Below are 57,671 nucleotides of genomic sequence, written 5' to 3'. Positions count from 1 at the left end.
AGTCCCGTGGCTGCGCGCCTTCCTGGCATCGAGCACGAAAGCCGAGGTCGAGCGGATCGCCGGCACCCTGGCGGTGCTGCTTTCCCACGCCGATGCTGCCTGGCAACCGCTTGTGACGCAGGCAGGCGCCGAACGGCTGAAGCGGCATGACGGCTGCCTCTATCTCTATAAGACCGAAGAGCAATTCCGGGCGGCTGACGCCGAGAACTCGCTGCGTGAGCGTCATGGCGTCGCCATGGACCGGCTGGAGCGCGCCGATATCCAGAACATGGAGCCTAATCTTGCGCCGCTCTACCACAAGGGCGTGCTGTTCCCTGACGCCTATGTGTTTTCCAGCCCCAGGCAACTCGCCTTCGCGCTCGCAGAGGCTGTTCTAAACGGCGGCGGGGAGATCGTCCGCGGCGAAATCTCGGCGATTGAGCCGCGCGACAACGGCATCTGCCTGCGGATCGCGGACAAGCAAATGCTTGCCGACCATGCGGTCGTCGCCGTCGGCGCCCATTCGCGCGAGCTTACGGAATCGATCGGCGATCGCGTCCTGCTCGACACCGAGCGCGGTTATCACGTCCTGTTCCCGCAAGCGGGCCATCTGCTGTCGCGCCCGGTCTGCTATCCCGAACACGGCTTCTACATGGTGCCGATGGCAGATGGATTGCGCGCGGCTGGAACCGTCGAACTCGGCGGCCTTGCCGCTCCCTTGAACCCCAAGCGGACCGCGGTGATCCGTGACGGCGTGAAAATGCTCCTGCCGGCGGCCGGGCAAGGCAGCGACGAGTGGCTAGGCTTTCGCCCGTCCATGCCGGATTCCCTTCCGGTGATCGGCAGCTCGCGCCGCTTGCCCCATGTCACCTATGCCTTCGGCCACGGCCATCTAGGCCTGACGCTGTCGGCTTTGACCGGCTATCTCGTTTCCCAGTTGGTCGCGGGACAGAGCCCGGCCATCGATCTCGAACCCCTGCGTCCCGACCGGTTCTAAGAAAGCGGCTCTTGCATCGGCGCGCTTTCTTCGGTTGGAGCGAGCCGCGTACCAACAAGGCAGGTGAAGGCAAAGTCCCCACCACTCTAACCTTGAATGTAAGGGAAAATTCCATTACTTTTGTATTGGTATGAGATAGGAGATTTTTCCATGCCTTCCCTTGCGGTCACAATGAAAGGGCAAATCACGCTGAGACGGGACTTGCTGACGCACCTTGGGGTCAAACCGGGGGAGCGGATCGAATTCGACAAGCTGCCTGGGGGCGAGCTGCGGGTAAAGGCCGCTCGTCCAACGGGGACAATCGACGATTTTATCGGTCGGCATGCTGGCAAACTGAATAAGCCGTTGACCATCGAAGAGATGAACGAAATCGTGGCTTCGGGCTGGGCCGGCGAGGAATGAAAGTTTCAGTCGATACCAACATTCTTGCTCGAGCCGTCCTGCAGGATGATGCTGAGCAGGGCAGGGCAGCGGCAAAGCTCCTTAAGGAAGCATCGCTGATCGCCGTTTCTCTGCCGAGCTTATGTGAACTGGTCTGGATACTGCGTCGAGGAGCCAGGCTCTCAAAGGAAGATGTTTCACAGACGATCCACGACCTGCTCAACGCGGGCAATGTGGCGATGAACCGTCCTGCTGTCGAAGCAGGACTGGCCATGCTGGAGGCGGGTGGTGATTTCGCAGATGGCGTGATTGCCCATGAAGGCGCATGGCTTGGCGGCGAGAGCTTCGTATCTTTCGACAAGCAGGCGGTCGAACTGGTAATCCGCCAAGGCCAACCCGCGCGTCTTCTCGCCTGAAATTCCGCAGGCTCATGAGCGAGACGGCGGGCGGGCGTTAGCTTCAGAATCGATGTTCCGCTCCTTCGACCGGATTTGCCCAGACCGTCATTCCAGGCGCAAACGGCGTCTCGCCTTCGGCGCGCACCACCATCTCGCCGAGTTCGGGAACGTCGAGGTAGAGGATCGCGTCAGCGCCAAGCCGCTCGAGATGCCGAATCCTGCCCTGCCATTGCCCGGCACTTTCCGAAAGCCTGATATGCTCAGGGCGGATGCCATAGGTCGTGCAGTTCAATCGCCGCGCTATCTCGCCGCCATAGAGGTTCATCTTCGGGCTGCCGATGAAGCCGGCGACGAATGGTGTCGCGGGATTGCGGTAGAGTTCCATTGGACTGCCGATCTGTTCGACCGCGCCGCCCTTCAGGACAACGATCTTATCCGCCATCGTCATGGCTTCGACTTGGTCGTGGGTGACATAGATCATCGTCGATTTCAGGCGGGCGTGCAGATCGGCGATCTCAAGGCGCATCTGGGCTCTGAGCGAAGCGTCGAGATTGGATAGTGGCTCGTCGAACAGGAAGACCTTGGGATCGCGGATGATCGCGCGGCCGATGGCGACGCGCTGCCTCTGGCCGCCGGAGAGTGCTTTCGGCTTTCTCTCCAGCAACTGGGTGAGCTGCAGGGTTTCAGCCGTCGCCGCAACCTTGGCGGCGATTTCCGCCTTTGGGCGGCGGGCGAGTGAAAGGCCGAAGCCGATATTCTCTGCCACGGTCATGTGTGGGTAAAGCGCGTAGCTCTGGAATACCATGGCAATGCCGCGCTCCGAGGGTTCGGCATAGGTCACGTCCTTGCCGCCGATGGTCAGCGCGCCTGACGTCGTTTCCTCCAGGCCGGCGATGATCCGCAGCAGCGTCGACTTTCCGCATCCAGACGGGCCGACGAAAACGACGAACTCGCCGGAGGCAACCTCCAGATCGATCCCCTTGATGACTTCGAGGGCGCCAAAGCTCTTGCGAACCTGTTTGAGAGTGAGCTCAGCCATTCTGCTACCCTTTGACTGCGCCGGCCGTCATGCCCGCGACGATCTGCCGGTTGAAGAAGATGAAGACGATCAGCGGCGGGATCGTCACGAGGAGGATGTTCATGAACAGGAGATTGTACTGGCTCGTGTACATGCTCTGGAAGTTATAGAGCGTCAGCTGCACCGTCACGTTCTCCTTGCCTGGAAGATAGTAGAGCGGGTTGGTGAAATCGTTGAAGATCGCGATCGACTGGACGACGATGTTGGTGACGGTCACCGGCTTCAAAAGCGGCAGGATCACCCTGAAGAAAATCTGCCGCGGCTTGGCGCCGTCGATCAGCGCCGCCTCGTCGAGGTCGCGTGGTATGGTCGAAATGAACGACCGGTAGAGCAATGTCGAGAACGAGAGATTATAGGCGACCTGGATCAGGATCATCCCGGTCATGGTCTTGAAGAGACCGATCTCCTGCAAGAGGCCGATGGTGGGCACGACGGCTGGAGGCATCATCAGACCCATGAACAGGGCAATGGAGGCTACCCTGTTCCAGACGGTCTTGCGGCGCTGCATCACATATCCGACCATTGCCGACAGCAGGATCAGGATCGTGACGGAGACCACAGTGATCAGCGTAGAGTTGAAATAGGCGAGCGCGAGCTGGTAGTCGCGCGCCTTGAAGACGGCGATCAGATTATCCCAGAACAGCCACTGCTCGGGCAATTCGAAATCAAGGCGAGAGGCTTCGGATTTCGATTTGACCGCCTGGAGAGCGACGAAAACGAAAGGCATGACGAAGATGACGGCCGCCACTGCAAGCGCTATCGCGCCGGTCACATAAGGGCGGCTGCTTCTCATTCTTCGACCCCGCGCCGGTTGAACCAAAGGGTGAATGGTAGGATGATTACGGCGATCAGCGCGAACAGAATGACGTTTCCGGCCGTCGACAGACCGTAGAAACCCGCCTGGTACTGTTTGTAGATGACCGAAGCGATCACATCGGAGGAGAAGCCAGGCCCGCCGCGGGTCATTGCCCATATCAGGTCGAATGACCGAAGCCCACCGATCAGCGACAACGTCACGACGATGACGGTGGCGGGACGCACAAGCGGCAGGGTGATCCGGAAAAATTGCTGAAGGCGCGTGGCGCCGTCAATTCTCGACGCCTCATAATAATCGGGGCTGATCGCGGCAAGGCCGGCGATGAAGATCAGCGTGGCGAGCCCGACACCCTTCCAGACATCGACCAAGGCCACTGAAAAAAGCGCCAGCGCCGGATTGGTCAGCCATCCAGGTCCCGGAATGCCGATCGTCTCGAGCGTGACATTGATGATGCCCCTGGTCGGATGCATCATCACCGTGAAGGTGATGCCGATGCCGATCGTCGAGACCAGGACGGGAAAGAAGACCAGCGTGCGCAGGAAGCCGCGGGCGAAGATATTGCTGGTCAGCAGCACGGCAAGCAGCAGCCCGCAGACCGTCTTCAGGCCGGAGGTCGTCACCGCGTAGATCAGTGTGTTGACGAGCCCCTTGACTAGGAAGGGTTCGGAAAAGAATTGCCGGAAGTTCTCGAGTCCGATGAATTCAGCCGTCGAAAGGTCCCATCGCGTCAGGCTGAACCAGAGTGACGAGACCGTGGGAACCAGAAACAGCACGCCGTAGATGATTGCGGCCGGAATGAAAAACCACAGCGGGTAGGGCGATTTGCGCGAGCGGGGGCGTGTCTCTGTCATGACTACCTCTTCGATCGGGTGGAACCTCGCCCCTCGGAGCGAGGTCAACTAGCCCGATAGACCGCTACCAGTTGGGCAGGCCGAGTTGCTTGGCCTGTTTGCGCACATCGTCGTCATAGAGTTTTGCCGCGTCGGCAGGCTGGCGAATACCGGAGCCAACTTCGACGGTGATCTGCTCGAGAGCCGGCCCCTTGACCGGCGAAACAAATTCCAGCGCCGGGGTCGTATTGTCCTTGGCCTCGAAATAGGGAAGCATGTCCTTCACCGCAGGCGGTACGTCGGCAGGCAAACCGCAGCCGTCGATCAAGGGAGGCCCTTGCACGGTGTTGGTTTCCACCATGATCTTGCAGCCTTCGACGCTTCCTGCGAAATCCACGAATTTCTTCGCTTCCTCTGCGTGCTGACTGGTAAGGGGAATGTAGAGGGCGGGCGGCATCCAGACCGTCAGGCCATTCGTCGCCGCGTCGTCGCTCGGCTGCGCGAAGAAACCGACATCTGCGAGGTTCTCGGGATAATTCTGCTTGAGCGCGCCGATTGCGAAGCTCAGCATTGGATAATGCGCTGCCTCGCCCGTTGCCACCATTCTGAGGCCATCGTCATAGCTTGCCGCGCCGAAATCCTCGTTCATCAGGCCAGCGTCGTGAACGTCCTTCAGCCGTTCGAAGCCTTTCATGGCCGCCGGCGTCTCTGCGTATTTCGCCTTGTTGGCAGTGTAGTCGGCGGCGAAGTTCGGCACGGCGGCATGGAGGTTGTAATAGTCCGCCAGAACGAATAACTGCGAGGTCCAGGTATCGCGATAGGTCTGCGCCACGGCGACCTTGCCTGATGCCTTGACCTTTGCGTTGTTCGCCATGAAGTCCGCCCATGTCTTCGGGACTGACAGGCCGAGGTCCTGGTAGATTTTCCTGTTGTAGAGGATGCCCCCCGCCATCGCCGTGCCGAAGGGAACACCGTAGAGCTTGCCGTCGGCGCGGACGACCGACTTGAAGCCTTCGTCCACCTTCGCCTGCGACGCAAGACCGCTCAGATCGACAAGCGTCTGCGCGGGTTTCAGCGCCTGGAGCAGCGAGCCGGAATTATAGAGAAACACGTCGGACATCTCGCCCGTCGCCAGGCGCGTCTTGATGATGTTGTCACCCTCGCCACCTCCTGCCCGCGGCTCGATTTCGATCGTCACGTCAGGCGCCTTTGTCTGATAGGCGGCAACCAGTGCCTCGGCCGCCGCGACCGTGTCCGGGTTATTGTCGATCAGGAATGACAGCGTGGTTTCTGCATGCGACGGACCGGCCGCGACCAGCGCCAAAAGCGCGGACGCGCCCGCAAGAATGAGCTTTATCCGATGTGTCATGACGTTCCTCCTCTGAACGGTGTGACGTGTATGCTCCTCAGGAAGTGGGTAGGGAAAAGACCAGTCGGTGCGTCCCAGAGGGAAGAATGGCTTCCTCGACAACAGGCTCTCCGTTGAGCGACGGGTTTTGATGCCGTTTTCCGGGCCGGAACCGGCCGATGCAGCCCTCCGGAAGGGTCAGCACATAGGTGACCTTGTTGCCGTCGCACTGCCAGCCGGCCTCGATGCGTCCCTGGCTGATATCATGATAGGCCGAAACCGGCGAAAGCGACGGAATCGGCGCCGGATCGACGATCACCTCGGCAAATCCGGGTGCGCTCGGGCTCGGCGAAATTCCGGCGACGCTTTCGAACAGCCATTGGCAGACCGCGCCATAGGCATAGTGGTTATAGCTGTTCATGTCGGGTTCGTAGATGGTGCCGTCAGGCGCCATGGAATCCCAGCGCTCCCAGATCGTCGTCGCCCCCTTCGACACCTGGTAGAGCCAGCCCGGCACATCCTCCTGCAGGAAGACTTTTTCGGCAAGATCGTCCATGCCGAGCTTTGTCAGGGCCGGCAGCAGGGCTGGCGTGCCGATGAAGCCGGTGCCGATCTTGTAGTCGGCATCGATGATCACCTGCCGGAAATGCTGCTGTGCAGCTTGCCTGTGCTCTGCCGGTATCAGGTTGTGAAGGAAGGCCAGGGCGTAGGATGTCTGGTCGTTGTGGGCAAGCCGTCCCGCGGGCGTGATGAACTCGTTGGAAAATGTCAGCCGGATCTCGTTTGCGCGCTGTTTCATCTTTTCTTCAAGGGCATGCTCGCCGAGAGTGGCTGCGATCCTTGCCAGAAGGTCGGTCGAGATGAAGTGATAGAGCGTGGCCGCGCAGTCGTCGGCGATCGTCGGACGAGGCTTCCTGTTGTCGCCGACCGGCTGCAGCCAGTCGCCGAAGGTGAAACCTCGGTCGCCCCAACGCGAGGGCGGACGCACGAGCGGACCATCCGAGATCGACCAGACGAAATCGACCCAGCGTACCATGGAATCCAGGCACTCCGTCAGAACGGCCCGATCACCATAATGGGTGTAGAGCACCCACGGGATGACGACGATCGCGTCGCCCCAGCCGGTCGAGCCGGCATAGCCCGGGAAATTGGCCGGATGCAAGCGCGTCGGATCCGGCGAAAAATGTGAGACGGCGCCATCCTCGCGCTGATCGGCCATCACATCGCGCAGATACTTCCTTAGGAAGGATTGGCTGTCGCTCAGCCAGCATGCGGTTGCGGCAAAGACCTGGGCGTCGCCCGTCCAGCCCAGGCGTTCGTCGCGCTGCGGGCAATCGGTCGGCACTTCGACGAAATTGGCGCGCTGCGACCAGATGGTATTTTCGACGAGGCGATTGACCAGTGCATTGCCAGAGGTGAAACCGCCGGCAGGCTCGGGCACCGACGAGATCGGGATGGACGCGATTACAAGAATCTTCGCATCGCCCTTGATCGTCACCCTGGCATAACGGAAGCCGTGGAAGGTGAAATGCGGCGCGTAGGTCTCGTCGCCGTCTCCCCGCAGCGTGTAGACGGTATGTGCGGCGGCCGTGCGATAGTTGCGATTGTCGAAATGACGGTTGGGACCGAGAACTTCCGAATGCTCCACCCGGACTTCGGCACCGGCAGTGCCCCGGACCGTATATCTGATGTAGCCGCCGGCATTCTGGCCGAAATCATAGATCTTCCTGCCCTCATCGTCGGTCCAGTTTTCGACCGCGGCGAGTGGCCGCATCTCGCGCACCGCAGCAGTTTCATGCGCGACGAGCAGCTCTCTGTCGAAGGGCAATCTCTCGGTGCCGTGGGTCTCGACGTAGTTTTCCTGGCGGGCGTCGTAGACTTCGCCGAAATAGATCCCTGACTTCAGGATCGGCAGAACACCGCTTCGCCATGTGGTGTCGGTGGAAAGAACGGTGCCATCAGCTCCGATCAGATCCGCAATGGCGCCGATCCTGTCGCCCCAGCAATTCGGGATCGCCTGGGCGCCCCACATCAAAGGCGATCGGTACCATCCGTCGGCAAGCCAGATCTCGATGCGGTTGAGGCCCGGCTTGAGCAGGTTCGAGATGTCGTATCGCTGATAGGCAAGGCGATCGTCGTAGTTCGTCCAACCTGGGGTCAACAGGTCGCTGCCGACGCGAACGCCGTTGATGAAGCAGCGGTAGAGGCCAAGTGCGGAGATAAAGAGCTCGACGGGAAGCTTGGCGCCATCATGTTCGAAAGTCTTGGAGACGAAGCTTGCGGCCGTTCCCTGACCGCCATCCGATAGCGGCGCGATCATGTCCCCAGACCAGACGCGCGAAACGAGGTTGCCGCTGATGGCTGCCGGCTGAAAGTTCATCAAGTCCTCCCGACGAGTTGTAGAACGTTCTCCATATAACGTTCTACATTTTCTTCGGAAGCGCAATAGAATTTTCGTTGTCAGTCTGCCATGGTGGTTCTGCGGGCGATGTTGACGATCCGCAGCAAGCCAGAGATTTCATGTCAATCGAAGAAAAACAAAAGCCGCAACGAAACGATCGCGTGACGATCCGGACCGTGGCAACTCACGCAGGCGTATCGGTCGCAGCGGTTTCCAAGGTGATGCGAAATGCCTATGGCGTCAGTGATGCGCTGCGCGCAAGGGTGACGGATGCCATCGACGCACTCGCATATCGCCCCTCGCGGGCAGCTAGAGGGCTGCGTGGCCGGAGTTTCACCATCGGTGTGCTCCTGATCGATATCCGCAATCCTTTCCTTCCGGAGGTGATTGCCGGCGTAAACGGGGTACTGGCGCCCTCGCACTATCAGGCGATGATCGGCGTCAGCGATGCGCGCGTGCAACTGGAGACGTCGTTGATCGAGTCGATGATCGACTACAAGATGGACGGCCTTGTCCTCGTTGCGCCGCGCTTGCCTTCGGAGATCCTCGCAAAGTTCGCAGTCCAGATACCGATCGTCGCGGTCGGCTACCACGATGCCAGCGCTACGGCCTTCGATACCGTCAACGCAGATGATCAGCGCGGCGCCGAGATCGCCGTCGAAGCGCTTCTTGCCTGCGGCTATCGCGATATCGAAATGCTCAGCCTTGGCGAGCGCCAGGGGCACGCGGTCTCCGTCGTCCGCCAGCGTGAGATCGGGTTTCGCCGGGCGATGCAGCGCGGCGGGCTCGGCTCCTCGCCAGCGATCGGCAAAATTCCGATAGCCTCGCCAAAGCGGGAGGAGGCGATGCGAAAATTCCTATCGAGGAAGGACAGGCCGCGCGCCGTATTCTGCTGGAGCGATCTCGACGCGATCACCCTTCTCAGCCTGGCTATGGAGATGGGCGTGCGCGTCCCCGAAGATCTCGCCGTCATCGGATACGACAATTCGCCGACCGCAGCACTCGGCCTCGTCAATCTCGCAAGCATCGATCAGTCGGGCAGGGAACTCGGTCAGGTCGCAACCCGGGCCCTCATTTCCAGAATAGAAGGCCGCGCCAGCGCCGAGCATATTTTCCAGATACCGTCGCTGGTCAGCCGCGACAGCCTGATCCGTTCCGGCAATGGCACGGACAGATAATAGCGACGGCGCCGCCTTGTCTATGTTCGTTGCCGTCGTTTTCAGTCGGATCGAAGGGGGCTGCCGCACGACTGCCGCACGACCAGGCGACACGGCAATCTGGTGATGCCGGCAGGTACCGGTTCACCCTTGGAGAGGCTGAGGATTGCCAGGCCGGCGCGATGGCCCAGTTCCTTCAACTCCATGTCGATGGTGGTCAGCGGCGGGCGCGTTTGCCGTGCGACGACCTCCCAATTGTCGAAGCCGACCACGGCGACATCCGTGGGAATCTCCACATTAAGGTCGCGTAGCGCGTCGATGACCCCGCGGGCGATCTCGTCGCTGCCGCAGAAGATGGCGTCGGGCTTTGCGCCGGGCCGGGCAAACACCGTCTGAACTGCTTCGTGACCCCATTCCTCCGACCAGTCGCCGAACATCGCTTCGGCACCGTCGCCGCAGGCGTCGAGATAGGATTGGGCACGGATGCGAGCGGCGAGATAATCCCGCGGCCCGGTGATGTGGAGGATCCGCGATCGACCGAGCTCTTTCAGGTGATCGACGGCGAGGCGGGCGCCCTGTTCGTCATCCGGAAAGAAAGTGACGCTGTCGGCCGGTCCCTCGGCAAAGACGTAGACGACGGGTATCGGCAAGCGAGACAGCTGGACCGGCGGCGTGAGATCGAGGCGGGTCGCGGTGAATATGATGCCGTCGACCTGCCGGTCAAGAAGCGCCTCCAGATGAAGCTGGGCGAGCCTTGGATCATTGTTCGTGGCACAGAGGAAGACGGAAACGCCGTGATCGACCAGCACCTCCGATACCCCGGCCGCCATCGGCAGCGTCAGTCTGCCATAGGTGTCGTTCGTCAGCATGCCGATCGCATGGCTTCGCTTGCTTAGCAACCCACGGGCGAGTGCATTGGGCCGAAATCCGATCTCCTCCGCCACGCGCCGGACCCGCTCGCGTGTTTCGGCATTCGTCCGGCCGGTGTCGTTCAGTGCGTTCGACGCCGTCGAAATGCTGACGCCTGCAGCCTTCGCCACGTCATAAATCGTCCGTCTTCGATCGCCCGTATTCTTCAAGTGCCGCCTCGTAGTCGATTCATGGTAAAAGCTTTTAGCAGAAAAAAATGTGCTGTTAAAAGGTTTTATCAAACGCGCATCAGAATTTTGCACACAGACTGTCGACATCAAAAAATTTCTGATCTAACGTCCATTTCGTCCGATGGCCTTAGGCCTGAACGAGAAAAAGGGGAACAAGCATGCTTCGACTGAAAACGACGATCACCGCTCTCGCGCTGTTGGCAAGCTCTTCTCTCGCCAACGCCGAAGAAATCACCCTATGGGTGCGCACGTCGTCCGGCGCCGTCCTTCAGGGCCTGGCCGACAAATACAACGCCTCGCACTCCGACAAGGTCAATGTCACCCAGATCACGGCGGAGCAGATGGTGCCGAAGCTGGGCGCGGCGATTGCCGGCAGCGCGGCTCCTGATGGCGCCGTGCTCGACCTGATCTATCTCCCGACCTTTGCCGCCGCGGACGGTCTCGAGGATATCTCCGACTTCGTGAAGGGCTTGCCTTATTCCGCGGCGATGAGCCCGTCTCACATCCGCCTTGCCACCTATGACGGCAAGATCTATGGCGTGCCGGCCCTGCCGGATGCCTCGATCATCGCTTATAACACCGATCTCTTCACCAAGGCCGGCCTCGACCCCAACAAGGCGCCGGCGTCGATGGAGGAGATTGCCGCCGACGCGAAGAAGATCGCCGCGCTCGGCAACGAGACCTATGGCTTCTATTTCGTGGCTAATTCGGGAAGCTGGCTGATCTACGATTTCCTGCCGCATCTCTGGGCCGCCAATGCCGATGTGCTGAGCGATGACGGCCGCAGCGCCACGGTCGATACGCCGGCGCTGCGTGAGACCATCGCAGCCTATCGCGATATGTGGAAGGCCGGTGCGATCCATCCGACCTCGCGTTCCGGCAACGGCAACAATGCCGTCGAGGCCTTCGCCTCGGGCAAGGTCGGCATCCTGATGACCGGCTCCTACATCGTCAATCTGCTGACCAGCAAATATCCCGACGTGAAATTCGCCGTCGCACCGATCCCGGGGCCGAAGGGCGGTGAATCGAGCTTTGCCGGCGGCGATACGCTTTCCCTGATCAAGGGTATCAGCGAAGAGAAGAAGAAAGTCGCGCTCGACTTCGTCAATTTCTACATGCAGCCCGAGCAGCAGGTCTACATCACCCAGGAATCGGGGATGCCGTCGCGCACCGACCTCGCCGCCGAAGCCTATGCGAAATTCGACCAGCGCAATCTCGTCGCCTACAATATCCTCGCCAAGGCGCGCACACCCTACACATTTTCGTCCGACGAACTCTTCGTCAGCCGCACCGGACCCTTCCTCAATCTGATCCAGGGCACGATCTTCGGCGACGATGTCGACGGAACGATCGCCAAGACGCAGGCCGACTTCACCCGTATCCTCGAACGCACCAATCCGAACTAAGCCGACGCGTTTCGGCAGGGTATCCGCGGATACCCTGCCGTCCCTTTCACATCTCGACTTTCAAGCGGAAGGAGGAGTTGCGGTGATATCCTCGACACTTCGCAGCCGGAGGCGCGCAGTCGCGACCGGAGAACCGGAGCCAAAGGGTTGGCTTGGCCTTGCCTTCATCCTGCCGGGCTTGCTGTTCATCGTCGTGCTTTTCCTCGTGCCGCTTGTCATGACGGTCTGGATGAGTTTCTACAATTGGCCGCTTCTAGGCCGGACCAAATTCATCGGCCTCTCCAACTATGCCGAGCTGATCGGCGATACCCAGCTCTGGCATTCCCTGGGCTTCACGCTGCTCTACACGGTGCTGGTCACGGCTGCGATCTTCCTGGTGGCCTTTCCTCTGGCGCTGCTCGTCGACCGGCCGCTGCGCATCGCCGGCTTTTTCCGCACGATCTATTTCATGCCTGTTGTCATCGGCTTCGGGGCGGCCTCGACATTGTGGATGTGGCTGCTCAATCCCGATAGCGGCGTCTTTGCGCAGTTGCTGCGCGGAGCAGGCATCATCGACAGCGCCCCGAGGCCGCTCGAAAGTTTCTGGCCGGCACTCGGCGTCGTCATCCTGATGGTCGTCTGGAAGACAGCAGGCTTCACGATGATCATCCTTCTGACCGGCTTGCAGAGCATATCCAACGACGTCATCGAAGCCGCCAGGATCGACGGCGCCAGCGTCTGGAGCCGGTTTCGGCGGATCACGCTGCCCTTGATGAGGAACTCGGTGGTGCTGGCGCTCGTCCTCAACGTCACCTCGTCGATGCTGGCCTTCGACCAGTTCTTCATCATCACCCAGGGCGGCCCTGAGAACAGCACGATCTCCGCGGTGTTCTCGATCTATCTCGCCTCGTTCTCATCCTACCGTCTCGGTTATGGCTCGGCGATCTCCTTTGCCCTGCTCGTCGTGCTGGTGGCGATCAGCGCGATCCAGTTCGTCCTGCTGCGCCAGCGGCCGGAGGAGGGTTGATGGAGCGGCTCAACCATAATCTCGCAGCGAAGCCGGCGAGCGAGCGGCTCGGTTATCTCGCCTTCGTTCTGACGGCATGCGTCTTTGCCGTCTTCTTCGTGATGCCCATCGTCTGGTCCTTCGCCAATTCCTTCAAGCCCGCGGCCGCAGCACTTGCCGATCCGGCAGCACTTTTCTCGAAAGCCTTCTCGCTTGAAAATTACCGCCGCCTCGAACATGTCGGTGCAGGCTGGTACGTCTATGCCGGCAATTCGGTGCTGATTGCCGCCGGAACGGTGATCCTGACGGTGCTCGTCTCGGTGCCGGCGGGATATGGCTTTTCGAAATTCCGTTTTCCCGGTCAGTCGCTGCTCTTCGTGCTGATCATGGCGACGATGATGATCCCGTTCCAGTCGATCCTAACGCCGCTTTTCCTGATCCTGAAAGTCTTCCGGCTGCAAAACAATCTTTTCGGCCTGGTGCTGATCTACGTGACCTTCCAGCTTCCTTTTTCCGTTTTCATGATGCGCAATGCCTTCGATGCGGTGCCGAAGGCGCTGATCGAAGCGGCCCGGATAGACGGTGCGTCGCAGGCGACGATCCTGCGCCGGATCATGCTGCCGATCGCGCTTCCCGGTGTTGCCACCGTTGCGATGTTCGCCTTCCTGAATTCCTGGAACGAATTCCTCGCCGCCCTCATCTTCCTGTCCGACCAGAACAAGTTCACGCTGCCGATCATGCTGGTGAATGTTTCGTCGGGCATCTATGGCATCATCGACTGGGGCGCGCTTCAGGCCGGCATAGCCGTGACTATGGTCCCCTGCATCCTGCTTTTTCTTCTCTTGCAACGATATTACGTGCGCGGCCTGACGGCCGGCGCCGTGAAGTAACAGCGCTCGTCCCGCTCAGGAGTCCTCATGACCAGCTCACCTCGTTTTCAACCGGCACGCGCTGCGGGACGGCAGCGATACAGGCCCGCCGACCATTCCGGTGTCGTCTTCCATGGCGGTTTCTGGCAAAGCTGGACGGAGACGGTCCGCAACGTCACCATCCCGACGCAGCACAAGCGGCTGGAAGAGGAGGGCTTCCTCGAGGTGCTTGATTTTGACAAGCCGGCCGGGCCGCTGGTGCGCCCGATCCAGCCGAGCGGACTGTCGATGCAGCATTTCTTCGATTCCGATTTCGGCAAATGGATCGAGGCCGCAAGTTACACGCTGAAGGCTCACCCGAATGCTGCGCTCGAAACGAAGATCGATGCTATCGTCGAAAAGCTCGAAAAGGGGCAGATGGCGGATGGCTACCTCAACAGCTGGTTCATTCGCCGCGAGCCGGGCAGGCGCTGGACCAATCTGCGCGACTTGCACGAGATGTATTCGATGGGCCACCTGCTGGAGGGGGCCGTCGCCTATTACGAGGCGACGGGAAAGCGTCGCTTCCTCGATGTGATGATCCGCGCCGTCGACCATATCATCGAAACCTTCGGTGCCGAGCCCGGAAAGCTCAGGGGTTACGATGCCCATGAGGAAATCGAGCTGGCGTTGGTCAAGCTCTATCGCGTGACGCGCGATCCGCGGCATCTGAAGCTTGCGACCTACTTCGTCGACGAACGTGGCCGGATGCCTTCATATTACGATGAAGAGGCCCGCAAACGCGGCGAGAGCCCTGATGACTACGTCTACAAGACATATGCCTATAGCCAGGCCCATATGCCGGTGCGCGACCAGCACCAGGTCGTCGGCCACGCGGTTCGCGCCATGTACCTGTTTTCTGCGATGGCGGATCTCTCCCGTGAGAACGACGATTCGACCTTGAAGGAGGCCTGCGACCGGCTTTTCGACAATCTGGTCAGCCGCCAGCTCTACGTGACCGGCGGCCTTGGCCCATCGGCATCCAATGAAGGGTTCACCCGGGAATTCGACCTGCCGAACGAGACGGCCTATGCCGAGACATGCGCAGCCGTCGCGCTCGGCTTCTGGAGCCATCGCATGGCGCAGGTCGATCTCGATAGCAAGTTCACCGACAGACTGGAAACGGTGCTCTACAACGGCGCGCTTTCCGGCATCTCGCGCGACGGCGAGCATTATTTCTATGAGAACGTCCTTGAAAGCCACGGGCAGCACCGCCGGTGGAAATGGCATTACTGCCCCTGCTGCCCGACCAACATTGCCCGTTTCATTACGTCGCTCGGCCAATATTTCTATTCGACTGATGATCATGAGCTCGCCGTCCATCTCTACGGCACCAATTCCGCCGAGCTGACAGTCGGCGACAGCTTCGTGCGCCTGATCCAGGAGACGCAGTATCCCTGGGATGGCGACATCAGCCTGCGGTTCGCCGTCGAGCGGCCAAGCCGGTTTCAGCTTCGTCTTCGCATCCCAGGATGGTGCAGGCAGGCGCAGATCTCGGTCAACGGCGTTGCCGTCGATCTCGATCAATGCCTGACGAAGGGTTATGCCGCAATATCAAGGGAATGGCGCAATGGTGACGAGGTCCGCATCGGCTTCTCGATGCCGGTCGAGCGCATCTACGCGCATCCTGCCGTCTCCGAAGACGGCGGACGCGTCGCGTTGCGGCGGGGCCCCGTCGTCTATTGCATCGAGGAGACGGACCTCGGCGGCGAGCCGCAGCGGCTCCGCCTGCCGGCATCTGAGGAAATTTCTGCCCGTTACGATGCCGCGCTTCTCGGCGGAGCGACCGTCCTCGAAGGCACCGCGCTCGAAGCCGATATATCCGATTGGCAGAATGCGCTCTATCGCACCGCGCGCCCCTCGCTGAAGGAGCGGCCCTTCACGGCGATCCCCTATCACCTCTGGGCCAATCGCGCGCCCGGAGCAATGGCGATCTGGTTGCAGGAGGTCTAGGAGAAAACCATGGCACGGCTGGAACTCAAGAGCATCGTCAAGTCCTATGGCATCTACGAGGCCGTGCGCGGCATCAGCCTTGACATCGAAGACAATGAATTCGTCGTTTTCGTGGGCCCGTCGGGATGCGGAAAATCGACGACATTGCGCATGATTGCGGGTCTCGAACACATTACCGGAGGTGAGATCGTGATCGGCGACCAGGTCGTCAACCGGCTCGGCCCGGGCAAACGCGATATCGCCATGGTCTTTCAGAACTACGCGCTCTATCCACACATGACGGTGCGGGAGAATATTTCGTTCTGCCTGGAGCAGCAGAAGCTCGCCAAGAGCGAGATTGACGCCCGTATCATCAGGGCGGCGGAAACCCTGCATATCAGCGAGCTGCTCGGCCGGCGTCCGGGCCAGCTTTCGGGCGGCCAGCGCCAGCGCGTCGCGATGGGGCGTGCCATCGTGCGGAATCCGAAAGTCTTTCTCTTCGACGAGCCGTTGTCCAACCTTGATGCCAAGCTTCGCGTGCAGATGCGCACGGAGATCAAGCGGCTGCACCAGCTGTTGCCGACGACGACCGTCTACGTCACGCACGACCAGGTCGAGGCGATGACCATGGCGGATCGTGTCGTGGTGATGAATGGTGGCATCATCGAACAGGCGGGGCCGCCGCAGGCGCTCTATTATCGGCCGGTCAGCCAGTTCGTCGCCGGCTTCATCGGCTCACCGTCGATGAATTTCCTGTCAGCGACGCTGTTATCAGGAGACAAGGGCCTCGTCGTCAAACTGACCGACGGCAGCGAGCTTCCAGTGCCGGAGGTGCGCGCCGGCGACTATGCCAGCCATGCCGGCAAATCAGTCGTGTTCGGGATCAGGCCGGAATCGATCACCGACCGCCAGGCCCGTCCAGGTTATGCCGACATCGAAGCGAAGATCGATCTTGTAGAACCACTCGGGCCGGAGACCATGGTTTATTTCGGCATCGGCGAGGCAAGCCTTTGCGCCTGCATCGATCCCGAGAGCGGACCCAGGCCGATGTCGACGATGCCGCTCTCGTTCAACATGAACCAGATGCATCTGTTCGATCCGGCGAGCGGCCGGTCGCTGGCGCTCGCCTGAAGAGCAAACACGGAAAGGCCGGCAACCGCGGGGTCGCCGGCCTCGTTGTATCAGGCGGCCTGGCGGATCTTCGAGGGACGCGTGGCGGCGGCCTTTTCGACCATCGCGGTGACCTCGGCGCGGCGGGCGCCCGAAAGCGGCAGGCGCGGCATGCGAACGCGTTCTGAGCCGCGGCCCATGATCTGCTCGGCGAGCTTGATCGACTGGACGAGGTCGTGCTCGGCATCGAGGTGCAGAAGCGGCATGAACCAGCGATAGATCTTGCGGGCTTCTTCCCAGTCGCCGCGTTCGGCGGCGGCAACGAGCTGCACCGATTCCTGCGGGAAGGCGCTGGTCAGGCCGGAGACCCAGCCCTTGGCGCCGAGCATCAGGCCTTCAAGCGCCACGTCGTCGAGCCCTGCGAAGATATCGAAACGATCGCCGAATTCATTGATGAGATCGGTGAAGCGGCGCGGATCCGGCGCACTTTCCTTGACCGCCTTGATGTTCGGCACGTCGGCAAGCACCTTCAGCACATCGGCGCCGATATTGACGCGGTACGCCGGCGGGTTGTTGTAGAGCATGATCGGCAGCGAGGTCGCTTCGGCGACGGTGCGGAAATGTGCAATCAGCTCTTCGGGCTTCGGCACATAAACCATGGCCGGCAGCAGCATCAGGCCGTCGGCGCCGAGTTTTTCGGCGTCGCGAGCATAGGCGACGGCACGGCGCGTATCGAATTCGGACACGCCCGTCACCACGGGAACGCGGCCGTTGACGACCTCGACGGCAGCTTTCAAGATCGTGCGCTTCTCCTCGGGGTCCAGCGAATTGTTCTCGCCACATGTGCCCATGACGATCAGTCCGTTGACGCCATCGTTCACAAGCGCGTCCTGGACTCGCTGGGTCGAGGGCAAATCAACGGAAAGATCATCGTTGAACTGTGTCGTTACGGCGGGAAATACGCCCTTCCATCCTGTGGTCATTGATCGAGCCTCGTTGAAACTGGTTGCCTTATATACAAACTGTCGACAAGATTCAATGATGTGATTTTGCAAATTTGAGGCCCCCGAAGGCCGACATTGCGAGAATCGGCCGAAACGAAATACAAGGCTTCGGCGCATAACCCCGAAAATCGAAATCGATTTTCGGAAAGGATTATGCGCCAATTCAAAGTAATAGCGCGTCCTTAGCGCGTCCTGTTGGACGCGCGGCGCTCTAGCGAAAGAGGGCAGACGAATGCGGAACGACGCGGAAAATGTGCGGGTGCGCGGCTCTGGCACGCAGAGCGTCTATGTGACGCTCAGGCAGGAAATCCTGTCGATGGCGCTGGAACCCGGCAGTCCGCTCGACGAAGTGCGGCTGTCGGAGCGTTTCCGGATGTCGCGGACTCCCATTCGAGAGGCGCTGTTGCGGCTCGCCGCCGACGGGCTGGTCACGACGCTGCCGAACAGGAATACGATCGTCGCGACCATCGATTTCGCAAGCCTGCCCACCTATTTCGAAGCGCTGACGCTGATGTACCGGGTGACGACCCGCGGCGCGGCGCAACGGCGCAACGGCGAGATCATGAAGACCGTCCGCCGGCATCAGAAGGACTTCGCCGATGCCGTTGCCGCGCGCGATGCTTATGCGATGATCGAGGCGAACCGCGAATTTCACGTCGCGATCGCCGAACTTGCGGGCAATTCCTATTACACGGCCTTCTTCGCCAGGCTGCTCGACGAGGGCCGCCGGATCCTGCGCCTTTACTACTCGACATTCGACGACCGTCTGCCGCGCCAGTATGTCGACGAACACGAGGAGATCATCACCGCGATCGAGGCCGGTGACGTCGAGCGGGCCGACCGCCTGGCGATCGCCCACGCCGGGCAGATCGTTCGCCAGATCCAGGAATATATCGCCCGCGATCTGGACCGGCCGGTGGCGATCAGCATGTCCTGATGCGACGAGAGCAATGAACCATTCGAGCCTCAGGAGGCGAGGGGGCCGCCCTGCTCCCTGACCAAGGTCATCAGCCTGCGCAGGACAGCCGCTGATTGGCGAACACCGTCGTGCTCGAATTCGTTGGTCACCCATGCCTGCAGGTTGGCGACGTGGCGCGCTGTTTCGAGCGAAAGCCCGGCATCGACATACATATCGTCATGATAGATGACGGCGGCGACCGGCACCTCGTTTGCGGCGAGACGTGCCGGGGCATAGAGCGGCACGTAGCGCTCATGCGTGGCCAATACCTCGACACCCGCCCTGAAGGCCCTGAGCGAGCGAATTTCCTCGAACATCCAGGGATACATCATCTCCCCCGTCAACAGCAGCGGCCGCCGGTCGCCGGCAAAGGCCGGATGCTCGGCGCGGATGCGTTCGGCCGCCCAGGCAGTCGGCGTCCCGGCCTGGCCATAGATGCTTTCCTGCAGAACGGCGAAGAGCGGATTGTCGTCATAGGAGGTCAGCGACATCACCGACGCGAGGAAGCGATCGGAGAGACGGTCTTCATTGGGACCGGAGAAAGCCTCGTCAACCAACCAATGGATGTTCTCGTAACCCGGCGCCATGCCGAAATCGATGCCGATAGTCTGAAAGCGGCGAACGGAGAGGCGATCGCCATCGGGCAACCGCACCTCATTGGTATCGATATAGTCGGCGATCCGGCCGATGCGCTCGGCATCCCCGGGGTAGCGGCGGTAATAGGCGGCGTTCTTTTCGGTGACGCGCGGGTAGGTGCGCCGATAGACATCATCGGCCGTCGCCCCAAGGCCGGCAAGGCCGCCGGTGACATAACAGGCGGAAAGTCCCTCCGGCGCCTTCGAGAGATAAGTGAGTGTCAGGAAGCCGCCATAGCTCTGGCCAAGCGTTTGCCAGCGCCCGCCGCCGAAGACGGTTTTCCGCAGATGTTCGCAATCGGCAACGATGCTGTCGGCACGAAAGAGGCTGAGATAGTCGGCTGCGGCCCGGCCGTCCGCAAAACGCGCCATCGTCGCACTTTCGATCCGGCTGCTGCGCCCGGTGCCGCGCTGGTCGATCAGGATAACGCGGTGCGTCTTCAGGGCTTCGGCAAGCCAAGGCGGCCCGCCGTTGCTCGGCCGCGGCGATTTTCCGCCAGGACCGCCTTGAAGGAAAGCTAGCAACGGCAGTGTTTCGCGACGGCGGGCGGGATCGCACACTTCACGTGCAAAAATCCGGATCGACTCCCCCTCCGGCTTCGACCAATCCAGGGGAGCGTCGACCATATGATCGCGTATCAGCATGCCCGGTATGGTGTATTCGACCGCCATCGCTATCTCCTCATTTTTCATGTCGACATATTGCCTACAGCGGCATTAGTGTCGGTTCAAGATCCCCGCTGCAAGGCGAGGGGTTCATCGATCTGGAAGCGCAGGAAAAGCAGGAAAACAACATGTCATGGCAGCACCCCGTACCCCGCATCACTGAGGACGAACGGCAGACACGCCTCGCCAGGCTTCGCAAAATGATCGAAGCCGAAGGATTGGCTGCCGTGCTTCTTGGGCCGACCGAAAGCCTGCATTACTTCACGGGGCTGGTCTGGCATCCGAGCGAGAGGTTCCTCGGCGCGCTCGTCACGCCTGCGACCATTTCCTACATCGTTCCAGGGTTCGAGCGCAGCCGTGTCGAAACGCTGCCGCATCTGCCGGGGGAAATCCTGGTCTGGGAAGAGGAGGAGAGCAGCGCCGCTCTCATCGCCCGCCTTGTTGCCCAGGGCGGCAGACTTGCCCTTGACGATGGTTTGCCGCTTTTCTTCTATCATGCATTGGCAGCGGAGATGGGCGCGGCGAGGCTTGCCGATGGCGGGCGGCTGATCCGCGACCTGCGTTGCATCAAATCGGCCGCGGAGATTGCCCTCATTCAGTATGCGATGGACCTGACGCTTAACGTCCACAGGCAAGTGCATGGGCTTTTGAAGCCGGGCATCAAATCATCCGAGGTGGTCGATTTCATCGACCGGCAGCATCGCCAGGCCGGCGCCGATGCCGGCTCGACATTCTGCATCGTCTCCTTCGGCGCGGCGACCTCGCTTCCGCATGGCGCCGACGGCGATCAGGTCCTTGGTCGCGACGACGTCATTCTCATCGATACCGGCTGCCGGATCGACGGTTATCATTCCGATATCACCAGGACCTATATGCTGGAGGGCGGCGAAAGCGCGTTCGAACGGGCCTGGTGGATCGAGCGCGAGGCGCAACAGGCCGTCTTCGACGCAGCCCGGATCGGCGCCGCCTGCTCGAGCCTCGACGATGCGGCCCGAAAGGTGCTTGCCAAACACTCCCTCGGCCCCGACTATCGCTTGCCAGGTTTGCCGCATCGCGCCGGTCATGGCCTCGGGCTCGAGATTCATGAGGAACCTTACATCGTTCGCAGCAACGACGCGCCGCTTGCCGCCGGCATGTGTTTTTCCAACGAACCGATGATCGTCTTCCCCGGGAAATTCGGGATCCGGCTGGAAGACCATATGTACATGACCGCCGAGGGACCGTGCTGGCTGACCAATCCGGCGGCGGGACCGACCGAGCCTTTCTCCTGAGCGGTCACCATCTCCTGCCCGATCAGGCCGCGCCGGTTTTCAAGTGGCTGTCAGGCTGGACGAGCATGAGGAGATCATCGCCGCGATCAAGGCTGGCGACGCCGAGCAGGCCCACCGGCTGACGATCGCTCACGCCGCGCAGATCGTCCGACAGAACCAGGACTATATTGCCCGCGATCTCGGCCGGCCGCTGGCGATCAGCATAGCCTGAAGCGACTGGATTGAAGAGGCGGAGGCTGCCCCGGCCCGCACATTGGCGAGGGGTGCCGGAAATTCGATCCGTCAAGTATTACTTCACAAACGTTACTTGCTTTCTGGCGTGGTAAAAGGTTGACTATGGTTAACCCCATAGTCTCGAGGATAGGATGATGGATTTGTTCAGAAGGGAGGGGGATGACCACGCTCAACTGAAGAAAATGACACTGAATGGCAGATATAGAAATATAGCGGCGATGCTTTCGATAGCAGTGGTTGCCCTGTCTATATTCTTGATATCGATTGGCGCTTTAATTGAGTTTTTTCAACCTGCGTTTTTGTCAAACGTCATTCTCGATGACGTCCCTTTGCACTACATCGCCTGGTTCATGATTACCTTCGGGATCACGATCGCCGTCATCAACGTGATTTTGGCGGCAAGGCGGGAGATCGAGCAAGAGACGGCCGAAAGCATGCTTCCGTCGGACGCAGCCGAGATCAAAAGGCAGGCTTTGCGTGACCTTCGAACACATCGAAACGGCTATGCGCGCTCCTCCAAGGTCAATCAATATCTCTGGAATTTTCTCACATTGGGGATCATCGTTTTGAGCGGTCTCGCATCGTTGTTTTCCGCCTATGGCCCGGTTGTCCCCAATTGGCTGCCAATGACAGCTTCCGCGCTCGTGGCACTTTTCGGCGTGATAATGGTTCAATTTCGCGTCAGGGATGTCTGGCAATTGAGAGAGCAGGGAAGGATTGAAGCGGAGGTGCTCGTCGCCGATGCTCACCTCATCGAGACAACAGACAATCTTGCAACGCTCAAACAGGCAGCCGCCCTCAGAAAGCGCGCCCATGCGCTCGAGATGAAACAGCTCAACCAGCTCTTCGTGGAAACCACCGAAGCCAATCCGTAAGCCACTGTCGGCATATGGCGGGGTTTATCAGAGCGGGCATATGCCCCCGCCCGCTCAGGCAATCTATCTCAGCTGCGCAATCATCCGCCGCCCTTTAATCCTGAATGCCGGAGGTGCTCCCCGCCTTGAGCTTAACTTCGATGACCGGGACGACGATCTGAGGTCGGCGCACCGGCAGGACGAATGTCATTTGATCATCACCGACGGGGAACTGGGTGTTCGCCCACAAGGTATTGGCGGACGGGCGCAGCCAGGTGACCTCGCTGCCATCATGCAGGAATTGCGCATATTCGACTTTCCCCGCCAGCGCATCGAAATGCAGATGGCGATAGGGCCAGTTGAAGAGGTGGATATAGAGACGATCGCCATTCTGGGTCAGGCGGCAGTCGGCCGGAGCGGTGAAGTCGGACTGGGTGCAGCCGACGATGCTGCGCTCGTGCAGTGCCATCCACTCCTCATAAGCGGCAAGGGCTGCAATCGCGCGGTGGTCGAGTGTGCCGCGCGCCGTCGGCCCGACATTCATCAGCAGATTACCACCCATGGCAACGGTGCCGACAAGCATCTGGACCAGTTGTTCTGTGCTTTTCCAGGTGTCCTCGTCGCGGTGATAGCCCCAGGAACCGCTGAGCGTGTGGCACGCTTCCCAGACGACGCGCCTGCCATCGCGGAGTGGCCGGGCGCGCGGCATATATTGCTCCGGCGTGACGATATCGGGCTGCAAGCCGGCGAGATCGAGCCGGTTGTTGATGATGATGTCGGGGGCGAGTTCGCGCACCAGGCGCACGAGTTTCTCGCTTTCCCAATCCTGATGGCCCTTTCCGACCAGTTCTCCGAGCTTCCATTGCGGATAGCTGAAGTCGAACCACATGATGTCGATCTGGCCGAAGTCCGTCAGCAGTTCGCGGACCTGCTCGCGCATGAAGGCGGCATAGCGCTGCACGTCCCGGCCTTCATTGATTTTCAGCGCATCTGGATGATTGCGCTGCGGATGGCGTGGATCGACCGTGAAGTCCGGATGATGCCAGTCGATCAGCGAATAGTAGAACCCGATCCTCAGGCCCTCCGCACGGAAGGCGTCGACGAATGGACCCACCAGATCCCGCCCATAAGGCGTGTTGGTCACCTTGAAGTCGGTCGCCTTGGTATCCCAGAGGCAGAAGCCTTCATGGTGCTTGGTCGTCAGCACGACATATTTCATGCCCGCAGCTTTCGCGCGTCTGGCCCATTCTCGCGGGTCGTAGAGATCGGGATCGAAATGATCGAAATATTTCTGGTAGTCGGCGTCGTTCAGCTCTTCGCGACTCTTGACCCATTCATGGCGTGCCGGCAGCGCATAAAGCCCCCAGTGCACGAACATGCCGAACCGGTCGTGAACGAACCAGGCCTTCTTCTCCTCAGGCAGGGCCAGCGACTGCAGATTGTTGATATCCATCGGATATTCCTCCTGTTCCAAACTTTAAGAGTTGGAGCATGATGTCGTCCGAAAACCGCTCACACTTTTCGGCATCATGCTCCGGGGCGTTCAGGTCGTTTCGCGGATGATGAGCTCCGGCACGATGACGATGCCGTGCTGGCGGTTTCTGGTGGCGATGCGGCTGAGCAGCAGGCGCACGGCTTCCTCCCCCATTTCGCGTTTTTGCACCCGCAGGGTGGTGAGCGCCGGGGACAGCAGTTCGGCAGTCGGAATATCGTCGAAACCGATCAAGGCGATTTGCCCGGGGATAGAAATGCCGGCGGCCCTGCAGGCCTTCATGGCGCCGATCGCATTGAGATCGTTGTAGCAGACAAGGGCATCGATGCCGGGCGTCTCCGCCAGCAATTGCGCGGCCGCTGTTTGCCCGCCTGCCGCGGTCGGATCGCAATAAACGATGCCTTGCGCTTTGAGCCCGTGGGCGGCCAGCGTCTTGCGAAAGCCGACAAGACGGCTCTTGCCGCCAAACGAACTGCGCGGCCCGGCGATGATCGCTATCTTGCGGCGCCCGCGCTCGACCAGATGGTCGATGGCACGCGACGCGCCCGTCTCGTAGTCGGTGACGATCGTCCCCGCGACCTCGTTGGGCGCCTCGCGGTTGATGAGCACCACGGCACGGTGTGGCGCAAGCGCCTTGTGAAGCGCAGCGTCGGGCAGTCGCGGGCTGCAGACGATGATCCCGTCGACCCGATGCCGCAGCAGCGTTTCGATGAGTTCTTCCTCCCGCTTGCTGTTCTCGACGACATTGGACAGAAGCAGGTTGTAGCCGGCAGCGCTCGCGGCATCCTCGGCTCCCCTGATGACTTCTGGAAAGAACGGATTGGTGATGTCGGGAACGAGAAGGCCGATGGCCTTCGATCGATCGGACCGCAATCCGCGCGCAAAGGGATTGGGCCGGTAGTTGAGTTCGCTCGCCGCTAAGATAATCCGCTGACTGGTCTCCGCACTGGCTCCGCCCCGATCATTGAGCACGCGCGATACCGTCATCGGCGACACCCCTGCGGCGCGGGCGACATCGGCGATGGTTATTTTGGATTCTGGCTCTTTGGAGCGGCTCAATTGGATCGTCTCATTAAAATTTGCGGGAATTTACGATAACGATAACTAACACAATTTCCGGGGAAGCCAAGGCTGCTATGGGTAAAGATGAGGCGCCAAGAATCTTTTTGACAAGATTGAACGGTAACGATAACGTTCACAAAAGAGGAGAATACGTTAACGATAACCTAGAGCGGAACATTGGGAGGAAAGAATGCAACACGTCAGAATCTTAAGACGGCAGGTTGTCTCGACCGTTGCCGCGGCGATCCTCATGGGTGCCGGCTGGGCCGGTGCCGCATTCGGCTTTGAGGAGTCGCCGGAACTGAAGGCGCTGGTCGATGCCGGCAAGCTGCCGCCGGTCGAAAAGCGGCTGCCCAAGGAGCCGCTGGTACTCACGCCGCTTGAATCGGTTGGTACCTATGGCGGCACCTGGCGCACGGCCACCTTTGGCGGTGGCGACAGCGAGATCGAACGTTCAATCGGCTATACGAGACTGGTCCGCTGGAATCCGGAATGGACCGAAGTGATCCCCGATCTCGCCAAGAGCGTCGAGGTCAATGCCAATGCCACCGAATATACCTTCACCTTGCGTGAAGGCACACGCTGGTCGGACGGCGAGCCCTTTACCGCGGACGATCTGGTGTGGTGGAACGAGAACGTGCTGCGCAACACCAAGATCACGCCTGCAGCACCCGACTGGCTGACCGCAGGCGGAGAGACCGTCAAGGTCGAAAAGCTCGCCGCCGACAAGGTCGTCTTCAAATTTGCCGCGCCGAACGGCCTGTTCCTGATGAATATGGCGACCGTTCGCGGCTCCGATATTCTGGCAGCCGCACCGGCCCATTACCTCAAGCAATTCCACAAGGATTTCAATCCCGACGGCGTCGATGCCCTGGTGAAGGCAGCCGGTGCAACCGACTGGGTCCAGCTCTTCAACAACAAGATCGGGTTTCCCGGCCGCTGGCGCGATCTCGGCCGTCCAACGCTCGATGCCTGGGTGTTGACCGCGCCCTATAACGGCACCACCCAGGTCGTTGGAGAACGCAATCCATACTATGCCAAGGTGGATACCGCAGGAAACCAGCTGCCTTACTTCGATCGGATCACCATCGATGTGATGCAGGATACGCAGGCCATCATCCTGAAGGCGATCAGCGGCGAAATCGACATGCAGAACCGCTTCATCGAGACGACGGACGCCCGTACGGTGATCGTGCAGAACCAGGAGAAAGGAGGCTACGGCCTGTTCATTGCCCGGCCGGCGTGGTCGAACGCCCTGCTGATCACCCTCAATCAGACCCACAAGAATCCGGCCTTGCGTGCTGTCTTTTCCAACAAGGATTTCCGCATCGGCCTCAGCTACGCCATCAACCGCGAAGAGCTCAACCAGCTGATCTATGCCGGACAGGCCAAGCCTTATCAGGCGGCACCGCGTGAAGGCACCGCGCTCTATGACGAGAAGATGGCGACGCAGTATCTGGAATATAATGTCGATCTCGCCAATCAGTATCTCGACAAGGCCGGCCTTACCAAACATGACGCCGAAGGCTATCGCCTCGGTCAGGACGGCAAGCGGATCACCTTCGCGATCGACGCCTTGACCGGAAGCCCGATCCAGGTGGATGCCCTCGAGATGATCCAGCGCTACTGGCGGGCTGTCGGCATCGACATGCAGCCCCGCCCGGCCGAACGTTCGCTGATCTTCTCCCGCCTGCAGAACAACGAGAATGACGGCCTTGGATGGGTCGGCGGCGGTGGCTACGACTTCCTCGGCCTGCTGGATCCCAAATGGTATTTCCCGCACGAATACGAGTCGAGCTTCGCGACGGCCTGGGGCCTCTATTACCAGAACCCCAAGGATCCGAACGCGCAAGAACCGAGCCCCGCTGCCAAGAAGCAGATGGATCTCTACCGGCAGGTGCAGGAAGCGCCGACGCTCGAAAAGCAGTTGGCCGAGATGAAGGAACTGCTGGCGATCACCCGTGACGAATTCTACGTCATCGGCACCAACCTGGAGCCGGATCGCGTCGGCATCGTCAAGACCAATATGCGCAATGTCCCGAAGGTCATTCCCAGCACATCGTTCTACATGACGCCGGGACCGGCAAAGCCCGAGACCTTCTACTACCAGCAATAACGGAACGCGACCTACAGGGCTGGCGTCTACGGGCGCCACCCCATCAACACCAGCCCAGTCCCAATCATCCGATCGGCGATCGCCGATTGAAGGAGCTTGACCATGGCCGGCTTCATCATCAGACGTCTGCTTTACATGATCCCGATGATGTTCGCGATATCAGTCGTGACCTTCATCATCATCCAGCTGCCGCCCGGCGACTTCCTGACCGCGATGACGGCGCGTCTGGCCTCCCAGAACGAAACGATCGATCCCGGCGTCATCGCCGGCCTGCGTGAACGTTACGGCCTCGATCAGCCCTGGGCGGTCCAATACTGGAAATGGATCAGCGGCATCCTGCTGCGCGGCGATTTCGGCCAGTCCCTCGATTGGAACAAGCCGGTCAGCGAGCTGATCTGGGGCCGCATGGGCCTGACGATGGTGGTCTCGGTCACCACACTGTTCTTCGTCTGGGCGGTGGCCTTTCCGATCGGCATCTATTCGGCCGTGCGGCAATATTCGGTGGGAGATTACGTCGCCACCTTCTTCGGCTTCCTCGGCCTTGCCATCCCGAACTTCCTGCTGGCGCTGGTGCTGATGTATGTTTCGGCTCAATATTTCGGCCAAAGTACCGGCGGGCTGTTTTCGCCCGCCTATATAAATGCGGTCTGGAGCTGGGCCAAGCTCGGCGATCTCATGTCGCATATGTGGATCCCGGTCGTCGTTCTCGGCACCGGCGCGACGGCAGCGCTGATCCGTATCATGCGCGCCAACCTGCTCGACGAGCTCAACAAGCCCTATGTCGACATGGCCCGCGCCCGGGGCTTGAGTGAAATCCGGCTGCTGTTGAAATATCCGGTGCGGGTGGCGCTCAACCCCTTTGTCTCGACCGTCGGCTGGGTGCTGCCGCACCTCGTCTCCGGCTCGGTGGTGGTCTCCATCGTTCTCAGCCTGCCGATCACCGGGCCACTGCTGCTCAACGCCCTCTTTGCCCAGGACATGTATCTGGCCGGCACGTTCATCCTGCTGATGAGCATGCTGACGCTGATCGGCACACTGATTTCGGACCTGCTGCTCGCCTGGCTCGATCCACGCATTCGCAACGGCTGAAGGACGAGACCAATGACCGATCAAGCCATCGCGCTATCACCCGAACGGATCCAGAATTCCGACGCGGTCGCCGGGCAGTGGAAGCTCATCTGGCGGCGCTTCCGTCGCCATCGCCTGGCGCTGGCGGCCGGCGTCGTCATCTTTTTGATCTACCTGGTCGCCCTGTTTGCCGAGGTTCTCGCCCCGGTTTCGTCGCAGACCTACGATTCCCGCTACACCTATGCGCCGCCGCAGCAGATCAGGTTCGCCGGCTACGACGCGGCCGGGCAGTTTCATCCGCTCTACGTCAACGGTTATTCGATGAAGGTTGACCCGATCGCGCTCAGCCGCAATTACGTGCCCGATCCGGCCGTCGTCATCCCCCTCGGCTTCTTCGTCAAGGGCGAACCCTACCGGCTCTGGGGGCTGTTTAATTTCGACCGGCACCTGATCGGCCCGATCGAGATGGGCAAACCATTCTACCTGTTCGGCGCCGACCGGCTGGGTCGCGACGTCTTCAGCCGGACGGTCCACGGCACCCGCGTTTCTATGTCCGTCGGACTGATCGGGGTGGCAATCAGCCTCATCCTCGGCATCATCCTGGGCGGCATCTCGGGGCTCTACGGCGGCTGGGTGGACGATGTCATCCAGCGCTCCATCGAACTCATCAACTCTATCCCGACCATCCCGTTGTGGATGGGCCTTGCGGCTGCCGTTCCGATCAGCGCCGATCCGCTCCTGGTCTATCTCTGGATCACGATCATCCTGTCGCTGATCGGCTGGACCGACCTGGCACGGGTGGTGCGCGGGCGCTTCCTGTCGCTCAAGACGGAAGACTTCGTCATAGCCGCCCGTCTCGACGGCTGCTCGCAGATGCGCATCATCTGGCGGCACATGGTGCCGTCCTTCATGAGCCACATCATCGCCTCGGTGACGCTTGCCATTCCGACGATGATCCTCGCAGAAACCGCGCTCTCCTTCCTCGGCATCGGCCTGCGCCCGCCGGTGGTGAGCTGGGGCGTGCTGCTTCAGGAGGCACAGAACATTCTTGCCGTCTCGAGCGCACCCTGGCTGTTTCTTCCCGGTCTCGCGGTGATCGTCACCGTGCTCGCCCTCAATTTCCTCGGTGATGGATTACGCGATGCTGCAGATCCCTATGAATACTGATCCCAATTTTGCCGCAACCGGCGGCCGGCACAGGGATCGCGACCCGCTGATCGAGGTCGATGATCTCAGGACCCATTTCTTCGGGGGTGCGGGCACCATCAAGGCGGTCGACGGCGTCTCCTTTTCCATCCCGCGCGGCAAGACGGTCTGTGTCGTCGGCGAATCCGGTTCGGGCAAGAGCATCACCGGCCGCTCGATCCTCAACCAGGTTCCCAGGGGAGGGCGGATCGTCTCGGGGGCAATCCGCTACCGGCCGGATCCGGCAGCACCCTCCGTCGACCTGGCGGCGCTCGATCCGCGCGGCCACGACATGCGGGCGATCCGCGGTGCCCAGATCGGCCTGATCAGCCAGGAGCCGATGGCCGCACTTTCCCCCGTTCATACGATCGGCAACCAGATGGTGGAAGTGATCCGCCTGCATCTGAAGATGGGAAAGAAGGAGGCGCGCGAACATGCCATCGAGACATTGGCTCTGGTCGGCATTCCGCGGCCGGCCGAGCGTATGGAAAACTATGCCTTCCAGTTTTCCGGTGGCATGCGCCAGCGCGTCTGTATCGCCTTGGCGCTCGCCTGCCGCCCCAAGCTGCTGATCGCCGACGAACCGACCACGGCGCTCGATGTGACCACCCAGGCCAATATCCTCGATCTGCTGGCCTCGCTGCAGGCCGAATTCGGGCTCTCGGTGCTGTTCGTGACCCATGATCTCGGTGTGGTGGCCGAAATCGCCGACGAAGTCGTCGTCATGTATGTCGGCCGGGTCGTGGAGGCAGGCGATGTCGACACGATCTTCCACGCGCCTGTTCATCCCTACACCAAGGCGCTGCTGCAATCGGTGCCGCGCATGCACGGGCAACCCACCGAACGGCTTGCGATCATCGATGGCATGGTGCCCTCGCGTTTCAACCGGCCCCAGGGCTGCAGCTTTCATCCCCGATGCAAAGAGGCGAGGGCCGGCCTGTGCGACCAAAAGGATCCGCAGCCCGTTACGATCGGCGACGGGCATGTCGCCAGCTGTCTGCTTTACGAAGGAAGACAATGATGGCTGATCCCATAACCCAACCAAGCCCGCTGCTCGAGCTGACCGATCTCAGGATGCATTTCCCCATTCGCAAGGGCGCATTCCGGCGTGTGGTCGGACACGTCAAGGCGGTCGATGGTGTCTCGCTTCGTGTCGAGGATGGCGAAACACTCGGCATTGTCGGGGAATCGGGCTGCGGCAAGTCCACGCTTGCCCGCACGGTGCTGCGCATCTATCAGCCGACGAGCGGTGAAATCCGCTATCGCAACCGCAGCGGCGGCACGGTCGATCTCGCGGCCTTGTCGGGGTCTGCCCTCGACGAAATCCATCGCGACCTGCGCATCGTGTTTCAGGATCCGCAATCCTCACTCAATCCGCGCCTTCCCGTCATCGACATCATCGGCGAGGTGCTTGGTGTCAACGGCATCGCCAAGGGCCGGGAACTCGAGCACCGGGTCGCCGACCTCATGCAGAGCGTCGGCCTGCGGCCCGAATACATGCACCGCTATCCGCATGCGTTTTCCGGCGGCGAGCGGCAGCGCATCGGCATCGCCCGGGCGCTGGCCTCCAATCCGCGGCTGGTGATCGCCGATGAGGCCGTTTCGGCGCTCGATGTCAGCGTGCAGGCACAAACCATCAACTTGCTGCAGGACCTGCAGGAACAGTTCGGTCTGACCTATCTCTTCGTCGCCCACGACCTCTCGGTTGTCCGGCATATCTCGGACAATATCGCCGTCATGTATGTCGGTCGGGTCGTCGAAAAGGCGCCGACGGAGCAGATCTTTTCGCGCCCGCTCCATCCCTACACCGAAGCGCTGCTCTCGGCGGTGCCGATTGCCGATCCGAGGATGCGCCGCCACGGCCAGCGCATCCGGCTGGCGGGCGAGGTTGCCGATCCCGCCCACCCGCCGCCCGGCTGCGCATTTCATCCGCGCTGCCGCTACGCCACCGAGCTGTGTAGGCAGGAGGTGCCGGGCTTGCGCACCGTCACGGCCGATGGGCACGCAGTGGCCTGCCATCATGCCGAATCCTTGTCGCTTAATCCCTTCGCCGACCGTACCGTTCCGGAGTTCAATTGATGCCCGAATTCATTCCACGCTCCGAGCAGCGTCCCATTGTGGATACCTCCTCCACGACGCTCGATCTCATCTACTTCGATCTCGTCACGCTCGCCTCCAACGAGCAGGACATCCGGCTGCTGCCCGCGCACGAAAGCCTCTACGTCGTGCTGTCGGGTCAGGTGGATATCGAGGTGGATGGCATCATGTTCGAAGCGGTGGGCCGGCGAGCCGATATCTGGGGAGGCGATGCGGACTCGGTTTACGCGCCCGTCGGCGCCAATGTCCGGATATCGGCTCGTGGCGCGGCAGCGGAAGTGGCCATCGCGGGCGGCCTCTGCGACACGCACTACGCCCCGTTTCGCATCACGCCGGATGAGGTCGACGCGGTCAATGTCGGCTCGTCGGACACGCATAGCCAGCGGCGGATCGTCCATCTGCTCGGCCAACGGCAGAACGGGCGCTGCGGTAACCTGCTGGTGAGCGAACTCTATGCCGGCGAGGGATGCTGGTCCGGCTATCCCCCTCACAAACACGATACCGAAGACGGTGATGTCGAGACCCGGCACGAAGAACTGTATCACTACCGCTTCCAGCCCGAGACCGGTTTCGGCAGCCAGATCACCTATGACGAAGACGGTCCGGTCAAGATCCTCATGACCCGCAACGGCGACACTGTCCTGGTCGACCGGGGTTACCACCCGACAGTCACCTCGCCGGGGCACCGGGGCTATATCTTCACCATTCTCGTCGGCAAGCATCGTCGGGGGCTGATCCAGCGCTTCGATCCCGCCCATCAGCATCTGACCAAAACCATCCCCGGCATCGATGCGATGCGCGACAAGTTCAAATAATCCGGCTCCTGGCCTCGTGCGCCGGCATTGCGGCGCACTGCCAAACGTCCGCCCAAGGAGAGACGACCCATGCGTGAACGTACGCGAATAAACGTTGATGCCAGTGAAGCGGTGCGCCCGTTCAACCGCTTCTGGCGGGGCACCGGCTTTTCACCCGCCGAGCTTCTGCTCGAGCCCGAGATGCGCCAGATGCTTGCCTATATTGGCGGCCTGCCGAATGAAGGCATCCGGTTCCTGCGCGTGCATTATCTCTACAACCTGCTGAGCGCGAAGGGCGAGGCCGGCTACGACTGGTCGCTGCTCGACCGCGCGCTCGACGTGATGATCGAACACCGGCTGAAGCCGTTCTTCGAGCTGATGGGCAACCCGTCGGGCCTGTTCACCGATTATGAGGACATGGATCAGGTCAAGCGCTGGCGGGATCTCGTGACGGCAACAGTCGACCGTTATGGCGCGCGTTACGGCATGGACGAGTTGCGGACATGGTATTTCGAAACGACGAATGAGGCCGACTCCGGCTGGTGGACCTACGGGATCAAGGGTTACACCAACTACTACGACGCCTGCGTCGCCGGGCTCGATGCCATCGATCCCAGCCTGCCGATGGGCGGGCCTGGCACCGCCCGCACGCTCTCGCCGATCTTTCGCGCCCTCATGGCCCATTGCGACAGCGGCACGAGCTGCCTCAGCGGTGACGGCCCGCCGCGCATCGATTACATCTCGATCCATGAAAAGGGCGTCAACGGCAGCAAGGAAGACCTGACTCCGAAAACCAACGCCATCGTCGACCGCACGTTGCTCGTCGTCGACTATCTCAAGGAGCATCACCCGCGCCTGGCGGGCCTGCCCATCATCAACGATGAATGCGATCCGCAGCTCGGCTGGAGCGATCATCATAGCTGGCACGGCAAAGCCTATTATGCCGGCATCATCGCCCGCATCATCGAACAGCACGACCGGCGCATCATCGCCCCGAAAGCGGCGAATTTCACCTTTCTCAGCAATGACCACGCCTTTATCGGCGGCTGGAGCCAGCGCACGATCTTTGCCTATTTCGGTTCGCGCAATTTCACCAAGGCGCAGTGGGAGCACAAGACCAATCTGGATATGCTGGTCACGGATGTCGACAGCGCGCCGCCCTTCGACATCATCAAGAAGCCCGGCCTCACATCGATGGAACTGCTGGCAACGCTTGGCGATACCGTTTGCAAGGTGACGGCCGAACCGCCGCTTGCGCCCGACCAGGATGGCCTGGCGATCCTGCCGACACGGCTGCCGGGCGGCGGTGTCTCCATCAGCCTTATCCACAGCGTCGATGCCATCAACCGCTCGGGCCGGACCGCCGTTCGTCTCGAGGTGAGCGGTTTGGTTCCCGGCCGCCACGCGCTTTGCCTGCTACGCATCGACGAGGAATTCACCAATCCGATGGAGGTCTGGGAAGCCCAGCGCGACGAAAGCAACCCGCGCGGCCCCTTCGAGCCGGTCGGCGCACCGCCCGCACCTGATGAAGCGCAGTTCGCCGAAATGCGCCGCGCGCAGGAGCCCGCCCTGCTGCATCCGATCAGCGTCGTCGACTGCGACGAAGGCCGGATCAGTATCGATCTCGATGTGCCATTGCCGTCGCTGACGCAGGTGCTTGTCGTTCCCGATATTGGCGCGCTCCCGGCGGCGCCGACCGGTCTTGTCGTCGAACGCTACCTTGGTCTTGGCGGTCGCGAAGAGCGCATGCTCTTCTGGGCTGCCGGCGATATCAGCCCGGCCATCTTCTACGATGTCCTGGTCAGCACCGATGGCGGGACTTTCGAAAAGGTCAGTTCCGCCCCGCTGATCTCGACGGCATTTCTGCACATGTCGCCGCCGGAGGGCGTGCGTTATGCGGTGTGCGCCCGCGATGCATTCGGCCGCCGCAGCGAGCTTTGTGTCTCCGGCTCATGAACAATGCCTTTCTGCCTGGGATCTGATCGATGGATATCGCCTATTTCACCAAGACCCTGGAGGGCCTGTCGCTCGAGAAGGCGGCCGGGATCACTGCCGGTTTGGGATTCGACTGCGCTGATCTTCTCATTCGCGATGGTCACGCCGTTTCCCCTGACAGTCCGGAGGAAATCATCAATGCGGTAAAGCTCTTTGCCGCGGCCGGTCTGCGCACCCCGATGGCGACCATCGATTCCACCCGGCCCGACGATGCCACATCCCGGCTTCTCGGTTGTTGCGGCGAGGCTGGCATCGGGCAGGTCCGGCTGGGCTTCTGGCGCTATGACTCGTCGCGGCGCTGGCAGGCCCAGCTTGATGAGGCGCGGCGCGATCTCGACGGCTTCGAGCGCCTGGCTGAACGCTTCGGCATCAAGCTCACCATCCAGCTTCACGGCGGGACCCTGCACAGCTCGGGCGCGCTGGCGGTGCGATTGCTGGCCGGGCGCGATCCGGTCAGGATTGGCGCTTATCCCGATCCGGCCAATCAGATCATTCGCGAGGGGAGCGAGGACTGGCGTTTGACCCTCGATATTCTCGAACCGTGGTTCTGCTGCATTGGCGTCAAGAACAGTGGTTGGTTCCCCGGCGCTTACGGAGCTCATGGCCAGCGTACATGGCATTCGGACTGGTACGGGCTCGATGAAGGCATGGTGCCCTGGAACGAAATAGTCCCGCATCTGGTGGCCACTGGATTTGCCGGCGTGCTCTCGATGCAATCCCAATACCGCGTCTCTCGAGAGCGGGCGCTCGACAAGGTCCGCGCCGATCTTGCCCATCTCAGGCGCCTGGTCGCCGTAGCGAAAGAGTAGAACCATGATCGAACAGGCTCCCGTTATCGCCGTATTGCTGACCGAAAAAACCCGCCGGATGATGCTGGACGACGCGGCGATTGCCCAGTTGAACGCTCTTGGCGAGGTGTGTTGGCCGACCGGCGCCACAATCGACGCCACCGATGTCGACCACCTGCTGCAAGACGCCACGGCATGTCTCACCGGATGGGGCACGCCGCCCTTCGATCCCGCCGCGCGCCAGCGCCATCCGCAACTCGCCCTTGTCGCTCATTCAGCAGGCAGCGTCCGCACACTCGTTCCCGCGCGTCTGTTCGACGATGGCATTCGCGTCACCCATGCCGCCTCGAAAATTGCCGCCTCGGTTGCGGAGTTCGTGGTCGCCGAAGCGCTTTTGGCGATGCGCGGCATTCATCGGCTGCATCATCAATTGCGCAACGGCGGCGAATGGCTCGAGGTCCGCGCAGCCGTGCCGCAAAAATTGCTGGGCGCCAGAACGGTCGGCATCGTCGGCGCCGGATATGTCGGGCGGGCGGTCATGCGCCTGCTCGTTCCATTCGGCTGCCGCGTGCTGGTCGTCGATCCCTTTCTCCACGATAGCGAGGCCGCTGCGCTCGGCGTTTTCAATGCCGGGTTGAACGATATGCTGGCTCAGAGCGACGTGATCTCGCTGCATGCGCCTGTCCTGCCCGAAACGCGCCGCATGATCGGCGCCTCCGAACTGGCGCTGCTGCGCCCCGGTGCGCTGTTCATCAATACGGCGCGCTCGCAGCTGGTCGACGAGGCAGCGCTGCTCGCCGAGATCCGCTCCGGCCGCATCGAGGCGGCTCTGGACGTCTTTGACGACGAGCCGCTGCCTGCAGATAGTCCGTTCCGCGATCCCGCACTGGCCAATGTCACCATTTCGCCGCACGCTGCCGGTCACACCGAAGAGGCGCATCTCGCCCAAGGACAGGCCATGGTGGATGAGATCGGCCGGCTGCTTCGCCGGGAACCTCTCCATCATGAAGTGTCCCGTGCCATGCTCGACCGCATGGCATGACCATGGACAGAAGCATTGGAGGTTCCGTGACGGCGCCGCGCATCAGAATCATCGAGATCGACGCTTTCGAGCGCGACATCAGGCTGCGCCTGCCGTTCCGTTTTGGCGCGGCAACTCTCGAAAAGGCGCCGCAAGCCTTTCTCAGGGTCCGCGTCGAGGATGGAGAGGGGCGAACCGCCCTTGGCGCCGCCGCCGAGATGATGGTGCCGAAATGGTTCGACAAGAACCCGGCGCTGACGCCGGCGCAAAATGTCGATCAGTTGCGCACCTCGATCCGCACTGCTGCGGCCGCTTCGCTCGAGCCGTCGGCGCCGACGACATTGTTTGGCGCCGCCCGCCTGAACGAGATGGAAACCGTGCGGCGTTTGCCTGGAAATCCGTTGGCCGCCGGTTTCGGTCCGTCGCTCATCGCCCGCGCCGCGCTCGATGCCTATTGCCGCCTTTCGGGCATTTCCTTCTTCGAGGCGGTGCGCCGAAATCTCGTCGGCATTGGTGGCCCCATGCTGCCCGGCGATATCGACGCGGACGCCGCCTCAGCGATGCTCGCCAGCCTTCGCCCTGCGGGCGCGATCTCGGCCCGGCATACGATCGGGCTTGTCGATCCGATCAGCGAGGGCGATATCGTCCATCCCGTCGGTGACGGCCTGCCGGAAAGCCTCGAGGCGGTGATAACACGCTATGGCAACCGCTGGTTCAAGATCAAGCTGTCAGGCGCGATTGATGCCGATGTCGACCGCCTGACCAGGATCGCCGCCGTGCTGGACCGCCTGCCCGACTATCGGGTGACGGTCGACGGCAACGAACAGTTTGGCGCCGCCGAACAGCTTGCCGCTTTGCTGGCGGAAATCGAGGCGACGCCTCGGCTGGCGAGGTTGCGTGCGGCCATTGCCTTTGTCGAACAGCCGTTCTCGCGCGCGATCACCATGGAAACGCCGCTGGGGGACCTGGCGGCGCAATTGCCCTTCCTGATCGATGAGAGCGACGACGGCGACGGCGTCTTCGCCGGCGCCAGGCGGCTGGGATATACCGGCGTCTCCTCGAAAACCTGCAAGGGCATCTACCGTTCGCTCATGAAGGCGATCCGCATCAGAACCGCAACGGTGCCGGGACTGTTCCTCTCGGGCGAGGATCTGACCTGCCAGGCGGGACTTGCCGTGCAGCAGGATCTGGCGCTGGTCTCGCTGCTCGGTCTCTCCCATGTCGAGCGCAACGGTCATCACTATGTGGCCGGCATGCAGGGTGCGCCGCAGGCGGAGAAGGCGCGCTTTGCCGCGGCCCATCCCGATCTCTACGAGCAGGGTGCTGAGGGACCGTTGCTGTCGATCCGCGACGGCCGGATCGCCATCGGTTCGCTCGGGGCGGTCGGCTACGCGAGCGGCGCCTTGCCCGTTTTCGAAGCCATGACGCTATTGTCATGACGCCAGCATGAGATAGGGCCTGCTGCCCTGTTGAACTGTTCGATCTGTCCGGCAAACGCGCCCTGATCACCCCGTTCCTCCAATTGAAATGTCTTCCAGTAGAGCATGACGCTCTATTCGAACGTTTTCTGCGCGGCCTGATTGGATCCCGGGACTTAAGAGAGCAGCAAGCTTCAGCAACCACCGCCAAAGCTCGGCAAATATGACTTTCCGCTCCGCGAAGCGGCAATGCAGAATATTTCGATGTGCCTTGGACACACGACACTCCGGATTGAACTGAGGTCGAACTCTAATAGCTGTGTGGATGTTAAGCGCGGTTAAGGAAGTGTAAAGTTTGGTAAAGGTCTTTCTGCGACGCGGGCGAGGTACGCTGTCGGCAGAGAAGATGCAGGACGCGCAGGCGGCGCGAGGCCGCCTGTGGGGGAACACGTCCCGCGGTCTCGTTCCGGGGGAGGGAATTCGACCGAAGAGGTTGCCATGAAGGTCGCCGGGAGTCGCCCGTATCGGGCGCTGGACCATCTAGCCAATAGTTCATCGAAAGCAGTCATCTCTGACCTTGCCCTCGCTTCGAAAGCTCGGGCTTGAAGGTGATCGCCGCGCGATCGTTGGATGCCTGCGGTTCCGTGTTGGCAGTATCAGGCCCGGTGCGGCGCACGAGGCGCTTGAGCGCCTCGTTGAGGTCGTCGACAAAAGTGAAGATGACAGGGATGACGATGAGGCTGAGCAGCGTCGACATCATGACACCGCCGATCACCACGATTGCCATCGGCTGCCGGAAGCTGGAATCGCCGCCTGTCAGGCTGAGAGCCACCGGAAGCATGCCGAATGCCATGGCGATGGTGGTCATGATGATCGGTCGCGCGCGCTTGTGGCAGGCATCCACAAGAGCATCGAACCGCGACATGCCCTGGCGACGCGACATGATCGCGTATTCGATGAGAAGGATGGAGTTTTTCGTCACCACGCCCATGAGCATAAGCAGCCCGATGACGGCCGACATCGAGAAGCTGGTTCCGGTCAACACCAGCGGCACCAGCGCACCGCCGAGCGAGAGCGGCAGAGCCATCAGAAGGGTGAGTGGCTGCAGGAAGTCGTGGAAGAGCAGGACGAGGACTGCGTAGATGCAGAACACGCCGATCGCCATTGCAAGGCCAAAGCTCTGGAACAGCTCCGAACTGCGCTGAAGTTCGCCCTGTTCGACGAGAGTGACCCCCGGCGGCAGGCGCCGGAGCGCCGGCAGGGCCTGCGCCTCGCGGTTGACGTCGCCCAGGATGCGGCCGTTGAGCTCGACGGAAAGAGTGACGTTGCGCATCCGGTCGATGCGGTCGATCTCCGACGGGCTGCCGCCGATCCGGATATCGGCGATCGATCCGAGATCGACATTGCCGTTCGTTCCAGACACCCGCATATTCTTGATGTCGTCGAGCTTCGTGCGCGTCTCGGGACTGAAGCGGACGACGATCGGAACCTGGCGCTGCGGCAGGTTGAGCTTTGGCAGATCGGCGGAGTATTCCCCATTCGTCGCCACGCGCACGGCCTCGGCGATGGCGCTCGACGTCACCCCGAGCGCTGCTGCGCGGGCGAAGTCGGGCGTGATCTGGATCTCCGGCGCCTGCCTGGCTGCGGTCGATGTCACCGCGCCAATGCCCTGCAGCGTGCGGAGCTGCTCTTCAAGCGCCGTGCTTGCACTGTCGAGCGCGTTGGCATCGTCACTGGCAAGGGTGATCTCCAGCTTCGTGCCGTTGCCGCCGCCGCCGACCGCGACCCGCACACCGGGAAGGACCGAGAGAGCCTGCCGGATGTCGTTTTCGATTTCCGACTGTTTGCGATCGCGCTCGCCGATGGGCGACAGCACAGCGACGATCGTGGCGGATCCGACGCTGCTCGTGGTGCTGGAGTCGGGGCCGCCGCCTGATGATGCGGAACCGACCGAGGAAAAGACATGTGTCACGTCCTGGAGCTTGCCGACGATATCGGCGGCCTTCGTGGTGGTGGCGTCCGTCTGCTCGATAGTGGCACCCGGCTGCATGGTGAGCGTGATCTGAGCTCGCGCGTCGTCGGAAGCGGGCAGGAAGCCGGATTTCAGGAGTGGGATGGTGGCAAGCGAAAGTGCGACGACGACGGCAGTCACTGCCACCGTGGTCTTCCTGCGGTTCAGGGCGGCTTTCACGATTGCCAGATAGGCGCGCATGATGCGGCCGTCCTTTTCCTCGGTCGGATGGGCCTTCATGAAATAGGCGGCCATCATCGGCGTCAGCAGGCGTGCCACGACGAGGGAGACGAGCACCGCCACCGCGGCGGTGATACCGAACTGGCGGAATATAAGTCCCGGTATGCCGCTCATGAAGGCCGTCGGCAGGAAGACCGCGACCAGGGTGAAGGTGGTGGCGATGACGGCGAGCCCGATCTCGTCGGCCGCCTCCAGAGCGGCGTCGAGCGGCCGCTTGCCCATCCGCAGGTGGCGGGCGATGTTCTCGACCTCGACGATGGCATCATCGACGAGGATGCCGACCACGAGCGACAGCGCAAGCAAGGTGACGATATTCAGGCTGAAGCCGGCCAGGTACATGACAAGGAAGGTCGGTATGACCGATAATGGCAGCGCCACGGCCGACAGGATCGTCGCACGCCAGTCCCGAAGGAAGAGCCAGACGACGATGATCGCCAGGATCGCACCTTCGTAGAGCATGTGCATCGAACCATCGTAGTTGTCGATGATCGGCCCGATCGTGCTGTAGGCTTCCGCGATCTGCACGTTGGAATGCTTGGCTGAGAACTGTTTCATCGCCTTGTCGACATCGTCCGCGACACCGCTGTCCGAAAACCCGTTCGAGCGCTTGATCTCGACCGCGACCACCGGTTTGCCGTCGAGATAGGCCATCGAGGACCGCTCTGCGAAGCTGTCCGTAACGGATGCGACATCGTCGAGACGAACCTGCTGCCCGTTGGCGAGGGGAATTCTAAGCTCCTTCAGAGCATCGACCGACGCCACGGCGCCGAGCGTGCGTAATGTCTGACGGGTGCCGCCAATCTCTCCAAGGCCACCTGAAGTATCGGCCTGAACCGACTTCAATTGCGCCGACACAGTGGTCGCCGTGACGCCGAATGCCGCCATTGTTGTCGGATCGAGGTCGACGTGAACCTCGCGGTCGACACCGCCGATGCGGTCGACCTGTCCGACGCCCGATACCGATAGGAGCGCCTTGGTCAGATCGTTGTCGATGAACCAGGAGAGCTCGGTTTCATTAAGGGCGGTAGACTGGATGGCATAGGTGACCAGCGCCGAACTCTGCACGGTGACTTTGGTGACGCTTGGCGTTTGCATCTGCGCCGGCAGATCGGCCTTTGCGCTGTCGACGGCGTTGCGGACCTCGTTCAGGGCCGTTTCGCTGTCCTTCTCCAGTTTGAAGGACACGCTGATCGACACCGTGCCGTCGGTGATCGTCGTCGTGACGTGGTCGAGATAGCTCAGCGAGGCAAGATTGTCCTCGATCGTGCGGGCGACCTCCGTTTCGAGCTGCGCCGGCGCGGCGCCATCGAGCGTCGCGGTAATTTTGATGGTCGGGAGGTCCATATCGGGGAAGTTCTGGACCGGCAGATGCTTGAACGCCAGCAAGCCGCCGACGGCAAGCATCGCAAAGAGCAGGATTGCCGGTACGGGATTGCGGATCGAAAATGCAGAAAAGTTCATCAACCTTCTCCCGCAGTCTTCACGAGATCGTTGTCCGACAGAAACGCTCCGCCCGACGTCACCACTCTCGCCGACTTATCTATGCCGGAGACGATCTCGACTTCGCCGTCGTTGCGGCGGCCGGTCTCCACCCGCACCCGCCTTACCCGCTTGTCCTCGCCGGCGGTGAAGACGTAGTTTATGCCGTCACGGAAAACGATCGCCGTCTCCGGAACCGTCAGCGCCGGCGTGGTCCTCAGTTCGATAGTGCCGGTGACATAAAGGCCGGTGCGCGGCTGAACATCCTGGGGAAGCGCGACATAGACGATCGCCCGGCTTGTATTGGTGTCGATCGAAGGTCCGACGAGCCTTACCTTGCCCTGAATGGGACGTCCGTCCGGCCCGTCGATGTCGACGCTCAATCCTTCCGAGATGCGTGAGAGGTAACGAGCCGAAACCTCGGCCTGCCATTCGACGCGCTGCTGGCGGACCAGGCGAAACAGTTCGGTGCCCGACGAGACGACCGCGCCGAGTTCGGCCGATCGCGAGGTTATCAGACCGTCGTCGACGGCCGTGACGGTTGTCTGGTCGAGCTTGATCTTCTGGCTGTCGAGCGCCGCCTCTTCAGACGCAAGACTTGCCGTCGCCGTCTGTTCGTCGGCGAAATATTCGACGATCTTTTCATCCGAGAGGGCGCCCGAAGAGCGAAGCTGGCGAGCCCGATCGGCATTGGCCTTCGCCTTTGTCAGGTTTGCCTTAGCGGTCACGACGGCCGCCTCCTGCTTGCGAAGGTCGGCCTGCACGCTGTCCTGCGACATCAGGACGAGGGTCTGCCCCTTCTTAACCACGGAGCCGACGTCGGCCAGGATTTCGGTTACCCGCAGACCGCTCGTCTCGGAAGCGATGATGGCTTCCTGCCAGGGCTTCAGCCAGCCGCTTGCGGGAACGGTTTCCGGCCAGTCTCGCTCAGCCGGCCTCACCAGCGAGACGGTAAGGGCGGGTGCGGCGGATTGGTCCGCCATGGCATTGCGCAGGGGAAGCAGGAGCGCTGCCGTAACAAGAGCGGCAACGAATATTCTGGGCGGTTTTCTCAACGATGCACTCCTTGTGGTCAAAGGCATGGGTGCCTTTTCCCGATCCGTGCCAACTCGATGAAGGATTGCGGCTCATGTTGAGGCAACCCGATCCTGGCTCGCGGTGATGTCATGGAAGGATAAGTAACGGGGTGAACGTTAAGTGCGGTCAAGTTAGTGTTAAGTTAGGTAAAACTCGGTCGCGCGACTGTGTTTGTGCTGTATGGCTGACAAGGATCAATGACGGACGAAGTGAATGAACAAGGTTCTCCTCATCGACGACGATGCCGAGCTGACGACGCTTCTGCAGGAATATCTGGTCGAAGAAGGATATGAGGTCGTCACCGATACGGACGGTCGCGCCGCGATTGCCGCTGCTGCCGGCAATACGGTTGATATCATCGTGCTCGACATCATGATGCCTCGGATGAACGGGATCGAGGTTCTGCAGAGGATCAGGAAGCTCAGCCAGGTCCCGGTCCTGATGCTTACCGCAAGGGGCGATGACGTCGACAGGATATCGGGTCTCAATCTCGGCGCCGACGACTATGTGCCGAAGCCATGCTCGCCGGGCGAACTTGCGGCGAGGTTGCGCGCCATCCTCCGTCGCGCAGGTCAGCCTGCGGCCGGCGCGACGATCGACACAATAAGGGCGGGAAAACTCGTGATTCATCCGAGCAGCAGGATCGCCGAATGGCGTGGCGAAACCTTGGAACTGACGGGCACGGAATTCAGCCTGCTCGAGGTCCTCGCCCGCAGCGCCGGCCAGCTCGTGTCGAAGCAGGACATTTCGAAGCGGGCCTTCGGCAAGCCGCTGACCCCGTTCGATCGCCGTATCGACGTCCATATCAGCAGCGTTCGTCAGAAGCTCGGACTGAGGGAGGACGGACAATCCTGGATCCAGTCCGTTCGCGGCCAGGGCTATCAACTTCTCGTGGACTGACCATGCCCCGGCTTTTCTGGAAATTCTTCACGACGATCTGGCTGACGATGGCGGCGACAGTCGGCGTGATCTTCCTGCTCGTCAATTTTCTCCAGGGGGTTCCTTTCGCGCGCGAACTGGAGGAAGAGCGGCGAGCGATCACCCTGAACCTGACCGCAAACGTGCTCTCAAGAGATGGCGAAGATGCCGCCACGTATTTCGTGCGCACAAGCGAAGAGACGCTACCGCCTGGCCTGACGATTTCCAAAGCTGCGAAAGCCGATGCCTGTGCGGTTCCAAAGACCGTCGATACAAGATCCGTCCTCAAGGACGGGATTTGCTATCAGATTTCCCTGCCGGTTCAGGCCACTTTCACCTTCGACAACCTTGGTCCGTTCATACCGTGGCTCGCGATCCTGATTTCGAGCACGATATCGGCAGGCGCACTTGCCCGCTACCTCATTCGTCCCGTCGTGCATCTGCGTGATGGCTTGAGCGCGCTCGCCCATGGCCGCTTCGACTTCCGCATCGGGGACAAAATGGCCGGCCGAAAGGACGAGGTCACCGCGCTTGCGCATGACTTCGATTCCAGCGCCGCCCGGCTTCAGGAGCTGCAGGATGCGCAGCAGAGGTTGTTCCATGATGTCTCTCACGAACTGCGTTCGCCCTTGTCCCGCCTGCAGGCCGCCGTCGGCGTCCTCCGGCAGAGCCCGGCGAAACTCGGCGCCATGCTGGACCGCATGGACCGGGAGGTCGAACGGCTCGATGCGCTGGTTGGCGAAGTTCTGACGCTTGCCAGGCTGACTGCGGGATCCGGCCTTCCGCTGAAAACGCACACTCTTGATGTCATCGAGCTCCTGAACGAAATCCTCGGCGACGCGGCATTCGAAGCCCAGGCACGGGAGGTCTCGATCACAACCAGTGTCGATGGCACCTTCCGCGCCGAGGTCGAAGGTGAGCTCATCTACAGGGCGCTCGAAAACGTTGTCCGCAACGCCGTCAAGTACACGGCCGAGCATTCGCATATATCAGTGGCTTGCGAGGCGACAACCGAGCGCCTGAAAATCTGCGTCACGGATCAGGGGCCAGGTGTCATGCGAGACGAGCTCGAACGTATCTTCCAGCCGTTCTCACGCGGGAAAGAAGCTGTGCCGAGAGGCGGATACGGCCTGGGTCTGGCAATCACCAGGCAGGCCATCGAGCGTCATGGCGGGCGTGTGCATGCGTCGTTGCCGGATGCCGGAGGCCTGGCAATCACCCTGGAGCTTCCTAGAAAACCGACGCCCTATGGTTCGGCTGACGACCAAGCCTGATCCGGCTCCCCGCGATTTTACCCAACTTTACAGTGTCTTTACCGCCATTAACGTTGGCGCCGCTAAGCCTGAACCTACGATCCCGGTTCAGAAAGCTCGCCAGTGAGTCCGTCGCTCTGCACGAAAATATCATCCCTGCACTACGCCGCATCGGCGATCACGCTTCTGCTGGCAGGCTGCGTCAGCGGCCCGGATCACGTTCCCCCACAGATGCCGCTTCCCGCTAAATTCCAAGAGGGCGGCACCAGGAGCAACGGCGATGTCGTGACGGCGCATTGGTGGACGGCCTATCGTGACAAGCGGCTCGACGGCCTAGTGGTTCATGGCCTCAGCGAGAACCTTGATGTCCTGCAGGCGCTCGAGCGTATCAATTCGGCTTCTGCCAATGTCACGGTTGCCGGTGCCGGTGGCCTGCCGAGCCTCGATGTCGACGCATCGCACACGGTATCCGGCGAGAAGGGTTCGCAGCGTACGACGATCGGCACCACGAACACGACAGGCGGCGAGGCCAGCCTTTCCTGGCTACTCGACATCTTTGGCCAGTACCGTCGCTCGAGGGAAAACGCCATCGCCTCGCTTGGGGCCGCCTACGCAACGGCCGACGATGCGAAGCTCTCCTTTCTGAAGGACCTCGTCTCCAGCTATGTCGACGCCCGCTATTATCAGCAGCGCATCGCGCTTTCGCAGGCGAATTTGAAGTCCCGTCAGGAGACCTACGAACTCACGCAGCTGCAGCTTAAGGCAGGTGCGGCCTCTCGCCTTGACGTCGTTCAGGCCGAAGGCCTTGTTCAGTCGACGAAGTCAGATATCCCCGGCCTCGAACAGAGCTTCACCGAATCGGCGCATCACATTGCCACTCTGCTCGGGATGCCGGCGGCCTCGCTGATGGACGAGCTGCAGAAAAGCGCCGGCCAGCCGGTTTTCCGTGGCGACATCCGCGCCGGCATTCCGGCCGATCTCATCCGCAACCGTCCCGATATCCGCAAGGCCGAACGCCAGCTGGCGGCAGCCGTTGCCGATATCGGTGCTGCCGAAGCCCAGCTCTACCCGTCGATCTCGCTATCCGGTTCGATCTCACCGAGCTGGGTCAAATCATCCGGTGCCAGCGGCGGAACCCTGACCAACTGGTCCTTCGGACCGACGCTCAACCTGCCGATCTTCGATGGCGGCAAATTGCGTGCGAATGTCGATATCGAAAAATCCGATGCCAGGACCCAGTATCTCGCCTGGAAAGAGGCGGTGCTGAATGGGGTCGAAGAGGTGGAAAACGCGCTGTCGGCGGTTCGCCATGACACGCAGACGTTGGAACCGCTGCGCAGACAGGTGAAAACGGCGCAGGAATCGCTCGCGCTTTCGACCACGAGCTACAAGCAAGGCGCCTCGTCGCTACTCGATGTCCTGGACGCGCAGCGGTCGGTCTCCGATGCCCAGGAAAGCCTTGCGGCCACCATGCAACAGGTTGCCAAGGACTATGTGGATCTCTACGTCGCCATCGGCGCCGGTTACCTGCCTCCGCAACAGCAGGTCGTCTCCGAGCGAACGGCGAAATCGGGCTGATCGGCCACCCGCCACCCCGCGGCGGCGCAGTCAAACGGCGCCCGCGGGTCTCGGATTTCAATATTTTACCCAACTTTACACCGGCTTTACCGCCATTAACGCTGGCCTCTCTAAAAGCTGAATCCATGATCCCGGTTCAGAAGATTCGCCGATGACCCCCAATATCCGACCAGCAGAAGTGCCCATGCGGGCGGCAATCTGCGCCGTCCTCCTCGCTTTGCTCTCCTCCTGCACGAACGTACCCCTGCAGCAGGGCACTTCCCTCGGCTCCTATGCGGGAATGGCCGCGTCGGGCGGCTCTCTGACCAAGGCAAAATTGCGCGTGAATTCGCCAGCGGTTCTTGCCGCGCAAACGGTACGCATCGTTCCGACGGTGGTGGAGAATGCCGGCGGCGGTTCTTTCGACGCCAAGGACCTGGCGCTCCTGAGCAATGCCGTCGATCGGGCGCTGTGCATGGGCCTCATCGACCGCTTCAAGGCCGTGGCTCCAAACGAGCCGGCAGATCTCGTCGTCCATGCGACCGTCACCGACATCGTCGCGACGAACCGTGCGGTTGCCGCGACCTCCACCGTCGCCACGCTCGGCGCTTCGGTGGCAATGGTTCCCATTCCCAGGATTCCGATCGGTCTCGGCGGCTTGTCGGTGGAAGCCGAAGCGGTCGGCCAGGACGGTACGCAGCAGGCGGCGATGATCTGGTCGCGCGGCGCGAACATGCTGACGACGAAGGCACGGATATCCTCGGTCGGGGATGCCTATTCCCTGTCATCTGCATTCGGCGTCGATTTCAGCCGCATGCTGGTCAAAGGTCAGGACCCGTTCAAGGAAACGTCGTCCATCCGATTGATGCAAAAGATCAAGGCTTCATTCGGCAGCGACCCGAAATACCAGGCCTGCAAGGCATTTGGGCCTGTGCCCGGCATCAAAGGGGCGGTCGCCGGTCAGCTCGGTCTACCGCCAAGCTGGAGCGACAAGGGTGCGACGACCTCCCAATAGCAGCCAGGCGGCAGTCCTCAATCGCCCGCAGCGGCGGCTGCGACATTTCAAAAACCAGCAGAAAGGACATCGACATGAAGACATATCTACGGCTTGCGGGGGCATTGATCGCAGCGCTTGCGGCGAGCCCGGCATTCTCAGCGCAGGAGCCGTTCCTGCCGTCCGAGAAGGCAGCCGCGATCCTCGCCGATGGGGCGCCCTGGTCGGCACTGGCGCCGGATGGCAAGGCCCTCAAAGTCACCCTGGCGAAGGACGGCACCGGAAGCATTCGCGGTCCGATGCCGTTTGCGCTCTCCATCACCTGGACGGTCAAGGACGATGCGATGTGCATATCCGGCAAGATGGGCACGCACTGCCTTCGATTCCGCTCGGTTCCCGGAGGGCTTCAGGGTTGGGACGGCGACAAGCCGGATCTGAAGTTCAGCCGTTGACGCAGGGAGCACCTTTCAGAGATACGCCGCAACATGAGGACTTTTCGATGAAATATTTGCTGACGTTCGCCACCGTCTCGTTGCTTCTGGCAGCGCAATCGGCTGCCATGGCGCAAGTTCCACCGCCCATCCCCTTGCTGCCCGGCCCTCCGGGGCCGCCACCCCTTATCATGCCGCCACCGCCCGAGGCTCCTGCGCCATCGGAGGAATATTCGAATGAATATGACGGGAGACATTATGCTTGGTGCGCGCGCCGGTACCGGTCTTATTCAGCCTATGACAATAGTTTTCAGCCCTCCCGGCGACCGCGCAGGCAATGTTATTCCCCCTACGATTGAGCCGGCGTCCTTTCGAGCCCGTCGGAGCGGCTGTCTAACGTCCGGCGGCCTTCAGGATGCGGAGGGCGAGCTTGTGATGCGGCAAATCCAGCATGCGTCCGTCAAGCTGGATGACGCCGGCGTCCGGCCTGGCGGCAAAGGCGGCGGCGACTTTCTCTGCCCAGGCGATCTCGGAAGCCTCAGGCGTGAAGGCGTGGTTGATCGTTTCGATCTGGCTTGGATGGATGGCCATCATGCCGGAAAAGCCGTCGCGCCGGGCGCGGCCGACATAGGCCCTGAGACCGTTGAGATCGCGGAAATCGGGATAGACGGTGTCGATGGCCGGAATGGCGGCGGCGTGCGCCGCAAATAGCGTCAGCGAGCGGGCAAGCTCGAAAGGCGGCGTATAACGGCCATCCGTCCTGCGCGCGGTCGCAGCCCCCATCGCGGCGGGCAGATCCTCGGCACCCCAGGTCAGGCCGCAAAGGCTCGCCGAGACCTCTCGGTAGCTGCCGATTTCGAAGATCGCGGATGGTGTTTCGGTTGCGATCGGCAAAATGGGGATTTCAGATGCAAGAGAGCCTGCGAGTTTCAGCACGGAGGCGGCACCCTCGGCCTTCGGCAGCACGATCGCGAAAGGATGAAGGCCGCTCAAAGCGGCAAGGTCGTCTTCGAATTCTGGCGAGGCGAGGGGATTGATGCGGATCAGAAGAGGGGTCTCGCCGGCATGATGCAGGACGAACTCGTGCACGCTCTCGCGCGCTTTCGCCTTGTTTAAGGGCGCAACCGAATCTTCCAGGTCGAGAATGACGGCATCGGCGCCCGAGGCGAGCGCTTTTTCGAAACGTTCCGGCCGGTCACCGGGCGCAAAGAGCAGCGAGCGCAGCCTCATGACGGCTTCACCTTCAGCATTGCCGTGCGCAGGCACTGGCAGACGATCTCGCCGCGCTGGTTCAGCGTGATATGCCGGAAGGTGACGATGCCGGCGTCGGGGCGGGAGTTCGAGCGGCGCAGTTCTATCACTTCCGTTTCCACTCGCAGCGTATCGCCGATGAAGACCGGTTTTGGCATCGTCACCTTGTCATAGCCGAGATTGGCGACGAGCGTGCCGAGCGTGGTGTCGCCGACCGAAAGGCCGACGGTGAGCGCAAAGGTGAAGTTGCCGTTGACGACGATCCGGCCGAATTCGGTGCCGGCGGCATAGTCGGCATCGAGATGCAGCGGCTGCGGATTGTGGGAGAGCGTCGTGAACAGCAGGTTGTCGGTCTCGGTGACCGTGCGGCGGATGTCGTGGGCGATGCGGTCGCCGACTGTCCATTCGTCGAAATAACGGCCGGCCATCAAATCTCCTCCTTCACAATGCTGACGACCAGCTGGTTCTCCGAGACCCTGATCCCCGAGGAAACCTGCAGTTTTTCGACGATGCCGTCGAAGGGCGCACGCAGAGAATGCTCCATCTTCATCGCTTCAACCGTCAGTAGGCGGTCCCCCTTGGCGACACGATCGCCGTCGGCGACCTCCACCGAAATGACGAGGCCGGGCATGGGCGAAAGGATCGCGCCATCGCCGGCACCCTGACTTGCTTCGACTTCGCTCGCGACGGGCAGGCTGATCGGCCAGGCATTGCCGGCCTCGAAAAGCACCGTGGTTTCACCGATCGTGACGGTATTGGCCTCAAGCTCCGGACGTGATTGCCCCCAATGGAGGTGCTCGCCGATCCGGATGCGCACCCTCCTGTCATCCGCGCCGGCGATGCGGAACCCGGCAAGCGCGGACCAGGGATCACCATCCTTTTTTCTTGAAAGCAACGTGGCCGCGGTGTCGATCGCGATTTCGCTCGGCTCCGTCGCCACCAGGCTATCGCCATGGCGGTCGAGAAAGCCGGTATCGATCCGAGCTGCGCGAAAATCCGGATCGACGGCGATGCGGGCAAGCAGGCCGGCATTGGATCTGACCGGCCAGACCTCGATGCCGGCGCAGGCGGCTGCGAGCTTCGAGAGTGCGGCCTCGCGGTTCGGCCCATGGGCGATGATCTTGGCAATCATCGGATCGTAGAAGGCGGTGATTTCATCGCCTTGTTCGACGCCGCTATCGACGCGGACCGTTTGCGGCAGTCTGAGATGGTCGAGCCGGCCGGTCGAGGGCAGATAGCCGGCGGCGGGGTTTTCGGCATAGAGCCGGGCTTCGAACGCCCAGCCGTTCATGACGATCTCGTCCTGCGTTTTCGGCAGTGGCTCGCCGCTTGCGACCTTCAGCTGCCACAGCACCAGATCTTCGCCTGATATCGCTTCGGTGACAGGGTGTTCCACCTGCAGCCGGGTATTCATCTCCATGAACCAGATCCGGTCGGGATGCAGGCCCTCCGAGGCATCGGCGATGAATTCGATGGTGCCGGCGCCGACATAATTGACCGCTCTTGCTGCCTTCACTGCCGCATCGCAGATCGCAGCGCGGGTGGCGGCATCGAGACCAGGGGCGGGAGCCTCCTCGATGACCTTCTGGTGCCGGCGCTGCAGTGAGCAATCGCGTTCGAACAGATGCACGCAATTTCCGAGCTGATCGGCGAAAACCTGCACCTCGATATGGCGCGGATTGGCGATATAGCGTTCGATCAGAACACGGTCGTCGCCGAAGGAGGCAGCCGCCTCCCGGCGACAGGAGGCGAGAAGTTCGGCGAAATCTTGCGCGCGCTCGACGCGGCGCATGCCCTTGCCGCCGCCGCCGGCGACCGCCTTGATGAGCACGGGATAACCGATGGTATCCGCCTCGGCCGCCAGCCTCTCTTCGCTCTGGTCCGCGCCTATATAGCCGGGGGTCACCGGCACGCCGGCGGCCTGCATCAATTCCTTCGCCGCGTCCTTGAGCCCCATCGCCCGGATGGCCGCCGGGGGAGCGCCGACCCAGAGGATGCCGGCCTTTTCTACCGCTTCGGCAAATTCGGCATTTTCCGAAAGGAAACCGTAGCCGGGATGGATCGCGGCAGCGCCGGTTTTCCGGGCGGCATCGAGGATGCGTTCCTGCGAGAGATAGCTTTCGCGGGCCGGCGAGGGGCCGATGGCGATCGCCTCGTCCGCCTCCGTTACGAAGGGCAGGCCGGCATCGGCCTCGGAATAGACGGCGATGGTGCGGATGCCGAGCGACTTGGCGGTGCGGATGATGCGGCGGGCGATTTCACCCCTGTTGGCAATGAGAAGGCTTTCCATCATCGCCGCCTCACATCCGGAACAGGCCGAAGTGCGGCCCTTTGGGGATCGGCGCATTCAGGCAGGCGGAGAAGGCAAGGCCCAGCACATCCCGGGTCTGGCGCGGATCGATGATGCCGTCGTCCCAGAGGCGGGCGGTGGCATAATAGGGATTGCCCTCGGCCTCGTAGCCGGCGCGGATCGGCGCCTTGAAGGCTTCCTCCTGTTCAATAGGCCAATTCTCACCGCGCGCCTCCATGGAGTCTCGGCGGATGGTGGCAAGCACCGAGGCCGCCTGTTCGCCGCCCATCACACTGATGCGGCTGTTCGGCCAGGTGAAGAGGAAGCGCGGGCGATAGGCGCGGCCGCACATGCCGTAATTGCCGGCGCCGAAGCTGCCGCCGATGATGACCGTGACCTTCGGCACGGTGGCGGTCGCAACCGCCGTCACCAGCTTTGCCCCATCCTTTGCGATGCCGCCGGCCTCATAACGGCCGCCGACCATGAAGCCGGAGATGTTTTGCAGGAAAAGCAAAGGCACGCGGCGCTGGCAGGCAAGCTCGATGAAATGCGCGCCCTTCAGCGCGCTTTCGGAAAACAGCACGCCGTTATTGGCGATGACGGCGACGGGCATGCCCCAGATGCGGGCGAAGCCGCAGACCAGCGTGGTGCCGTAGAGCGGCTTGAACTCATGCAGTTCCGAGCCATCGACGATCCGGCCGATGACCTCCCGCACATCATAGGGCGAGCGCACATCCGCCGGGATGAGGCCGCAGAGATCCTCGGCATCGAGTTTCGGCGGTCGCGGCGGCTGGAGGTCGATATCGACCGATTTCACGCTGTTGAGGGTGGCTGCGATATCGCGAATGAGCAGCAGTGCATGTTCATCATTCTCGGCGACATGATCGACGACGCCGGAGCGGCGGCCATGGGTCTCGGCGCCGCCGAGCTCTTCGGCCGAGATGATCTCGCCGGTCGCGGCTTTGACCAGCGGCGGGCCGGCCAGGAAGATCGTGCCCTGATTGCGCACGATGACCGTTTCGTCGGACATGGCGGGCACATAGGCGCCGCCTGCAGTGCAGCTTCCCATGACGCAGGCGATCTGCGGAATGCCTTCGGCCGACATCTGGGCCTGGTTGTAGAAGATTGCGCCGAAATGGTCGCGGTCGGGAAAAACTTCGGCCTGATGCGGAAGATTGGCGCCGCCGCTATCGACCAGGTAGAGGCAGGGCAGCCGGTTCTGCATGGCGATCTCCTGCGCCCGCAGATGTTTCTTCACCGTCATCGGGAAATAGGCGCCGCCCTTCACCGTCGCGTCATTGGCGACGATCATCACCTCGCGGCCGGAAACGCGGCCGACGCCGGCGATGATACCGGCGCCGGGCGCCTCGTCATCATACATGCCGTTGGCCGCAAGCGTGCCGATCTCCAGGAACGGGCTGCCGGCATCGATGAGCAACTGGATGCGATCGCGCGGCAAGAGCTTGCCCTTGCCGGTATGGCGCTCGCGCGCTGTTTGCGATCCACCCTCGCGCGCTTTCGCCGAACGGTCGTGGAGCTCGTCGATAAGCGCCTTGTTCTTGCTGGCATTGGCCTTGAAGCTGTCGCTGTCGCGGTCGATCGCAGTCGAAATCACCGTCATGATGCGATGAGCTCCCGGCCGATGAGGTAACGGCGGATCTCATTGGTGCCGGCGCCGATATCGTAAAGCTTGGCGTCGCGCAAAAAGCGTTCGACCGGCCATTCCTTGGTATAGCCGGCGCCGCCGAGCGCTTGGATCGCCTCCAGCGAGACCTTCACGGCATTTTCGCTGGCAAAGAGGATCGCAGCAGCTGCATCCGTGCGCGTCGCGCGGCCGGCATCGCAGGCGCGGGCGACGGAATAGACATAGGCGCGCGCCGAATTCAGCGCGACATACATGTCGGCGATCTTGCCCTGCATCAGCTGGAAATCGCCGATCGCTTTGCCGAACTGTTTGCGATCGCGCACATAGGGCAGCACGACGTCGAGGCAGGCCTGCATGATGCCGAGCGGTCCGGCGGCAAGCACGGCGCGCTCGTAGTCGAGGCCGGACATCAGGATCTTCACGCCTTCTCCCTCCCGGCCCATCAGCGCCTCGGCCGGCACCGCGCAATCCTCGAAGACCAGTTCGGCCGTGTCGCTGCCGCGCATGCCGAGCTTGGAGAGCTTCTTGGAGACGCTGAAACCGGGCAGGCCCTTTTCGATGATCAAGGCGGAAATGCCTTTCGGGCCGGCTGCGGGATCGGTCTTGGCATAGACAACAAGCACATCGGCATGCGGCGCGTTGGTGATCCAGAACTTGGTGCCGTTCAGAATATAGCGGTCGCCCTTTTTCTCGGCACGCAACCGCATGGAGACGACATCGGAACCGGCGCCGACCTCCGACATGGCGAGCGAGCCGACATGTTCGCCTGAGATCAGCTTCGGCAGATAGCGGCGCTTTTGTTCCGGCGAGGCCCAGCGGCGGATCTGGTTGACGCAGAGATTGGAATGGGCGCCGTAACTGAGCCCCACGGAGGCCGAGGCGCGCGAAACTTCCTCCATGGCGACGACATGATCGAGATAACCGAGACCGGCGCCGCCGAATTCTTCCTCGACGGTGATCCCATGCAGGCCGAGCGCGCCCATCTCAGGCCAGAGCTGGCGTGGAAACGTGTTGCTTTCGTCGATCTCCGCAGCCAGCGGAGCAATATGATCGGCGGCAAACCGCGCCGTCGTTTCACGGATCGCGTCCGCGGTTTCGCCGAGCGAAAAATCAAACATGGCACTCCTCCCGCTGAAATATGTAGCGCGGGTTGCGGCGGGGTCAAAGTGCCCTTGATTGTGATGGCTCATTCAATTGCGAGAGAGCTTCCTCCCGGCGAAAGGCTTCGGGACTCTTATCCATCCATTTCCGGAAGGCCCGGAAGAAGGCGCTCGGCTCGGAATAGCCGAGCTGCACGGCAATCTCACCGATGGTCATCGATGTGTTCAGCAGCAGATCGACGGCGAGGTCGCGGCGAATATCGTCCTTGATGGCGGCATAGCTTTGTCCCTCGTCGTGCAGGCGGTGGCGGAGCGTGGAGGGCGGCATTCGCATATCGGCTGCAAGCTCGGTAAAGCGCGACCAGGCAGCCGGCGTGGCCAGATTCAGGCGCCGGCGGACGGCGGCGGCGATACCGGCATCATAGCGATAGCGCAACAGAATATTGGCGGGCGCGCCGCGCAGGAACTGTTTGAGCGCCTGTTCGCTACGTGCCACCGGCAGGTCGAGCAGGGCGCTGTCGAAGCCGAGCCGGCTGATGGTTTGCGAGAAACGCACTGGCGCGCCGAAGAAGAGCCGATAGTCGGCGCCTTGTTTGGGCTCCGCGCAGCGGAAATCGACGAGCCGGATCGGAATGCGCCGGCCGACCAGCCAGCAGGTGATGCCGTGCAGGATGATCCAATAGGTGCGATAGGCGAAGGCTGAACGCGGGCCGTTGGCATCCGTGAGCTCGACCTCTGCCAGACCGTCGCGGATGACGAGCCGTCCTCTGGGATCGTCGAGCACGACATCAAGGAAGCGCAGCGCCCGGCGCAGGGCGTGACCCAGCGTCGGCGCATGCAGCACAGAGTGGCAGAGCAGCGTGAAGCTGCCGCCGCGCATCGGTCGGCCGCCCATGCCGAAGAATTCGTCGTCGAGTTCGGCGGCGATTACCAGCCAGAGCGCGCCATAGGTCTCGGCCGACACCGGTTGATCGACCAGCGGCGGCAGTCCCACACGCGCAAGAATAGGCTCTGTCGGCTTATCCAGCCGCCGCAGGCTGTCGAGGGCCTCCTCGACAAAGGCCGGTGCAATCATGCGTCGCTCGATTTCCGCCATCGCGCCCTCTTTGTGGCAAAACTGTCCGAAATAATGGAGCAGTTCTGTCATCGCTTGCAATAGGTGGAGGGAATAGAATCGTACCCGTCGGTTGCGCTTGGAGGAGGTCGCGGCCGGCAGGGAGGAACAGGTTCATGTTGGTCCATGGAGCAAGCTTCATCGTAACCGGCGGCGGCTCCGGCCTCGGTGCTGCAACGGTGCGCGCGCTTGTCGAGGCAGGCGGGCGCGTGACGATCGCCGATCTCAATGCCGAAGCGGGCGAACATATCGCCCGGGAGTTCGGGAGCGATGTGCAGTTCGTCAAGGCCGACGTGGCCGATGAGGAGCAGGGAACAGCAGTGGTTGCCGCTGCCGTCGAAGCCTTCGGCGGCTTGCGCGGATTGGTGAATTGCGCGGGCGTGGCGCCGGCCGAAAAGGTGATCGGCCGCGACGGGCCGCACCGGCTGGAGAGTTTTGCCCGTACGGTGAGCATCAATCTCATCGGCACATTCAACATGATCCGGCTTGCCGCCGCGGCAATCCAGAAGACCGAGCCGGATGCGGAAGGTGAACGCGGCGTGATCGTCAATACGGCCTCGGTTGCCGCCTTTGACGGCCAGATCGGCCAGGCGGCCTATGCCGCTTCCAAGGGTGGGGTGGCGGCAATGACCTTGCCGATCGCCCGCGAGCTTGCACGCCACGGCATTCGCGTCGTCGCGATCGCACCCGGTATTTTCGAGACGCCGATGATGGCTGATATGCCGGCCGAGGTTCAGGCAGCACTCGGCAAGAGCGTGCCCTTTCCACCGCGGCTCGGTCGGCCGGCGGAATTTGCCGGGCTGGTACGCCATGTCTTGGAAAACAACATGCTGAACGGCGAGGTCATCCGCCTCGACGGCGCATTGCGGATGGGCGCGCGCTGAGCGCTTCGCCCGAAGGAGGAAAGATGGTTTTGCAGGATCCCATCGTCATCGTGGGTGCAGCGCGCACCCCGATCGGCAGCTTTCAGGGAGAACTGAAGGAGGCGACAGCGCCGGAGCTCGGAGCAACGGCGATCCGCGCGGCACTGCAGCGCAGTGGCGTCGAGGCCGAGGTGATCGAAGAGGTCGTCTTCGGCTGCGTGCTGCCGGCGGGGCAGGGGCAGGCGCCGGCGCGCCAGGCGGCGATCCATGCCGGTCTGCCCTTCGCCACCGCGGCAAGCACCGTCAACAAGATGTGCGGCTCAGGCATGAAGGCCGTCATGATGGCGCATGACCTGATCGCCGCCGGCAGCGCTTCTGTGGCGATTGCAGGTGGCATGGAAAGCATGACGAATGCGCCCTATCTCCTTGACAAGGCCCGCGGCGGCTACAGGCTTGGCCATGGGCGTGTCGTGGATCACATGTTCCTCGACGGGCTGGAGGATGCTTATGACAAGGGGCGCTTGATGGGCAGCTTCGCGGAGGATTGCGCCGAGGCCTATCAGTTCACACGCGAGGCGCAGGATAATTACGCCATTGCCTCGCTGACGCGGGCGCAGAAGGCGATTGCCGAAGGCTGTTTCGAAAGCGAGATCGTGCCGGTCACGGTAAAATCAGGCAAAGCCGAGCAGGTGGCGAGCCGGGACGAACAGCCCGGCAAGGCGAAGCTCGACAAAATCCCGACGCTGAGGCCCGCCTTCCGTGACGGCGGCACGGTGACGGCTGCCAATTCCAGCTCGATTTCCGATGGCGCGGCAGCCCTGGTGCTGATGCGCCGCTCCGAGGCGGAGCATCGCGGCCTCAAGCCGCTTGCCACCATCCTTGGCCATGCCACGCATTCGCAGGCGCCCAATCTTTTCGCCACCGCACCGATCGGCGCGCTGCAGAAACTATCCGATCGCACCGGTCTGCCGCTTTCTGAGATTGATTTTTTCGAAATCAATGAGGCTTTCGCTGTCGTCGCCATGGCGGCGATGCGCGATCTCAATCTGCCGCATGAAAAGGTCAATGTGCATGGTGGCGCCTGCGCGCTCGGCCATCCGATCGGCGCTTCGGGGGCTCGCATCCTGGTGACGCTGCTTGCCGCACTGGAACGATACGACCTGAAGCGCGGCATGGCGGCGCTCTGCATCGGCGGCGGCGAAGCGACCGCCGTCGCCATCGAACGGCAATAGGAGGAGAGAACAGATGATCCTTTCCGACCTCCAGCAGCAAATCTCAGATCTCGCCCGCGACTTTGCCCGCGACCGGCTGGCACCGGGGGCGGCCAAACGCGACCGGGAGCATCTCTTCCCACGCGAGGAACTGAAGGAGATGGGCGAACTTGGGCTGCTCGGCATGCTGGTGCCGGAAACCTATGGCGGCTCGGATACCGGTGTGGTCGCCTATGCCGCCGCACTGGAGGAAATTGCCGCGGGCGACGGACCGTGTTCGACGATCATGAGCGTGCATAGTTCCGTCGGCTGTGCGCCGATCCTGAAATTCGGTACCGAGGAGCAGCGGCAGCGCTTCCTGCCGAAACTTGCCAGCGGCGAATGGATTGGCGGCTTTGCGCTGACCGAGCCGCAGGCCGGTTCCGATGCCTCGAACCTGAAGACCCGGGCGCGGCGTAACAGTGACCACTACGTGCTCGACGGCGCCAAACAGTTCATCACCTCGGGAAAGAACGGTAATGTCATCATCGTCTTCGCCGTCACCGATCCCGACGCCGGCAAGAAGGGCATCACCGCCTTCATCGTGCCGACGAATACGCCGGGCTACGAGGTGATCCGCGTCGAGGAAAAGCTCGGACTGCATTCCACCGATACCTGCCAGATCGCCTTCAACAACATGCGCATTCCCGCGGATTTGAGGCTGGGTGCGGAAGGCGAAGGCTACCGTATCGCGCTCGCCAATCTTGAGGGCG

General features: G+C 61.8%; 48 protein-coding genes and 2 pseudogenes (1 of these 50 running past the window's edge). 32 read left to right on the top strand and 18 right to left on the bottom strand.

All coding sequences use genetic code 11. The annotated features are described in order from the left end of the window. The 3 genes from G9X67_RS25675 to G9X67_RS25665 form a co-directional block, all read left to right on the top strand. On the top strand, window positions 1–976 hold the 3' portion of the coding sequence (locus G9X67_RS25675; protein ID WP_171599990.1) for an FAD-binding oxidoreductase. The gene continues 317 nt to the left of window position 1, outside the view; 976 of the gene's 1,293 nt are visible here — the last part of the coding sequence; the start codon falls outside the window, past its left edge; its stop codon occupies window positions 974–976. 150 nt (window positions 977–1,126) lie between these two features. Next, window positions 1,127–1,378 carry an AbrB/MazE/SpoVT family DNA-binding domain-containing protein gene (locus G9X67_RS25670; RefSeq protein WP_171599989.1) on the top strand — a complete coding sequence of 84 codons (252 nt, stop codon included), beginning with the start codon at window positions 1,127–1,129 and terminating at the stop codon, window positions 1,376–1,378. Next, on the top strand, window positions 1,375–1,773 hold the full coding sequence (locus G9X67_RS25665) for a type II toxin-antitoxin system VapC family toxin (protein ID WP_029873484.1): 399 nt from the start codon (window positions 1,375–1,377) through the stop codon (window positions 1,771–1,773). Before G9X67_RS25670 ends, G9X67_RS25665 begins: the two co-directional genes overlap by 4 nt. A 43-nt stretch (window positions 1,774–1,816) precedes the next feature. On the opposite strand, the gene G9X67_RS25660 is transcribed toward G9X67_RS25665, so the two are convergent. From G9X67_RS25660 to G9X67_RS25640, 5 genes are all read right to left on the bottom strand, one after another. Beyond that, window positions 1,817–2,794: an ATP-binding cassette domain-containing protein gene (locus G9X67_RS25660; RefSeq protein ID WP_138390229.1), complete on the bottom strand. Its 978-nt coding sequence runs from the start codon at window positions 2,792–2,794 to the stop codon at window positions 1,817–1,819. 4 nt (window positions 2,795–2,798) lie between these two features. Continuing rightward, the gene (locus G9X67_RS25655; RefSeq protein ID WP_138334591.1) at window positions 2,799–3,626 is read right to left on the bottom strand and encodes a carbohydrate ABC transporter permease; all 828 of its coding nucleotides are present in this window, start codon (window positions 3,624–3,626) and stop codon (window positions 2,799–2,801) included. Continuing rightward, complete coding sequence (locus tag G9X67_RS25650) at window positions 3,623–4,501, bottom strand: sugar ABC transporter permease (protein WP_138334592.1); 879 nt, start codon at window positions 4,499–4,501, stop codon at window positions 3,623–3,625. Before G9X67_RS25650 ends, G9X67_RS25655 begins: the two co-directional genes overlap by 4 nt. Before the next feature lie 64 nt (window positions 4,502–4,565). Continuing rightward, a complete protein-coding gene (locus G9X67_RS25645; RefSeq protein WP_171599988.1) occupies window positions 4,566–5,849 on the bottom strand; it encodes an extracellular solute-binding protein in 1,284 nt (427 codons plus the stop codon). A 37-nt stretch (window positions 5,850–5,886) separates the two neighbouring features. Then, window positions 5,887–8,208, bottom strand: a complete 2,322-nt coding sequence (locus G9X67_RS25640; protein ID WP_171599987.1) for an alpha-L-rhamnosidase — start codon at window positions 8,206–8,208, stop codon at window positions 5,887–5,889. A gap of 140 nt (window positions 8,209–8,348) precedes the next feature. Here G9X67_RS25640 and G9X67_RS25635 point away from each other — a divergent pair, with 140 nt between their 5' ends. After that, window positions 8,349–9,407 (top strand): LacI family DNA-binding transcriptional regulator, encoded by a 1,059-nt coding sequence (locus G9X67_RS25635; RefSeq protein WP_138390239.1) that lies wholly within the window; start codon window positions 8,349–8,351, stop codon window positions 9,405–9,407. Between the two features lie 41 nt (window positions 9,408–9,448). Here G9X67_RS25635 and G9X67_RS25630 read toward each other — a convergent pair whose 3' ends face one another. Further along, window positions 9,449–10,465, bottom strand: coding sequence for a LacI family DNA-binding transcriptional regulator (locus G9X67_RS25630; protein ID WP_138390241.1), 1,017 nt, complete (start codon window positions 10,463–10,465; stop codon window positions 9,449–9,451). A gap of 179 nt (window positions 10,466–10,644) precedes the next feature. Here G9X67_RS25630 and G9X67_RS25625 point away from each other — a divergent pair, with 179 nt between their 5' ends. The 5 genes from G9X67_RS25625 to ugpC all read left to right on the top strand — a co-directional run bounded on the left by G9X67_RS25625 (window position 10,645) and on the right by ugpC (window position 16,848). Further along, on the top strand, window positions 10,645–11,892 hold the full coding sequence (locus G9X67_RS25625) for a sugar ABC transporter substrate-binding protein (protein ID WP_171599986.1): 1,248 nt from the start codon (window positions 10,645–10,647) through the stop codon (window positions 11,890–11,892). Window positions 11,893–11,974: 82 nt separating this feature from the next. Further along, window positions 11,975–12,898, top strand: coding sequence for a sugar ABC transporter permease (locus tag G9X67_RS25620; RefSeq protein WP_064654374.1), 924 nt, complete (start codon window positions 11,975–11,977; stop codon window positions 12,896–12,898). Further along, window positions 12,898–13,767 carry a carbohydrate ABC transporter permease gene (locus G9X67_RS25615; RefSeq protein WP_131665702.1) on the top strand — a complete coding sequence of 290 codons (870 nt, stop codon included), beginning with the start codon at window positions 12,898–12,900 and terminating at the stop codon, window positions 13,765–13,767. Before G9X67_RS25620 ends, G9X67_RS25615 begins: the two co-directional genes overlap by 1 nt. Before the next feature lie 27 nt (window positions 13,768–13,794). Beyond that, the gene (locus G9X67_RS25610) at window positions 13,795–15,738 is read left to right on the top strand and encodes a beta-L-arabinofuranosidase domain-containing protein (protein ID WP_171599985.1); all 1,944 of its coding nucleotides are present in this window, start codon (window positions 13,795–13,797) and stop codon (window positions 15,736–15,738) included. A gap of 9 nt (window positions 15,739–15,747) precedes the next feature. Then, on the top strand, window positions 15,748–16,848 hold the full coding sequence (ugpC, locus tag G9X67_RS25605; RefSeq protein WP_171599984.1) for a sn-glycerol-3-phosphate ABC transporter ATP-binding protein UgpC: 1,101 nt from the start codon (window positions 15,748–15,750) through the stop codon (window positions 16,846–16,848). Between the two features lie 50 nt (window positions 16,849–16,898). Here ugpC and G9X67_RS25600 read toward each other — a convergent pair whose 3' ends face one another. Then, window positions 16,899–17,810 (bottom strand): dihydrodipicolinate synthase family protein, encoded by a 912-nt coding sequence (locus G9X67_RS25600; protein WP_012760756.1) that lies wholly within the window; start codon window positions 17,808–17,810, stop codon window positions 16,899–16,901. A gap of 253 nt (window positions 17,811–18,063) precedes the next feature. Here G9X67_RS25600 and G9X67_RS25595 point away from each other — a divergent pair, with 253 nt between their 5' ends. After that, the gene (locus G9X67_RS25595; RefSeq protein ID WP_138390249.1) at window positions 18,064–18,768 is read left to right on the top strand and encodes a GntR family transcriptional regulator; all 705 of its coding nucleotides are present in this window, start codon (window positions 18,064–18,066) and stop codon (window positions 18,766–18,768) included. Between the two features lie 29 nt (window positions 18,769–18,797). On the opposite strand, the gene G9X67_RS25590 is transcribed toward G9X67_RS25595, so the two are convergent. Next, entirely contained in the window at window positions 18,798–20,096 is a 1,299-nt protein-coding gene (locus G9X67_RS25590) for an alpha/beta fold hydrolase (protein ID WP_138390251.1), read from the bottom strand. A gap of 122 nt (window positions 20,097–20,218) precedes the next feature. On the opposite strand from G9X67_RS25590, the gene G9X67_RS25585 reads away from it, so the two are divergent. From G9X67_RS25585 to G9X67_RS25575, 3 genes and pseudogenes are all read left to right on the top strand, one after another. Beyond that, a complete protein-coding gene (locus G9X67_RS25585; RefSeq protein WP_138390253.1) occupies window positions 20,219–21,361 on the top strand; it encodes a Xaa-Pro peptidase family protein in 1,143 nt (380 codons plus the stop codon). A 55-nt stretch (window positions 21,362–21,416) separates the two neighbouring features. Then, a pseudogene (locus G9X67_RS25580) lies at window positions 21,417–21,572 on the top strand (hypothetical protein); the annotation flags it as partial. Window positions 21,573–21,729: 157 nt separating this feature from the next. Continuing rightward, entirely contained in the window at window positions 21,730–22,470 is a 741-nt protein-coding gene (locus G9X67_RS25575; protein ID WP_171599983.1) for a DUF4231 domain-containing protein, read from the top strand. Between the two features lie 94 nt (window positions 22,471–22,564). On the opposite strand, the gene G9X67_RS25570 is transcribed toward G9X67_RS25575, so the two are convergent. Then, window positions 22,565–23,902 carry an alpha-L-fucosidase gene (locus tag G9X67_RS25570; protein WP_138390259.1) on the bottom strand — a complete coding sequence of 446 codons (1,338 nt, stop codon included), beginning with the start codon at window positions 23,900–23,902 and terminating at the stop codon, window positions 22,565–22,567. A gap of 90 nt (window positions 23,903–23,992) precedes the next feature. Continuing rightward, window positions 23,993–25,000: a LacI family DNA-binding transcriptional regulator gene (locus tag G9X67_RS25565; RefSeq protein WP_138390261.1), complete on the bottom strand. Its 1,008-nt coding sequence runs from the start codon at window positions 24,998–25,000 to the stop codon at window positions 23,993–23,995. Between the two features lie 193 nt (window positions 25,001–25,193). Between G9X67_RS25565 and G9X67_RS25560 the strand changes: the two genes are divergently transcribed. The 10 genes from G9X67_RS25560 to G9X67_RS25515 all read left to right on the top strand — a co-directional run bounded on the left by G9X67_RS25560 (window position 25,194) and on the right by G9X67_RS25515 (window position 37,506). After that, entirely contained in the window at window positions 25,194–27,119 is a 1,926-nt protein-coding gene (locus G9X67_RS25560) for an ABC transporter substrate-binding protein (RefSeq protein WP_138390263.1), read from the top strand. 102 nt (window positions 27,120–27,221) lie between these two features. Further along, window positions 27,222–28,208 carry an ABC transporter permease gene (locus tag G9X67_RS25555; RefSeq protein WP_138390265.1) on the top strand — a complete coding sequence of 329 codons (987 nt, stop codon included), beginning with the start codon at window positions 27,222–27,224 and terminating at the stop codon, window positions 28,206–28,208. Window positions 28,209–28,220: 12 nt separating this feature from the next. Beyond that, entirely contained in the window at window positions 28,221–29,354 is a 1,134-nt protein-coding gene (locus G9X67_RS25550; protein ID WP_138390267.1) for an ABC transporter permease, read from the top strand. Beyond that, a complete protein-coding gene (locus tag G9X67_RS25545; protein WP_246705449.1) occupies window positions 29,344–30,393 on the top strand; it encodes an ABC transporter ATP-binding protein in 1,050 nt (349 codons plus the stop codon). The genes G9X67_RS25550 and G9X67_RS25545 overlap by 11 nt, the downstream gene beginning before the upstream one ends. Further along, window positions 30,393–31,451: an oligopeptide/dipeptide ABC transporter ATP-binding protein gene (locus G9X67_RS25540; RefSeq protein ID WP_171599981.1), complete on the top strand. Its 1,059-nt coding sequence runs from the start codon at window positions 30,393–30,395 to the stop codon at window positions 31,449–31,451. Before G9X67_RS25545 ends, G9X67_RS25540 begins: the two co-directional genes overlap by 1 nt. Beyond that, a complete protein-coding gene (locus G9X67_RS25535) occupies window positions 31,451–32,284 on the top strand; it encodes a 5-deoxy-glucuronate isomerase (protein WP_138390273.1) in 834 nt (277 codons plus the stop codon). Before G9X67_RS25540 ends, G9X67_RS25535 begins: the two co-directional genes overlap by 1 nt. 69 nt (window positions 32,285–32,353) lie before the next feature. Continuing rightward, entirely contained in the window at window positions 32,354–34,219 is a 1,866-nt protein-coding gene (locus tag G9X67_RS25530) for a glycosyl hydrolase (RefSeq protein WP_138390275.1), read from the top strand. 29 nt (window positions 34,220–34,248) lie between these two features. Then, window positions 34,249–35,067 (top strand): TIM barrel protein, encoded by an 819-nt coding sequence (locus G9X67_RS25525; protein WP_138390277.1) that lies wholly within the window; start codon window positions 34,249–34,251, stop codon window positions 35,065–35,067. A gap of 4 nt (window positions 35,068–35,071) precedes the next feature. Then, window positions 35,072–36,088, top strand: a complete 1,017-nt coding sequence (locus G9X67_RS25520) for a hydroxyacid dehydrogenase (protein ID WP_171599980.1) — start codon at window positions 35,072–35,074, stop codon at window positions 36,086–36,088. Beyond that, complete coding sequence (locus G9X67_RS25515) at window positions 36,085–37,506, top strand: mandelate racemase (protein ID WP_138334616.1); 1,422 nt, start codon at window positions 36,085–36,087, stop codon at window positions 37,504–37,506. Before G9X67_RS25520 ends, G9X67_RS25515 begins: the two co-directional genes overlap by 4 nt. A gap of 544 nt (window positions 37,507–38,050) precedes the next feature. Here G9X67_RS25515 and G9X67_RS25510 read toward each other — a convergent pair. Together G9X67_RS25510 and G9X67_RS25505 are read right to left on the bottom strand one after the other, a co-directional pair. After that, window positions 38,051–41,197 carry an efflux RND transporter permease subunit gene (locus G9X67_RS25510; protein ID WP_171599979.1) on the bottom strand — a complete coding sequence of 1,049 codons (3,147 nt, stop codon included), beginning with the start codon at window positions 41,195–41,197 and terminating at the stop codon, window positions 38,051–38,053. Continuing rightward, window positions 41,197–42,297 carry an efflux RND transporter periplasmic adaptor subunit gene (locus tag G9X67_RS25505; RefSeq protein WP_171599978.1) on the bottom strand — a complete coding sequence of 367 codons (1,101 nt, stop codon included), beginning with the start codon at window positions 42,295–42,297 and terminating at the stop codon, window positions 41,197–41,199. The genes G9X67_RS25510 and G9X67_RS25505 overlap by 1 nt, the downstream gene beginning before the upstream one ends. A 208-nt stretch (window positions 42,298–42,505) precedes the next feature. Between G9X67_RS25505 and G9X67_RS25500 the strand changes: the two genes are divergently transcribed. From G9X67_RS25500 to G9X67_RS35110, 6 genes and pseudogenes are all read left to right on the top strand, one after another. Next, complete coding sequence (locus G9X67_RS25500) at window positions 42,506–43,192, top strand: response regulator (protein ID WP_138334619.1); 687 nt, start codon at window positions 42,506–42,508, stop codon at window positions 43,190–43,192. A gap of 2 nt (window positions 43,193–43,194) precedes the next feature. Further along, window positions 43,195–44,484 carry an ATP-binding protein gene (locus tag G9X67_RS25495; RefSeq protein ID WP_138334620.1) on the top strand — a complete coding sequence of 430 codons (1,290 nt, stop codon included), beginning with the start codon at window positions 43,195–43,197 and terminating at the stop codon, window positions 44,482–44,484. Window positions 44,485–44,586: 102 nt separating this feature from the next. Next, window positions 44,587–46,041, top strand: coding sequence for an efflux transporter outer membrane subunit (locus G9X67_RS25490; RefSeq protein WP_138334621.1), 1,455 nt, complete (start codon window positions 44,587–44,589; stop codon window positions 46,039–46,041). Between the two features lie 151 nt (window positions 46,042–46,192). Continuing rightward, a complete protein-coding gene (locus G9X67_RS25485; protein WP_171599977.1) occupies window positions 46,193–47,035 on the top strand; it encodes a DUF3313 domain-containing protein in 843 nt (280 codons plus the stop codon). Between the two features lie 74 nt (window positions 47,036–47,109). Then, window positions 47,110–47,466, top strand: coding sequence for a hypothetical protein (locus tag G9X67_RS25480; RefSeq protein ID WP_018449172.1), 357 nt, complete (start codon window positions 47,110–47,112; stop codon window positions 47,464–47,466). Window positions 47,467–47,639: 173 nt separating this feature from the next. Further along, window positions 47,640–47,804, top strand: a pseudogene (locus G9X67_RS35110) (BA14K family protein); the annotation flags it as partial. 34 nt (window positions 47,805–47,838) lie between these two features. On the opposite strand, the gene G9X67_RS25470 reads toward G9X67_RS35110, so the two are convergent. Genes G9X67_RS25470 through G9X67_RS25445 form a run of 6 tightly spaced genes read right to left on the bottom strand, consistent with a single transcriptional unit; the run spans window position 47,839 to window position 54,878 of the window. Beyond that, a complete protein-coding gene (locus G9X67_RS25470; RefSeq protein WP_138334624.1) occupies window positions 47,839–48,675 on the bottom strand; it encodes a CoA ester lyase in 837 nt (278 codons plus the stop codon). Continuing rightward, entirely contained in the window at window positions 48,672–49,124 is a 453-nt protein-coding gene (locus G9X67_RS25465; protein ID WP_138334625.1) for a MaoC family dehydratase, read from the bottom strand. Before G9X67_RS25465 ends, G9X67_RS25470 begins: the two co-directional genes overlap by 4 nt. Then, on the bottom strand, window positions 49,124–50,989 hold the full coding sequence (locus G9X67_RS25460) for an acetyl/propionyl/methylcrotonyl-CoA carboxylase subunit alpha (protein ID WP_138334626.1): 1,866 nt from the start codon (window positions 50,987–50,989) through the stop codon (window positions 49,124–49,126). Before G9X67_RS25460 ends, G9X67_RS25465 begins: the two co-directional genes overlap by 1 nt. Before the next feature lie 7 nt (window positions 50,990–50,996). Further along, window positions 50,997–52,607 (bottom strand): carboxyl transferase domain-containing protein, encoded by a 1,611-nt coding sequence (locus G9X67_RS25455; protein ID WP_138334627.1) that lies wholly within the window; start codon window positions 52,605–52,607, stop codon window positions 50,997–50,999. Next, on the bottom strand, window positions 52,604–53,749 hold the full coding sequence (locus G9X67_RS25450; RefSeq protein WP_138334628.1) for an isovaleryl-CoA dehydrogenase: 1,146 nt from the start codon (window positions 53,747–53,749) through the stop codon (window positions 52,604–52,606). Before G9X67_RS25450 ends, G9X67_RS25455 begins: the two co-directional genes overlap by 4 nt. A gap of 43 nt (window positions 53,750–53,792) precedes the next feature. After that, the gene (locus G9X67_RS25445; RefSeq protein WP_138390281.1) at window positions 53,793–54,878 is read right to left on the bottom strand and encodes an AraC family transcriptional regulator; all 1,086 of its coding nucleotides are present in this window, start codon (window positions 54,876–54,878) and stop codon (window positions 53,793–53,795) included. 83 nt (window positions 54,879–54,961) lie between these two features. On the opposite strand from G9X67_RS25445, the gene G9X67_RS25440 reads away from it, so the two are divergent. The 3 genes from G9X67_RS25440 to G9X67_RS25430 form a co-directional block, all read left to right on the top strand. After that, a complete protein-coding gene (locus G9X67_RS25440; protein WP_171599976.1) occupies window positions 54,962–55,729 on the top strand; it encodes a 3-hydroxyacyl-CoA dehydrogenase in 768 nt (255 codons plus the stop codon). Window positions 55,730–55,752: 23 nt separating this feature from the next. Continuing rightward, a complete protein-coding gene (locus G9X67_RS25435) occupies window positions 55,753–56,940 on the top strand; it encodes an acetyl-CoA C-acyltransferase (RefSeq protein ID WP_138334631.1) in 1,188 nt (395 codons plus the stop codon). Window positions 56,941–56,953: 13 nt separating this feature from the next. Continuing rightward, the coding region (locus G9X67_RS25430; RefSeq protein WP_171599975.1) for an acyl-CoA dehydrogenase family protein at window positions 56,954–57,671 on the top strand (718 nt) is incomplete at its 3' end.

This window comes from Rhizobium sp. WYCCWR 11152 (genome assembly GCF_013087615.1).
Lineage (GTDB): Bacteria > Pseudomonadota > Alphaproteobacteria > Rhizobiales > Rhizobiaceae > Rhizobium > Rhizobium indicum.
The sequence above is the reverse complement of the archived record's forward strand: the minus strand, read 5'-3'. Positions and strand labels throughout refer to the sequence as shown.

Excerpts from the sequence above, each read along its gene's own strand:
- G9X67_RS25670 (WP_171599989.1), top strand. The coding sequence starts at position 1,127 with ATGCCTTCCCTTGCGGTCACAATGAAAGGGCAAATCACGCTGAGACGG.
- G9X67_RS25665 (WP_029873484.1), top strand. The coding sequence starts at position 1,375 with ATGAAAGTTTCAGTCGATACCAACATTCTTGCTCGAGCCGTCCTGCAG.
- G9X67_RS25660 (WP_138390229.1), bottom strand. The coding sequence starts at position 2,794 with ATGGCTGAGCTCACTCTCAAACAGGTTCGCAAGAGCTTTGGCGCCCTC.
- G9X67_RS25655 (WP_138334591.1), bottom strand. The coding sequence starts at position 3,626 with ATGAGAAGCAGCCGCCCTTATGTGACCGGCGCGATAGCGCTTGCAGTG.
- G9X67_RS25650 (WP_138334592.1), bottom strand. The coding sequence starts at position 4,501 with ATGACAGAGACACGCCCCCGCTCGCGCAAATCGCCCTACCCGCTGTGG.
- G9X67_RS25645 (WP_171599988.1), bottom strand. The coding sequence starts at position 5,849 with ATGACACATCGGATAAAGCTCATTCTTGCGGGCGCGTCCGCGCTTTTG.
- G9X67_RS25640 (WP_171599987.1), bottom strand. The coding sequence starts at position 8,208 with ATGAACTTTCAGCCGGCAGCCATCAGCGGCAACCTCGTTTCGCGCGTC.
- G9X67_RS25635 (WP_138390239.1), top strand. The coding sequence starts at position 8,349 with ATGTCAATCGAAGAAAAACAAAAGCCGCAACGAAACGATCGCGTGACG.
- G9X67_RS25625 (WP_171599986.1), top strand. The coding sequence starts at position 10,645 with ATGCTTCGACTGAAAACGACGATCACCGCTCTCGCGCTGTTGGCAAGC.
- G9X67_RS25615 (WP_131665702.1), top strand. The coding sequence starts at position 12,898 with ATGGAGCGGCTCAACCATAATCTCGCAGCGAAGCCGGCGAGCGAGCGG.
- G9X67_RS25610 (WP_171599985.1), top strand. The coding sequence starts at position 13,795 with ATGACCAGCTCACCTCGTTTTCAACCGGCACGCGCTGCGGGACGGCAG.
- ugpC (WP_171599984.1), top strand. The coding sequence starts at position 15,748 with ATGGCACGGCTGGAACTCAAGAGCATCGTCAAGTCCTATGGCATCTAC.
- G9X67_RS25600 (WP_012760756.1), bottom strand. The coding sequence starts at position 17,810 with ATGACCACAGGATGGAAGGGCGTATTTCCCGCCGTAACGACACAGTTC.
- G9X67_RS25595 (WP_138390249.1), top strand. The coding sequence starts at position 18,064 with ATGCGGAACGACGCGGAAAATGTGCGGGTGCGCGGCTCTGGCACGCAG.
- G9X67_RS25590 (WP_138390251.1), bottom strand. The coding sequence starts at position 20,096 with ATGGCGGTCGAATACACCATACCGGGCATGCTGATACGCGATCATATG.
- G9X67_RS25585 (WP_138390253.1), top strand. The coding sequence starts at position 20,219 with ATGTCATGGCAGCACCCCGTACCCCGCATCACTGAGGACGAACGGCAG.
- G9X67_RS25575 (WP_171599983.1), top strand. The coding sequence starts at position 21,730 with ATGGATTTGTTCAGAAGGGAGGGGGATGACCACGCTCAACTGAAGAAA.
- G9X67_RS25570 (WP_138390259.1), bottom strand. The coding sequence starts at position 23,902 with ATGGATATCAACAATCTGCAGTCGCTGGCCCTGCCTGAGGAGAAGAAG.
- G9X67_RS25560 (WP_138390263.1), top strand. The coding sequence starts at position 25,194 with ATGCAACACGTCAGAATCTTAAGACGGCAGGTTGTCTCGACCGTTGCC.
- G9X67_RS25555 (WP_138390265.1), top strand. The coding sequence starts at position 27,222 with ATGGCCGGCTTCATCATCAGACGTCTGCTTTACATGATCCCGATGATG.
- G9X67_RS25550 (WP_138390267.1), top strand. The coding sequence starts at position 28,221 with ATGACCGATCAAGCCATCGCGCTATCACCCGAACGGATCCAGAATTCC.
- G9X67_RS25545 (WP_246705449.1), top strand. The coding sequence starts at position 29,344 with ATGAATACTGATCCCAATTTTGCCGCAACCGGCGGCCGGCACAGGGAT.
- G9X67_RS25540 (WP_171599981.1), top strand. The coding sequence starts at position 30,393 with ATGGCTGATCCCATAACCCAACCAAGCCCGCTGCTCGAGCTGACCGAT.
- G9X67_RS25535 (WP_138390273.1), top strand. The coding sequence starts at position 31,451 with ATGCCCGAATTCATTCCACGCTCCGAGCAGCGTCCCATTGTGGATACC.
- G9X67_RS25530 (WP_138390275.1), top strand. The coding sequence starts at position 32,354 with ATGCGTGAACGTACGCGAATAAACGTTGATGCCAGTGAAGCGGTGCGC.
- G9X67_RS25525 (WP_138390277.1), top strand. The coding sequence starts at position 34,249 with ATGGATATCGCCTATTTCACCAAGACCCTGGAGGGCCTGTCGCTCGAG.
- G9X67_RS25520 (WP_171599980.1), top strand. The coding sequence starts at position 35,072 with ATGATCGAACAGGCTCCCGTTATCGCCGTATTGCTGACCGAAAAAACC.
- G9X67_RS25515 (WP_138334616.1), top strand. The coding sequence starts at position 36,085 with ATGACCATGGACAGAAGCATTGGAGGTTCCGTGACGGCGCCGCGCATC.
- G9X67_RS25510 (WP_171599979.1), bottom strand. The coding sequence starts at position 41,197 with ATGAACTTTTCTGCATTTTCGATCCGCAATCCCGTACCGGCAATCCTG.
- G9X67_RS25505 (WP_171599978.1), bottom strand. The coding sequence starts at position 42,297 with ATGCCTTTGACCACAAGGAGTGCATCGTTGAGAAAACCGCCCAGAATA.
- G9X67_RS25500 (WP_138334619.1), top strand. The coding sequence starts at position 42,506 with ATGAACAAGGTTCTCCTCATCGACGACGATGCCGAGCTGACGACGCTT.
- G9X67_RS25495 (WP_138334620.1), top strand. The coding sequence starts at position 43,195 with ATGCCCCGGCTTTTCTGGAAATTCTTCACGACGATCTGGCTGACGATG.
- G9X67_RS25485 (WP_171599977.1), top strand. The coding sequence starts at position 46,193 with ATGACCCCCAATATCCGACCAGCAGAAGTGCCCATGCGGGCGGCAATC.
- G9X67_RS25480 (WP_018449172.1), top strand. The coding sequence starts at position 47,110 with ATGAAGACATATCTACGGCTTGCGGGGGCATTGATCGCAGCGCTTGCG.
- G9X67_RS25470 (WP_138334624.1), bottom strand. The coding sequence starts at position 48,675 with ATGAGGCTGCGCTCGCTGCTCTTTGCGCCCGGTGACCGGCCGGAACGT.
- G9X67_RS25465 (WP_138334625.1), bottom strand. The coding sequence starts at position 49,124 with ATGGCCGGCCGTTATTTCGACGAATGGACAGTCGGCGACCGCATCGCC.
- G9X67_RS25460 (WP_138334626.1), bottom strand. The coding sequence starts at position 50,989 with ATGATGGAAAGCCTTCTCATTGCCAACAGGGGTGAAATCGCCCGCCGC.
- G9X67_RS25455 (WP_138334627.1), bottom strand. The coding sequence starts at position 52,607 with ATGACGGTGATTTCGACTGCGATCGACCGCGACAGCGACAGCTTCAAG.
- G9X67_RS25450 (WP_138334628.1), bottom strand. The coding sequence starts at position 53,749 with ATGTTTGATTTTTCGCTCGGCGAAACCGCGGACGCGATCCGTGAAACG.
- G9X67_RS25445 (WP_138390281.1), bottom strand. The coding sequence starts at position 54,878 with ATGACAGAACTGCTCCATTATTTCGGACAGTTTTGCCACAAAGAGGGC.
- G9X67_RS25440 (WP_171599976.1), top strand. The coding sequence starts at position 54,962 with ATGTTGGTCCATGGAGCAAGCTTCATCGTAACCGGCGGCGGCTCCGGC.
- G9X67_RS25435 (WP_138334631.1), top strand. The coding sequence starts at position 55,753 with ATGGTTTTGCAGGATCCCATCGTCATCGTGGGTGCAGCGCGCACCCCG.